This is a genomic window from Sphingomonas sp. Leaf37 (assembly GCF_920939475.1).
Taxonomy (GTDB): Bacteria; Pseudomonadota; Alphaproteobacteria; order Sphingomonadales; family Sphingomonadaceae; genus Sphingomonas.
Genome location: NZ_CAKLAX010000004.1, coordinates 363,801 through 421,471, shown reverse-complemented (window position 1 = coordinate 421,471; position 57,671 = coordinate 363,801). Strand labels below are relative to the sequence as shown.

General features: G+C 67.1%; 47 protein-coding genes, 1 tRNA gene and 1 other annotated feature (2 of these 49 cut by a window edge). Of the genes, 30 read left to right on the top strand and 18 right to left on the bottom strand.

Annotation, left to right across the window (positions count from 1 at the left end; translation table 11 throughout):
* The 4 genes from LRA87_RS15775 to LRA87_RS15760 all read left to right on the top strand — a co-directional run.
* Positions 1-177 carry the 3' portion of an ASCH domain-containing protein gene (locus LRA87_RS15775; protein WP_230781542.1) on the top strand. It extends 267 nt beyond the left edge of the window, so 177 of the gene's 444 nt are visible here — the last part of the coding sequence; its start codon lies beyond the left edge, outside the window; the stop codon is at positions 175-177.
* 8 nt (positions 178-185) lie between these two features.
* Entirely contained in the window at positions 186-485 is a 300-nt protein-coding gene (locus tag LRA87_RS15770) for a hypothetical protein (RefSeq protein ID WP_230781541.1), read from the top strand.
* On the top strand, positions 482-940 hold the full coding sequence (locus LRA87_RS15765) for a hypothetical protein (RefSeq protein ID WP_230781540.1): 459 nt from the start codon (positions 482-484) through the stop codon (positions 938-940). Before LRA87_RS15770 ends, LRA87_RS15765 begins: the two co-directional genes overlap by 4 nt.
* Before the next feature lie 93 nt (positions 941-1,033).
* Positions 1,034-2,653, top strand: a complete 1,620-nt coding sequence (locus LRA87_RS15760; RefSeq protein WP_230781539.1) for a recombinase family protein — start codon at positions 1,034-1,036, stop codon at positions 2,651-2,653.
* On the opposite strand, the gene LRA87_RS15755 is transcribed toward LRA87_RS15760, so the two are convergent.
* The 8 genes from LRA87_RS15755 to LRA87_RS15720 form a co-directional block, all read right to left on the bottom strand.
* A tRNA-Gly gene (locus tag LRA87_RS15755) sits at positions 2,619-2,692 on the bottom strand. The genes LRA87_RS15760 and LRA87_RS15755 overlap by 35 nt on opposite strands.
* 58 nt (positions 2,693-2,750) lie before the next feature.
* Positions 2,751-4,448, bottom strand: a complete 1,698-nt coding sequence (gene nagE / locus LRA87_RS15750) for an N-acetylglucosamine-specific PTS transporter subunit IIBC (protein WP_443024901.1) — start codon at positions 4,446-4,448, stop codon at positions 2,751-2,753.
* Positions 4,449-4,450: 2 nt separating this feature from the next.
* The gene (ptsP, locus tag LRA87_RS15745; RefSeq protein WP_230781537.1) at positions 4,451-6,937 is read right to left on the bottom strand and encodes a phosphoenolpyruvate--protein phosphotransferase; all 2,487 of its coding nucleotides are present in this window, start codon (positions 6,935-6,937) and stop codon (positions 4,451-4,453) included.
* A gap of 92 nt (positions 6,938-7,029) precedes the next feature.
* Positions 7,030-9,924 (bottom strand): beta-galactosidase GalA, encoded by a 2,895-nt coding sequence (gene galA, locus LRA87_RS15740; protein ID WP_230781536.1) that lies wholly within the window; start codon positions 9,922-9,924, stop codon positions 7,030-7,032.
* On the bottom strand, positions 9,921-11,057 hold the full coding sequence (nagA, locus tag LRA87_RS15735) for an N-acetylglucosamine-6-phosphate deacetylase (protein WP_230781535.1): 1,137 nt from the start codon (positions 11,055-11,057) through the stop codon (positions 9,921-9,923). Before nagA ends, galA begins: the two co-directional genes overlap by 4 nt.
* Positions 11,054-12,058 (bottom strand): SIS domain-containing protein, encoded by a 1,005-nt coding sequence (locus tag LRA87_RS15730; protein WP_230781642.1) that lies wholly within the window; start codon positions 12,056-12,058, stop codon positions 11,054-11,056. The genes nagA and LRA87_RS15730 overlap by 4 nt, the downstream gene beginning before the upstream one ends.
* A 49-nt stretch (positions 12,059-12,107) precedes the next feature.
* Positions 12,108-12,845 (bottom strand): GntR family transcriptional regulator, encoded by a 738-nt coding sequence (locus LRA87_RS15725; protein WP_230781534.1) that lies wholly within the window; start codon positions 12,843-12,845, stop codon positions 12,108-12,110.
* Positions 12,846-12,942: 97 nt separating this feature from the next.
* On the bottom strand, positions 12,943-13,695 hold the full coding sequence (locus LRA87_RS15720; RefSeq protein WP_230781533.1) for a copper homeostasis protein CutC: 753 nt from the start codon (positions 13,693-13,695) through the stop codon (positions 12,943-12,945).
* 294 nt (positions 13,696-13,989) lie between these two features.
* Here LRA87_RS15720 and LRA87_RS15715 point away from each other — a divergent pair, with 294 nt between their 5' ends.
* The 15 genes from LRA87_RS15715 to LRA87_RS15645 all read left to right on the top strand — a co-directional run bounded on the left by LRA87_RS15715 (position 13,990) and on the right by LRA87_RS15645 (position 36,658).
* Positions 13,990-16,773 carry a TonB-dependent receptor gene (locus tag LRA87_RS15715; RefSeq protein ID WP_230781532.1) on the top strand — a complete coding sequence of 928 codons (2,784 nt, stop codon included), beginning with the start codon at positions 13,990-13,992 and terminating at the stop codon, positions 16,771-16,773.
* Positions 16,774-16,950: 177 nt separating this feature from the next.
* Complete coding sequence (locus LRA87_RS15710) at positions 16,951-19,323, top strand: beta-N-acetylhexosaminidase (RefSeq protein WP_230781531.1); 2,373 nt, start codon at positions 16,951-16,953, stop codon at positions 19,321-19,323.
* The gene (locus LRA87_RS15705; protein ID WP_230781530.1) at positions 19,320-21,869 is read left to right on the top strand and encodes a beta-mannosidase; all 2,550 of its coding nucleotides are present in this window, start codon (positions 19,320-19,322) and stop codon (positions 21,867-21,869) included. The genes LRA87_RS15710 and LRA87_RS15705 overlap by 4 nt, the downstream gene beginning before the upstream one ends.
* A 385-nt stretch (positions 21,870-22,254) precedes the next feature.
* Positions 22,255-24,801 carry a glycoside hydrolase family 3 C-terminal domain-containing protein gene (locus LRA87_RS15700; protein WP_230781529.1) on the top strand — a complete coding sequence of 849 codons (2,547 nt, stop codon included), beginning with the start codon at positions 22,255-22,257 and terminating at the stop codon, positions 24,799-24,801.
* A complete protein-coding gene (locus LRA87_RS15695; protein WP_230781528.1) occupies positions 24,798-26,273 on the top strand; it encodes a glycoside hydrolase family 125 protein in 1,476 nt (491 codons plus the stop codon). Before LRA87_RS15700 ends, LRA87_RS15695 begins: the two co-directional genes overlap by 4 nt.
* Positions 26,270-28,579 carry a GH92 family glycosyl hydrolase gene (locus LRA87_RS15690; RefSeq protein ID WP_230781527.1) on the top strand — a complete coding sequence of 770 codons (2,310 nt, stop codon included), beginning with the start codon at positions 26,270-26,272 and terminating at the stop codon, positions 28,577-28,579. Before LRA87_RS15695 ends, LRA87_RS15690 begins: the two co-directional genes overlap by 4 nt.
* Before the next feature lie 184 nt (positions 28,580-28,763).
* Entirely contained in the window at positions 28,764-30,677 is a 1,914-nt protein-coding gene (locus LRA87_RS15685) for an alpha-L-fucosidase (RefSeq protein WP_230781526.1), read from the top strand.
* Positions 30,678-30,737: 60 nt separating this feature from the next.
* Positions 30,738-31,841, top strand: coding sequence for a YjgN family protein (locus LRA87_RS15680; RefSeq protein ID WP_230781525.1), 1,104 nt, complete (start codon positions 30,738-30,740; stop codon positions 31,839-31,841).
* Complete coding sequence (locus tag LRA87_RS15675) at positions 31,816-32,880, top strand: M48 family metallopeptidase (protein WP_230781524.1); 1,065 nt, start codon at positions 31,816-31,818, stop codon at positions 32,878-32,880. The genes LRA87_RS15680 and LRA87_RS15675 overlap by 26 nt, the downstream gene beginning before the upstream one ends.
* Before the next feature lie 51 nt (positions 32,881-32,931).
* Positions 32,932-33,654, top strand: coding sequence for an alpha/beta hydrolase (locus LRA87_RS15670; RefSeq protein WP_230781523.1), 723 nt, complete (start codon positions 32,932-32,934; stop codon positions 33,652-33,654).
* Entirely contained in the window at positions 33,651-34,439 is a 789-nt protein-coding gene (locus LRA87_RS15665) for a tetratricopeptide repeat protein (protein ID WP_230781522.1), read from the top strand. Before LRA87_RS15670 ends, LRA87_RS15665 begins: the two co-directional genes overlap by 4 nt.
* Before the next feature lie 241 nt (positions 34,440-34,680).
* Positions 34,681-35,115 carry a VOC family protein gene (locus LRA87_RS15660; protein WP_230781521.1) on the top strand — a complete coding sequence of 145 codons (435 nt, stop codon included), beginning with the start codon at positions 34,681-34,683 and terminating at the stop codon, positions 35,113-35,115.
* The gene (gene gloB, locus LRA87_RS15655; RefSeq protein WP_230781520.1) at positions 35,082-35,843 is read left to right on the top strand and encodes a hydroxyacylglutathione hydrolase; all 762 of its coding nucleotides are present in this window, start codon (positions 35,082-35,084) and stop codon (positions 35,841-35,843) included. Before LRA87_RS15660 ends, gloB begins: the two co-directional genes overlap by 34 nt.
* 31 nt (positions 35,844-35,874) lie before the next feature.
* Positions 35,875-36,291 (top strand): hypothetical protein, encoded by a 417-nt coding sequence (locus tag LRA87_RS15650; protein WP_230781519.1) that lies wholly within the window; start codon positions 35,875-35,877, stop codon positions 36,289-36,291.
* A 4-nt stretch (positions 36,292-36,295) separates the two neighbouring features.
* Positions 36,296-36,658 carry a hypothetical protein gene (locus tag LRA87_RS15645; protein ID WP_230781518.1) on the top strand — a complete coding sequence of 121 codons (363 nt, stop codon included), beginning with the start codon at positions 36,296-36,298 and terminating at the stop codon, positions 36,656-36,658.
* An 18-nt stretch (positions 36,659-36,676) separates the two neighbouring features.
* Here the strand turns inward: LRA87_RS15645 and hslU are convergent, their stop codons facing one another.
* The 4 genes from hslU to LRA87_RS15625 form a co-directional block, all read right to left on the bottom strand.
* Positions 36,677-37,969: an ATP-dependent protease ATPase subunit HslU gene (gene hslU, locus LRA87_RS15640; protein ID WP_230781517.1), complete on the bottom strand. Its 1,293-nt coding sequence runs from the start codon at positions 37,967-37,969 to the stop codon at positions 36,677-36,679.
* A gap of 120 nt (positions 37,970-38,089) precedes the next feature.
* Positions 38,090-38,635: an ATP-dependent protease subunit HslV gene (gene hslV, locus LRA87_RS15635; RefSeq protein ID WP_230781641.1), complete on the bottom strand. Its 546-nt coding sequence runs from the start codon at positions 38,633-38,635 to the stop codon at positions 38,090-38,092.
* A gap of 302 nt (positions 38,636-38,937) precedes the next feature.
* Complete coding sequence (locus LRA87_RS15630) at positions 38,938-39,189, bottom strand: 3TM-type holin (protein ID WP_230781516.1); 252 nt, start codon at positions 39,187-39,189, stop codon at positions 38,938-38,940.
* Positions 39,186-39,725 carry a glycoside hydrolase family 108 protein gene (locus LRA87_RS15625; protein ID WP_230781515.1) on the bottom strand — a complete coding sequence of 180 codons (540 nt, stop codon included), beginning with the start codon at positions 39,723-39,725 and terminating at the stop codon, positions 39,186-39,188. Before LRA87_RS15625 ends, LRA87_RS15630 begins: the two co-directional genes overlap by 4 nt.
* 177 nt (positions 39,726-39,902) lie before the next feature.
* Positions 39,903-39,958: a sequence feature (sul1 is cis-regulatory element that is thought to sense ions involved in sulfur or methionine metabolism; They are found in Alphaproteobacteria), on the top strand.
* 72 nt (positions 39,959-40,030) lie between these two features.
* On the opposite strand from LRA87_RS15625, the gene LRA87_RS15620 reads away from it, so the two are divergent.
* Positions 40,031-41,500, top strand: a complete 1,470-nt coding sequence (locus tag LRA87_RS15620; RefSeq protein WP_230781514.1) for a SulP family inorganic anion transporter — start codon at positions 40,031-40,033, stop codon at positions 41,498-41,500.
* A gap of 121 nt (positions 41,501-41,621) precedes the next feature.
* On the opposite strand, the gene sdhA is transcribed toward LRA87_RS15620, so the two are convergent.
* The 3 genes from sdhA to sdhC are packed head-to-tail and all read right to left on the bottom strand — an operon-like array spanning position 41,622 to position 44,244.
* Entirely contained in the window at positions 41,622-43,433 is a 1,812-nt protein-coding gene (gene sdhA, locus LRA87_RS15615) for a succinate dehydrogenase flavoprotein subunit (protein ID WP_230781513.1), read from the bottom strand.
* Positions 43,433-43,816 (bottom strand): succinate dehydrogenase, hydrophobic membrane anchor protein, encoded by a 384-nt coding sequence (gene sdhD, locus LRA87_RS15610; RefSeq protein WP_230781512.1) that lies wholly within the window; start codon positions 43,814-43,816, stop codon positions 43,433-43,435. The genes sdhA and sdhD overlap by 1 nt, the downstream gene beginning before the upstream one ends.
* Positions 43,816-44,244 carry a succinate dehydrogenase, cytochrome b556 subunit gene (gene sdhC, locus LRA87_RS15605; RefSeq protein WP_230781511.1) on the bottom strand — a complete coding sequence of 143 codons (429 nt, stop codon included), beginning with the start codon at positions 44,242-44,244 and terminating at the stop codon, positions 43,816-43,818. Before sdhC ends, sdhD begins: the two co-directional genes overlap by 1 nt.
* A gap of 159 nt (positions 44,245-44,403) precedes the next feature.
* Between sdhC and LRA87_RS15600 the strand changes: the two genes are divergently transcribed.
* The 4 genes from LRA87_RS15600 (at position 44,404) to LRA87_RS15585 (ending at position 48,887) form a co-directional block, all read left to right on the top strand.
* Positions 44,404-45,750, top strand: coding sequence for a methyl-accepting chemotaxis protein (locus LRA87_RS15600; protein WP_230781640.1), 1,347 nt, complete (start codon positions 44,404-44,406; stop codon positions 45,748-45,750).
* A gap of 19 nt (positions 45,751-45,769) precedes the next feature.
* The gene (locus LRA87_RS18455) at positions 45,770-47,134 is read left to right on the top strand and encodes a methyl-accepting chemotaxis protein (RefSeq protein ID WP_329958601.1); all 1,365 of its coding nucleotides are present in this window, start codon (positions 45,770-45,772) and stop codon (positions 47,132-47,134) included.
* Positions 47,135-47,257: 123 nt separating this feature from the next.
* Positions 47,258-47,953, top strand: a complete 696-nt coding sequence (locus LRA87_RS15590; RefSeq protein ID WP_230781510.1) for an SDR family NAD(P)-dependent oxidoreductase — start codon at positions 47,258-47,260, stop codon at positions 47,951-47,953.
* Positions 47,943-48,887, top strand: a complete 945-nt coding sequence (locus tag LRA87_RS15585) for a 50S ribosomal protein L11 methyltransferase (protein WP_230781509.1) — start codon at positions 47,943-47,945, stop codon at positions 48,885-48,887. Before LRA87_RS15590 ends, LRA87_RS15585 begins: the two co-directional genes overlap by 11 nt.
* Positions 48,888-48,949: 62 nt before the next feature.
* On the opposite strand, the gene phhA is transcribed toward LRA87_RS15585, so the two are convergent.
* Complete coding sequence (phhA, locus tag LRA87_RS15580; RefSeq protein ID WP_230781508.1) at positions 48,950-49,822, bottom strand: phenylalanine 4-monooxygenase; 873 nt, start codon at positions 49,820-49,822, stop codon at positions 48,950-48,952.
* A 26-nt stretch (positions 49,823-49,848) separates the two neighbouring features.
* Between phhA and LRA87_RS15575 the strand changes: the two genes are divergently transcribed.
* Positions 49,849-50,526 carry a TIGR02117 family protein gene (locus tag LRA87_RS15575; protein ID WP_230781507.1) on the top strand — a complete coding sequence of 226 codons (678 nt, stop codon included), beginning with the start codon at positions 49,849-49,851 and terminating at the stop codon, positions 50,524-50,526.
* A complete protein-coding gene (locus LRA87_RS15570; protein WP_230781506.1) occupies positions 50,517-51,305 on the top strand; it encodes an alpha/beta hydrolase in 789 nt (262 codons plus the stop codon). The genes LRA87_RS15575 and LRA87_RS15570 overlap by 10 nt, the downstream gene beginning before the upstream one ends.
* A 34-nt stretch (positions 51,306-51,339) precedes the next feature.
* On the opposite strand, the gene LRA87_RS15565 is transcribed toward LRA87_RS15570, so the two are convergent.
* Both LRA87_RS15565 and LRA87_RS15560 read right to left on the bottom strand, forming a co-directional pair.
* Positions 51,340-51,618, bottom strand: coding sequence for a hypothetical protein (locus LRA87_RS15565; protein WP_230781505.1), 279 nt, complete (start codon positions 51,616-51,618; stop codon positions 51,340-51,342).
* On the bottom strand, positions 51,619-52,593 hold the full coding sequence (locus tag LRA87_RS15560) for a glycerophosphodiester phosphodiesterase (RefSeq protein WP_230781504.1): 975 nt from the start codon (positions 52,591-52,593) through the stop codon (positions 51,619-51,621).
* A gap of 141 nt (positions 52,594-52,734) precedes the next feature.
* On the opposite strand from LRA87_RS15560, the gene LRA87_RS15555 reads away from it, so the two are divergent.
* The 4 genes from LRA87_RS15555 to LRA87_RS15540 all read left to right on the top strand — a co-directional run.
* The gene (locus LRA87_RS15555) at positions 52,735-53,274 is read left to right on the top strand and encodes a 2Fe-2S iron-sulfur cluster-binding protein (protein WP_230781503.1); all 540 of its coding nucleotides are present in this window, start codon (positions 52,735-52,737) and stop codon (positions 53,272-53,274) included.
* Entirely contained in the window at positions 53,271-54,251 is a 981-nt protein-coding gene (locus tag LRA87_RS15550; RefSeq protein WP_230781502.1) for an FAD binding domain-containing protein, read from the top strand. The genes LRA87_RS15555 and LRA87_RS15550 overlap by 4 nt, the downstream gene beginning before the upstream one ends.
* A 3-nt stretch (positions 54,252-54,254) precedes the next feature.
* Complete coding sequence (locus tag LRA87_RS15545) at positions 54,255-56,489, top strand: xanthine dehydrogenase family protein molybdopterin-binding subunit (RefSeq protein WP_230781501.1); 2,235 nt, start codon at positions 54,255-54,257, stop codon at positions 56,487-56,489.
* Positions 56,490-56,733: 244 nt separating this feature from the next.
* Positions 56,734-57,671 carry the 5' end (the start) of a xanthine dehydrogenase family protein molybdopterin-binding subunit gene (locus tag LRA87_RS15540; protein ID WP_230781500.1) on the top strand. It continues 1,255 nt past the right edge of the window, so only the first 938 of its 2,193 coding nucleotides appear in the window; its start codon is at positions 56,734-56,736; its stop codon lies beyond the right edge, outside the window.

Sequence of the window (57,671 nt, the reverse complement as noted above, 5' to 3'; positions counted from 1 at the left end):
AGTCCGATGGAGGAAGCATTCGGCAACTATGGCCCCGGTCGCTTCGGCTGGCTGCTCGACGATATCGTCGCGCTTGCAGAGCCGATCTCGTTCCGTGGGGCGCAGGGGTTCTTCGAAGTTCCCGACGAGCTGCTAGGCCTCGCGTCCCACGTTCAGACGCTCGGGCGGCTCCTGTGAGCCGGCCCATGAACATCGACACCTCCAACTGGGGACCGTTTGATCCGCAAGACGTCCACGACGCAATGTGTGAGCGGGAGCGGCTCGCCTTCACTGAGTATCTCGTCAAGCGGCTCAAGAAGATGCCCAGGACAGGAAGCGATCAGCCCGCAATCATGGTCGGAGCGATCATGGCGATCGTTCAGCTTTCCTACGCCATCCACGGTAACGAACCCACGGACGCCGTTCGTGAGGGGCTGCACAAGACGCTCGACTTTGCGTGGCTGCAATGCGCGCTAATGATTATCGACAAGGGACAGGCGAATTGATCGCCTCGGCCCTTACCGCCCCCCAGCATCGGCACCTTTGCGCGCGGGCCGCCATAAACCTGCTGCGCACACGCGAGGCCGCATATCCGGCCGCGATCGAGGCGGGAAAGATCACGCCGGCCGACGCTGATCGCGGTCTTCACCTCACCCGGTGCATCGTCGAGCAGTGGCGCTGGATCATGGACAAGGCATGGCCGCCCTGCCCTCAGTTTGACGAATGCACCGATCGATTCGGCGCGTACAACTTCGAACTCGCGGCCGAGATCACGCGCGCGGCCGAGCGGCAGCGTGCCATCGCCAAGCGGAAGCCGGCCGACGAAGCCGCCGCGCAGCTGGCCGACCTGTTCGAGGCGCTCGCTTGGCACCAGCGGACGCATGCCGGCGCGGCTTGGATCGTCCACATCGTTGACGTCGAGCGATCGGCCGCCTGCAAGGCGCTCGCGAGAGCAGCATGAAGCACGACCCGATCTTCATTGAGTTCGTCCGCGCTCTTGCGCGCGCGCAGGCGAACCGGGACTATGACGAGCGCCGAGCCAAAGGAAACGACCGTGCGGACCGTCATCTACGCCCGCTTCAGCAGCCAGCTACAGAATAGCCGGTCAATAGACGATCAGGTCGCGGTATGCCGTGACCGCGCCACCCGTGAGGGCTGGCCAATTGTCGACGTCTTCACCGATTATGCAATCAGCGGTGCCGCCGGCATCGGCGAGGCCCAGCGCCCCGGCTTGGCGGCGTTGCTCGCGGCTGTCGAGGGCGGCGGCATCGATCAGGTGCTCACTGAATCAACAGATCGCATCGCGCGTCATGAAGGCGACAGCTTCGCAATCCGCGAACGGCTGGCCTATGTCGGCACCCGCCTCTTCACCTTGAGTGACGGCGAGGTGACGCAGCTTACCGGCACCATCAAGGGCCTCATGGATGCGCAGTTCCGCAAGGAACTGGGCGCAAAGATCAAGCGGGGCCAGCGCGGCACCGTATCGGCGGGCCGCAGCCCCGCTGGCCTTGCCTATGGCTATCGCACCGCGAACAAGATCGATGCCAACGGCCGCCCGGTCCGTGGGCTGCGCGAGATCGATGAGGAACAGGCTTCGATCGTCAGCCGCATCTTTCGCGAGTTCGCCGAGGGAAAGAGCGCCCGCACCATCGCCGGCCGGCTCGCGGCCGAGGGCATCCCCGGCCCGCGCGGGTCACACTGGCGGGCGTCGACCATCCAGGGCGACGCCAAACGCGGCAACGGCATCCTGCTCAACCGGCTTTACGTTGGCGAGATCGTGCACAACCGGACCAGCAAGATCGTCGAGCCGATGACGCGCAAGGTTCGCATCCGAACCAACCCGCCGGCCGAGTGGCAGGTCGAGCGGGTGCCGCATCTTCGCATTCTGGACGACGCCACATGGCATGCGGCGCAAGAACGCCGTGCATCGTATCAGGGCATTCGCCCGACAAAGTGCGTCCGCCCGCGCCGCATGCTGTCCGGACTTGGTGTATGCGGCGTATGCGGCAGCAGCTGGATCGTCATCTCCGGCGAGAAATGGGGATGCGCCCGCTACACCAACGACGGCTCTTGCTCGAACAACAGGAAGGTAATGACCAGCACCTTCGAAGCGCGGGTGATCGCCGGGATGAGCGAACAGATGCTCGATCCCGACGTCGTGGCCGTCTACGTGAAGGAATATCACGAGCATTACGCGCAACGCGCCAGCGACAACCGACGGGAGCGCGCCCGGCTGGAAAAGCGGTTGACCGACGCCACGGGGCGGATCGAGCGCCTAGTCGCTGCTATCGCCACTGGGGCGGCTGAGTTTGCCGAGATCAAGGACGCGATGCAGCAGGCGCGGTCGGAGCGGGAGGACGCGGCCGAGCAGCTTCAGGACATCGATGCCGATCCGGTGATTGCGTTGCACCCGACGATTGCGGCGGACTACCGCCGCAATGTCGACGACCTCAACGCCAAGCTCGCCGACCCTTACACCCGCGACGAAGCTATCCCGACGCTGCGCAAGATGATCGATCGGATCGTGCTGACGCCTGCCGAAACCGGCCGAGGTGTGGATATCGCTGTGGAGGGACGCCTCGCGGCGATGCTCGCGTTGTCCGGCGCTATGCCGCCTCCACGTGAACGTACTGTTGTGGTGGAGCGGGTGAAGGGAATCGAACCCTCGTCGTAAGCTTGGGAAGCTTCTGCTCTGCCATTGAGCTACACCCGCGTGGTCGCGGTGTCCGGCGGGTAAACGGAGCGGTGCGGGGATGCAAGGGGGTTGCGCGTCATGCCGGCATCAGCAGGTGCAGCGTATCATCCTTGACCCACACGGCGGCACGCAGGCCGGTCGCGAGCCGGTCGTCGTCCACCAGCGTGCGATCGGCGATCACGACGCGCAGCCGATCGCCGTGGCGGGTCGTCGCACCGATATTGCCGGCGCCTCCCAGAGCGTCGATCACGGCATCGGGTACGCTCGTCATCGTGGTCGCCGTAGTCGCCGGCGCCGCGGGGGGCATCGCGGGCGGCGCGGTGCCATCCGATGTCATCGCCGCCCGCATCTCCATCGCGAGACCGTCGGCGATCCCGCCCACAATCACCTGCACGGATGTTGCCGAAGGGCGCAGCACGCCGCGTGCGCCAAGCTGTCGCAATCGCGGCTCGTCGATCGCCTGGGCATCCACGACGGCAAGGCGCAATCGTGTGGTGCAGGCGTCGATCGCACGCAGATTGGCCGGCCCACCGAGTGCCGCGACGAAGGCGGCGGCTTTCGCATCGGCGGCGACGACCGGTGCCGGGGCGGCGGCGTCGAGCGCCTCGCGGCCCGGCGTCGGCAGATCGAAGCGCACGATCGCCCAGCGAAACAGGCCGTAATAGATCGCCGCATAGGCCGCGCCGACCGGGATCAGCATCAGCGGCCGGGTCGCCTTGCCGTAGTTCAGGACATAGTCGAACAGCCCGGCGGAAAAGCCATAGCCGAGCTTCACGCCCAGCGCGTTCATCAGCGCCTCCGAAACGCCGGTCAGCAGCGCGTGGATCGCGTACAGCACGGGCGCGAGGAACATGAAGCTGAACTCGATAGGTTCGGTCACCCCGGTCAGGAACGACGTCAGCGCGAGGCTGAACAGCATGCCGCCGACCGCCTTGCGACGATCGGGCGCGGCGGCGTGATACATGGCGAGGCAGGCGGCGGGCAGGCCGAACATCATGACGGGGAAGAATCCGCTCATGAAGCCGCCGGCGGTCGGATCGCCGGCGAAGAACCGCGTCAGATCGCCCGTCTTGCCCTGATAATCGCCGACGACGAAATAGGCGACGTTGTTGAGGATGTGATGCAGCCCGGTCACGAGCAGCAACCGGTTGAGCACCCCGAACGCGAACAGCCCGAAGCCACCGGCAGCGACCACGCCTGCGCTGAGCGCGTCCATGCCGGCGTTGATCGGTCCGTAACTGAGCCCGAGCACCAGCGCGATGGCAAGGCCGGCAACCCCGGCGATGATCGGCACGAACCGCCGCCCGCCGAAGAAGGCGAGATAATCGGGCAGCTTCAGCGTCGCGAACCGGTTGTAGAAGGCCCCCCCGACGAGGCCGGAGACGATGCCGACCGGCACCTCCAGCCGATCGATCGCCGCCGCCTTCCATGCCGTCGACACCCCCGCCACCAGCGATTGCGGGACATCGGCGAGGGTGGCGGCGGGTATATCGAGGAAGACTTGCGCACCGTTGATCGCGACGAGATAGCAGACGACGCCCGCCATCGCAGCTGCGCCGTTACCGTCGCGGGCGAAACCGGTCGCGACACCCACCGCGAACAACAGGCCGAGGTTGGCGAACATCGCGTCCCCGGCTGCGCTGAGAAAGGCGATATCGAGCAGATCGGGCTGTCCCAGACGGAGCAGCAGTCCGGCGATCGGCAGCACCGCGATCGGCAGCATCAACGCCCGACCGAGCGGCTGGAGGAAGGTCATGGGCGACCAGCGCTGCATCGTCATCGGCAGATCTCCTGTGCGAACGTTCGGGCCAGCGCGCGGACCTCCGCGGCGGTCGCGGCGGCGAGGACGGCCGCGGCGTGATCCTCGGCATCGCACAGGCGCAGGGTGGCGATCAGCGCCCTGGTGGCGGGGATGCGAGCCGGCGGCACCGACAAGGTGCGGATGCCCAGCCCGATCAGGATCGGCACCGCCAGCGGGTCGGCCGCGAGGCCGCCGCAGACGCTGACGGGCACGCCGACCACCGCCGCGCCGCCACAGCAGGTCTGGATGAGCCGCAGCACGCCGGGGTGCAAACCGTCGATTCCGGCCGCGACCGCAGGATTGCCGCGATCCATCGCAAGGACATATTGCGTCAGGTCGTTGCTGCCGATCGACAGGAAATCGGCGTGGCGGGCGATCAGGTCCGCAGTGACTGCCGCCGCGGGGGTCTCGATCATCGCGCCCAGCGGCACGGACCCGATCCCCATTTCGTCACGCAAACGGTCGAGCATCGTGCGTACCGCGATCATCTCGTCGATGTTGGCGACCATCGGCACCATGATCCGGCAGCGACCGATGTCCGGCACCGACAGGATCGCGCGCAGCTGCGTCTCGAGCACCTCCGGCCGGGCCAGCGCGACGCGGATGCCACGCAGGCCGAGCGCCGGATTTTCCTCCGCTGGTATCGCCAGATAGGGCGCAGGCTTGTCGCCGCCGATATCGAGCAAACGGATGACCATCGGCCGGTCCGGCAGCGCTGCAAGTATGGCACGATAGTCGGCCGCCTGTTCCTCCACGTCCGGAGCGCTCGCCCGCTCCAGAAACAGGAATTCGGTCCGCAGCAGCCCGCACCCTTCCGCGCCCGCCGTCGCCGCGCTTTCGGCATCGGCGATCGATCCCAGATTGGCGTAGACGGCGATCGATCCCCCCCCGGCCATCATCGCCGGCTGATCGCCCGCGGCGCGCGCCCGTGCTTCGGCGGCTTCCCGAAGCGCGATCGCCGCGCGTGCGATATCAAGGCGCTCCGCGGGTGGATCGATCATCAAGGTTCCGCCATCCGCATCGAGGATGAGCGTCGTTCCATCGGCCACGTCGTCGATGGCCGCGCCGAGCGCGACGACCATCGGCACGCCCATGCCTGCGGCGAGGATCGCGACGTGCGATGTCGGCCCACCCCCGGCCACGGCGAAGCCCGCTACCCGTCCAGCCTCGATCGCCGCGAGTTGCGACGGCAGCAGGTCGTCGGCCAGGACGATCGCGCCCTGCGGGATCGACAGCGACGCGGCCTTCGTACCCATGATCGCGTGCACCACGCGGAGCGCCACGTCGCGGATATCGTCGGCGCGCTCGACGATGCGGGCGTTGCCGGAGGCGCGCAGCCGGGCGGCCTGCGTTTCCGCAGCGGTCATGATCGCCGCTGCCGCAGACATGCCATCGGCAATGGCGACATCGGCATGGGCGCGCAGGTCCGGATCGTCGAGGATCGCGCGATGCGCCGTCAGCACGCCGCCGAGCAGGCCGGCGGCGGAGGCTTCGGACAGCGTGGTCGATGCCGCCGCCAATCCGGCCGCTAGCCGATCCCGTTCGATGGCCACCCCCTCGCCGGACGTCGGCACATCGGGCATGGCGACGCGCAGCCAGCACGCCGGTCCGATCGCCAGCCCGGGCGCTGCGGACACACCGGCCAATGCGCCTGCGTCGACGATCGCAGGCATGACCGGCGGGCGGGCGGCGACGGGCACGGCCTGCGGTGCAGCATCCGTATCGATCCGCAGCAATGCGACGATCGCTTCGATCGCCTGTCCGGCGCCGGCGCCGCGCGCCTCCAGTGTCACCGCGGCGCCGTGGGCGAGGCCCAGCGACAGCAAGCCGACGGGACTGGCTGCGGATGCGGAGCGGTCGCCATGGCGGACGGTCACCTCGGCACCGCTGGCGCGTACGGCGGCGACGATCCGCGCGGCGGGGCGAGCGTGCAGGCCATGCGCCAGCGCGACGATCGCGTCACGGACGATCATCTCGCCGGTCACGGCTTTCGCTTCCATGTCGCCGCGGCCGACCAGCCGGGCGACCGGCGCACCGATCGCGATCAATCCTTCGGGTGCCACATCGGTCAGCGCTGCCCCGCCCTCGATCAGGATGACCGGCGTCACCGCCGCCGTCGCAGTCCGTACGATCAGATCGAGATCGAAGCGGATCAGAGCCTCGCCGGCCCGTACACGCGCGCCCACGGCCACCAGCGGCGTGAACCCGCGGCCATTCATCGCTACGGTATCGATCCCGACGTGCAGCAGCAGCGAAACGCCGTCGCCGACGTCCAGCGTCACCGCGTGACCCGCGGCATGCACGGTCAGTACGACCGCATCGCAGGGGGCATGCAGCGTATCGCCGGTCGGATCGATCGCCAGCCCGGGTCCCATCATGCCCCCGGCAAAGACGGGATCGGGCACCGCCGTCAGCGGCAGGACCCATCCCGCGAGCGGCGCCACCAGCTGTACGTCCGTCATTTGCCGCAGTCCCCCGGTCACCGTCACGTCAGTCTATCGACCGCTCGATAGTATACAATACCTATTGCATACCATTTTAGGGCATTCGTCGATCAGCGCGTTATCGTGACCGGTCGGACGATCCCGGAAGGCTCGCCCGGCACCGGCTGCACGATCAGCACCAGCGTGCGCTCCCCGGCCGCGGCAGGCAACGCCGCCTCGATCGGCCCGACCGCGGGCGCGCTCTTCGTTGCCAGCCGGCGCCCGTCGACCCACAGCTCTGCACGACCGGCGATCCCGGCGAACATGATCTTCCCGCCTCGCGCGGCGATCGCCCGCATCGGGGTGACCCGCGCGCGATAGGCCTGCCAGCCTGCACCCGTTTCTGCCGGGGTGGCCGTACCGCTGCGGACGAAGGCCCAGCTGTTGTTGTCGCCATCCGCCGGTGCGAACGTCGCCTCCGGCCGGTTTGGCAGCAACGGCGATCGCCGCCATCCGTCGACGGCCTGCACCGCCACCGCCGTCGCAACCTGCGCTCGGGGCGGTCGGGCCGTACGATCGATGCGCAGCGTAGCGGGCGCCAGCCCCGCCGCGGTCGCTCGCAGCACGATCGTTGCGCGCGGGCCCGCAGCCGCCTGTACGATCGCCTGCGCCAATCCGTTGAACAACGACCGGGCATCACCCTTTTCCGGCTCGTGGCTGTTGGGGTCGCCATTGCCGAGACCGATGATAGCGGCGCCCTGTACGGTGAAACGCACCGGCAAGTTGGCGGTCGGTACGTGCCGCCCGCGCGCATCGACTGCGTCGGCCGTGACCGGCTGGACGTCCTCGCCATCGCCCGCCATCACGCGCCGTGCCGGCGTCAGCCGCAATGCCACCGGCGGACCCGCCGTTTCATGCCCTGCCCGCGCCACTTCGCGTCCGCCGCGATAGGCGATCGCCTCCAGCGTGCCCGGCGCGTACGGCACGGTGAAGCCGTTCCCCATCAACCGGTCGACCGCCGCATCGCCGACGATACGTCCGTTCAGTTTCAGGACGATCCGTTCCGCGTTGCTCGTTATCAGCACCGGCACCGCCTGCCCCTCCCGGCCCGGCCACGTCCAGTGCGGCGCAATGCCGACGACCGGCACGTCGTCGATCCAGCCTGCACGGTGGATGTCATACGCGGTCTTGCGGAACCCGCAAAGGTCAAGGATGCCGAAGAAGCTGGAGATGGTCGGCCACGCGTGCGGCGTCGGTTCGCCATGATAGTCGAACCCGGTCCATACGAACCCGCCTGCAACGAACGGCCGCTTCGCGATCTTTGCCCAGCCATTGCGATGCGTCTCGCCCCAGCCGGCGGCATCCTCGTCCATCGAGGATATGACATGCGTCGCGCTGTCGGTCCTGTACGCGCCGCGCGTCATGAACGCACTGGTATCTTCCGAACTGGTGATCGGCTTGCGGGGGTTGAGCGCGTGGAATTTGTCGTAGTCGCCCGGATAATAATTGAAGCCGACGACATCGACCACGCTCGATACGTTTTCCGGATTGAAGAACGACCCGTTCATCGCTGCGGTCACCGGCCGACCGTCGTCCAGCCGCTTCACCACCGCCGCCATCCGCCGCACCATCTGCACGCCTGCCGACGTTCCCTGCATCGGCTCTTCGTTGAAGACCGACCACAGGATCACGCTCGGGTGATTGCGGTCGCGCCGTACCAGCCATTCCAGTTGCGCCATATAATCGGGCGCGGGATTGAAGTTCCGGTTCTCGTCCATGACGAGGAACCCCATCCGGTCGCACAGGTCGAGGAATGCGGTGGCCGGTGCGTTGTGCGAACAGCGGATCGCGTTGCAGCCCAGCTCCTTCAGCCGTTCCAGCCGCCATTGCAGCAACGCATCCGGCACCGCCGCGCCCACCCCGGCATGGTCCAGATGGACGCACACGCCCTTCAGCTTCACCGGAAAACCGTTGACGAGCAGACCTTTGTCGGCGTCGAAGTGGATCGTACGGAACCCGACCTCCACCCGCCGCGCATCGACGCTTGCCCCATCCCGCTCCAGCGAAACCGCCACCGTATAGAGTGTCGGTATCTCGACCGACCAGCGCTTCGGCGCAGCGACCTCGATGGTCGCCCGCAACGTCGCCGTGTCCAGCGGTGGCACCACCACCGGCTCGCTGCGCACCGTCGCCATCGTCCGCCCGTCCGGATCGATCAGGCTGGCCACCGCGACCACACTGACCGCCGCAGCCTCGATCGAACGCGCGGTCACCGTCACCGGGACGAACCAGCCGACATCGCTCACACGCGGATCGCAATGTACGCCATCGGTGACGATCGAGACCGGCGACCGTTTGGCGAGCCAGGCATGGCGGTACAGGCCCGCGCCTTCGTACCACCAGCCCTCCATCGCATCGGCATCGACGCGGATCGCGACGACGTTGGTCCGGTCGCCGAAGCGGGCAAAGGGAGTTATGTCGATGTAGACGCTGTTGTAGCCGGACCAATTGTGCGCAACGATACTGCCATTGACCCAGATGGTAGCGTTGGTCGCGATCCCGTCGAACTGCAGCTCGAGATATTTGCCGCGGGCCGCATCCTCGAGGCGAAAGGTGCGCCGATACCAGCCGATCCCGCGCGGTCGATAGCCTTGCGACGGATTGGCGCTTTCGACGAACGGCTGGAAACTCGCCCAGTCGTGCGGCAGCGTGACGCCCGGCCAGTCGCTGTCGTCATGGTCCATCGCCGCAGCACCACGCGCGTTGCCTGCCTTGGCCCGCAGATACGTTTCCTCGTGCGTCGTCGACGGCGGCACGATCACGTCGCCCTCGTGGAACAGCCAGCCGGTGTCGAAGCCGATCCGCGATGGATCGGTCACCGGCAGCGGATCGGGCAGCGCCTGCCCCGGTGCAGGCATCGGCAGCGCGCCGTAGGTGGAACCACTCGCCGCAAGCACGGGGCCCGGCAACCCCAACGCCAGACCGGCACCGGCGGAACCCAGAAGCTGCCGCCGGTCGATCGTCATGCCTGTATTCCCCCGATACATGTCGCGACCGGGATCATCGCCGCGGTCAATCGCACCCAGTCCGCCCGCAGGCCGGCGGCGAGCGTGCCCCGCTCCGCCGCCAGCCCCAGATATTCGGCCGGATTGCCTGCCGCCATACGCGCCGCGACCGCAGGTTCGACGCCGAGCATCCCCATCGCGTTCGCCACCGCCGCCGCCATGTCGAGGTCCGATCCGGCCAGCGTGCCATCCTCGTAGGAACAGATGCCGTCGCGGACGCGGATCTGGCGGCCCTGCAGCACGAAGTCCTTGGTCTCCGCGCCCACAGACGACATCGCATCGGTGACCAGCATCATCCGGTCGACCCCGCGCGCGCGCAGGGCGATGCGCAGCACCGCGGGCGCGACATGCACACCGTCGACGATCAGCCCGCACCATGGCCGCGGATCGTCGAGCGCGGCCCCGACCAGCCCCGGCGTCCGCTGCACCATCGGCGGCATCGCATTGAACAGATGGGTGATCCCCGACAGGCCGGCATCGAACGCCGCCAATGCGGCGTCGTACGTCGCCTCGCTATGCCCGGCGCTCACCCGCACACCCGTCCGCGCCAGCCGTGCGATATCGTCGAGATGTGCCAGCTCGGGCGCCAGCGTCACCATCACCACGCCGCGTCGCGGCCGGGCGAGCAACGCGACCATCGACTCGTCGAGCAGGCGGAAGCGGCCGGCATCGTGGATGCCCTTGCGCGCGACGTTCAGGAACGGCCCCTCGATATGCACGCCGACGACGCCCGGCACGCCCGCCGCGATCGCATCATCCACGGCGTCGAGCGCCAGCGCGATCCGGTCCGGCGAGTCGCTGATCAGCGTCGGCAACAGCGCCGTCGTGCCGTAGCGCGCATGCGCCGCGGTGATCGCCGCGATGCCGTCCACGCTGGTCTCGTCGTTGAACAGCACCCCGCCGCCGCCGTTGACCTGCGTATCGACGAAGCCGGGCATTACCCAGCCGCCCTCCAGATCGATCGCGTCGCCCGCATCCTCGTCCAGCGGCCGGATGCTCGCGATGCGCGAACCGGTGACGACGATCTCCGCGCCGCGCCACACCTCTCCGGCCACGACGACGTGACCGTTGGCGAACCGATGCGCCTCGCTCATAGCGTCCGCGTCACCTTCGCGAGGTGCGGCGGCGTGTCGGGGTCGAGCCCGCGCCGTCGCGACAAGGCTTCCGCAAGGCCATAGAAGCTCGCCAGCATCAGGATCGGCTGCACCGCCGGGTGCGCCGTCAATGCCGGCAGCACCGCGCGATCGTCACCGGCATGCGCCGCGAGCACCGCGGCACCGCGCCCGGCAAAGGTATCGACCACCGCCATCACGTCGTCACCCGCCGCATCGCTGGTCGCGAGCGCCAGCACCGGAAAGCCTTCCCCGACGATGGCCATCGGTCCGTGCCGCACCTCGGCAGCGCTGAACGGCTCCGCCTGCACCTGGCACGTCTCCTTCAGCTTCAGCGCACATTCCTGCGCGACGCCGAAGCCATAGCCACGACCGATCACGAACATCTGCGTCGCATCGGCAAGCGGTTCGACGCCGGCGCTCCAGTCGAGCATGACCGCTTCGTCCAGCTGCGCCGGCAATGTCTCGACCGCCGCCTGCAACGCCGCATCGCCCGACCATGCGGCCACGATCGCCGCCAGTCCGGCCATCGCCGCAATGCACGACTTGGTCGCCGCGACCGATCGCTCCGGCCCGGCGCTCAGCGCCAGCAGCGTGTCCGCCATATCGGCCAGCGGCGACGTCTCGTCGTTGACCAGCGCCACAACCTCCGCTCCGGCTCTGGCATGCGCCTCGACCGTGGCGAGCAGGTCGGGGCTGCGGCCCGATTGCGAGATGGCGATGCACAGCGCCCGGCGGGTCGACACCGGGGCGTCGAACAGCGACACCACCGACGGCGCCGCGGAGGCCACCGGCACGCCGACCATCGTCTCGATCAGATATTTGCCATACATCGCCGCATGATCCGACGATCCGCGGGCGCAGGTGACGACCACGTCGGGCGCGCCGGCCCGTAACCGCGCGCCGAGCGCGTGCAGCGCTGCGCCGTTCCGCTCCAGCAATCGCGCGACGGTGGCGCCCGCTTCCAGTGTCTCGGCACGCATCAGCGTGTCCGTCGTGGTCTCGATGGTCACTGGCCCCCCTTGGCGGTATTCAGGTATCGGCGAGCTCGGCCACGAAATCGTAGCTGTCGCCGCGGTAATAGGATCGGGTGAATTCGACCGCGCGCCCGTCGCGCAGGAAGCCGCGCCGCTCGATCAGCAAGCCCGGGGAACCCGGATCGACGCCGAGCATCCGCGCGTGATCGCCGCCGAACGGCACCGCGCGCAGACGCTGCAACGCACGTACCGGGCGATGCCCCGCATCGGTCAGCGCGGCGTAGAGCGAGGTATCGACCGCCTCCAGCGACGGCAGGCAGAAACCGGCGATCGTCGACAGCTCGAGCGCCATCGGCACCTCGTCGGCGAAGCGCAGCCGCTGGAACCGGTATACCGGTGCGCTCGGCGATAACGCCAGCGCCATCGATTCCTCGGGGCTGACCGTGCCCATGTTGCGCGAGATCCATGCGCTGCTCGGCACTCGGCCGCGTGCGATCATGTCCTCGGTGAACGACGACAGCTTGCTGAAATTCTTCTCGACGCGGCCGGCAACGAAGGTGCCCGCGCCGCGACGCCGGGTCAGCAGACCCTCTTCGACCAGCCCCTCGATCGCCTTGCGCACGGTGATGCGCGACACGCTATAATCCACCGCGAGATCACGCTCGGCGGGAATCGCATCGCCGCGCGTGATCACCTCGCCACCGATCGCGTCGCGGATGAGCTGTTGCAGCTGCAAATAGAGCGGCGAGGGATTGTCGGTACGGAATCGCCCTACCCTGCTCACGAAACTCATCGTCGACTCCCTCGCCTGCCAGACGCATCGTTACCGGCAAGGTAACCGGTGCCACGCGCAGCAGAACAGCGCCAGTGGGGCCATGGGACACCACGCCCTACAATTGTCCTAGATTGGACTTGTCGTCAATCGCTCGCCGCAGCGCAGCGACAATCGCTTCGCTGGTCTGACGTGGCGCAGGACCAAAGCCGAGGGGATCGTCGCCGATATCATCGGGCGTCGTGCCGGCCGATCCGTGCACCGCCGTCACCCCGGTCGCCGCGATCAGATCGACGACGTTTCCCGGGGTGATTCCCGCTCCGGCCATGACGGTCAGGCGCCCATGCGCGCGCGCGACCATCTGCGCAATCGTCGCCGCCCCGGACGGCGCATCGCGTGCCCCGCCGGATGTCAGGATATGGTCGAAACCGAGATCCACCGCCTGCTCCACTGCCATCACGCGATCGTCGAGCACATCGATCGCCCGGTGCAGGGTCAGCGCGGGTCGCCTCTCACCGAGTGTGGCGATCCAGTCGCGCAGTGCATCGATGGCCAAGCTGCCATGGTCGGTGACGCCGAATACAAGCCCCTGCACGCCGGCGGCGACCAGCGCCCGCGCTTCCGCCGCCGCCATCGCCAGATCATCGGCATCATAGTCGAAACCGCCCGGCCGGGGCCGCACCATTGCGCGCACCGGCACCCCCGCCGGCCTCGCCAGGTCGAGCACCGCTGCGACCAGACCGGCCGAAGGGGTCAGCCCCCCCAGCGCCAACGCCGAGCATAGTTCGAGTCGATCGCAACCTCCGGCGATGGCCGCCGCCGCACCTGCCGGTGATTCGACACAAATCTCGAGGGTAATCAGTCCGGGCATGATGGTTGCCTCAAAAAGGTTGGGCGCGGGGCAGACGAGTGATCCACACACCATCCGATCGCGAGAGGAGACTTACAAGACAGAAGCTTACCTCTCGCCCCCTTTGGTACTCATCAAAATACAATTATGACAATTTTTTATAGGCCATTGGGCTTGCATTGGTTATACGTATGCACATTGGAGGATAAGCAGGAGCCGGATTACGGCCCGCGCCCTCCATCTGCCGCCGGCCTCGCGGCAGCTTCGGGTTGGGGGGAACATGCGACCGGGCATGTTCCGGAAAAGGAATGTCCTATGCGCCTGCGTCACGCGATCCTCGTCACCACCGCTCTGGCCGGTTTCGCCGGCGCCGCCCATGCGCAGGATGCCCCGACCACCACCGCGCCCAGTGGCAGCGACGCCGCCCAGGCCGATGCGGCGGGTGCGGACGGTGACATCGTCGTCACCGGTTATCGCGGATCCCTGCGCAACGCGATCAACGTCAAGCGTAACGCCAACGCAGTCGTCGATGTCATCACCGCGGAAGACGTCGGCAAGTTCCCCGATCGCAACGTCGCCGAATCGCTGTCGCACATCCCCGGCGTCAGCATCGACCGTCGCTTCGGCGAGGGCGAAAAGGTCGCCATTCTCGGCACCGACCCGGCGCTCAACCGCATGCTGCTCGACGGCCACGCGCTCGCCTCGGCCGACTGGGGCGGCAACGACAACGATCCGTCGAGCCGCACCTTCAACTATTCGCTGCTCGCGCCCGAGCTCGTCGACCGGCTGGAAGTCTACAAGTCGCCCGAACCGCGCATCGAGGAGGGCAGCATCGGCGGCACCGTCATCGTCCGCACGCGTCGGCCGCTCGACCTGCCGGCCAATTCGATATTCGCTTCCGGCGGATATTCGTACAACGACCGATCGGACAAGGGGAACATCCGCGGCTCCGGACTTTACAGCTGGAAGAACGCGGCCGAGACGTTCGGCATCCTCGCTGCCGTCACCTACGACAAGCAGAACCTGACCCGCGCCGGTGTCGAGTTCTTCGGCTACGACAATGCCGCACCGAATGCGAACGGCACCTATAACAGCCCCTTCGTCAACCGCGCCGCCAACGGCACGCTCAGCCTGAAGAGCCCGGGAGCGACGATCAACGGCGGCACGATCGCCGACCTGTACAGGGCGGCATCGCCGTTCGGCATCAACTACGCCTATTTCCAGCAGCAGCGCGAGCGCAAGAGCCTGTCGGGTACGGTGCAGTTCCGCCCGTCCAGCGACCTGACCTTCACGCTCAACGGTCTGCACATCGACGGCAATTACAACAACTACAGCCAGTCGATGTACACCATTCCCGGCGCATGGACCGGTGACAAATTGCAATCCGCGACGATCAGCAACGGCGTCGTCACCGCCGCCAGCTTCGGCGCGGCGACCAGCCAGAGCGCGCAGCTCGACACGCTCGTGCGCCGTACCAAGCTGAAAACCGATAACATCAATCTGTTCGCCGACTGGGAAGGCGATAACGGCGCGAAGATCGGCTTCGCCGGCGGCTGGTCGAAAGCGACCGGCGGCCGCAACCCGGAATACCTTTTCAACGTGCAAACCAAGCTGCCGTTCAGCTACGCTTTCACCAACAACAGCGCCGACGTGAACTTCACCGGCGATCTGACCAATCCGGCGAACTATTTCACCAACCCCAACAACAATCCGGCGCAGATCGAAGGGCGCCCGGTCATCGTTGCCGGGACGCAGCTGAATGCGGCGCAGATCGGCGGGCTCGATTACAGCGTCACCACCGACCGCGACATCTTCGGCAGTTACGATGCGACGATCCCGGTGAACTTCGGTCCCTTCAAGGAAATCCTGCTCGGCAGCCGCGTCACCGACCACGTCAACCGCATCGATGCGCGCGGCGTGAACACCTATCTGCAACGCTCGCTGACCGGTGCGCAACTCGGCGTCACCACGCTGGTCACCCCCGACGGCACGTTCAGCGGCAGCGGCGGCAACGGCAATGCGACCAAATACCTCAACCTGCCCGAACAGTCGGTCATCGACATTCTCGCGAACGCCATCAACAGCCCGTTGGTCAGCAAGGTCGGCGCGTCGACGAAGGTCAAGGAAACCGTCGCTGCCAGCTACGCCCAGGCGAATTTCGATCAGGGCGGCCTACGCGGCAACATCGGCGGACGTCTGGTCTATACCCGCGACGTATCCAATTATGCGCTGTCGCTGACGACGATCGCCAACCCGAACCCGGTCCCCACGCCGACCCGCACGGTGACCGATTACCTGAAGTTCCTGCCGAGCGTGAACATCGCGTACGAGATCAGCCCACAGTTCGTCGTCCGCGGCGCCGTCGCCAAGGTGATCTCGCGGCCCCGCTATCAGGATCTTGCCGCATCGGTGTCGCAGAACGACGTGACCAACGATGCGGGCGGCGGCAACCCGAACCTGAAGCCGTACGAATCAACCAATTACGAAGTGACCGCGGAATGGTATCCGCGCGCCGGTTCGCTGGTCGCCGTCGAGCTGTTCCGCCGCGAGATCAGCAACTACATCATCAACACGATCGCGCCGGCGCAGCTGTTCAATTCGCTGCGAGCGCGCCTCGAAACCTACAACGTCTCGCAGCCGATCAACGGCGGCAAGGCGAAGGTCAACGGTGCGCTGATCTCTGCCCAGAGTGAAATCTGGGGCGGTTTCGGACTTCAGGCGAACTATACGTATCAGGACAGCACGACGTCCTCGGTCGATGCGACCGGCGCGACGCTCAACCTGCCCTATCTGTCGAAGCACAATGTCAATGTGATCCCGTACTTCGAGAGCGGGCCGTTCCAGGCGCGACTGAGCTACAATTACCGTACCGCCTATTTCCGTACGATCGGCCGTCTCAACTCGCGCGAGATGGTGGCACCGTACAGCCAGCTGGACGCATCCGCCTCGCTCAACCTGACGAAGGGCATCATCCTCAGCGTCAACGCGCAGAACCTGCTGGACGAGACGTATCTGCAGTACAACGCAACGAGGGATCGTCCGACCGCCTTCTACAAGAACGGCCGCACCTTCTCTGCGGCGCTATCGTTCCGGATGTAGGTTCGACGTTCACACACTTTGGTTCCCCGCAGAGCGCGCGCTCCCCTTGCGCGCTCCGGCCTTCGTCCCCGGCCGCTGCTCTGGCAGCGCCGGGGTCTTTTTTTTGTGCAGCCATAGACGGCGGTGGATCGCTGATCCAAGATACCTTCAATACCAAAACAGAACCAAGGGGCTGGCATGACGCGCACCGTCACACTCGGGACCATCATGGGGGGCGTGGCGCTCGCCCTGCTCCCGTCCGCCCCCGCGATCGCCCGGACCGAACCCAACCCCGCACAGGCGGCTCTTCCGCTCCTGCCCCTGCCGCAATCGATCGAGCGTACCACTGGTAGCTTCACCGTCCCGCAAGGCGCTGCCATCGTCGCGGCGGACGCGGGCGGAGCCGAGGCCGCCGCACTGCTCATCGCGCACGTCAAGGTGCAACGCGGCCTCACGCTCGTTCCCGGCAACACCGGCGCGATCCGCTTCGTTCGCGATGCCGCCATTACCGGCGACGAGGCCTACCGGCTCACGGTTACGCCGCAGGGGATCATCATCGCAGCGTCCGGGAACCGCGGCTTCGTCCATGGTGCGATGACACTGGCGCAATTGCTCAGCCCTGATGCGGCGTTCGGCAAGCCGGTCCTGGTGCCGGGGCTCTCCATCACCGACGCGCCGCGCTTCGCCTGGCGCGGGCTGATGATCGATCCCGCGCGGCATTTCCTCCCCATGCCGGCCCTCCGCGCGATCGTCGACCAGATGGCGTCGGTGAAGCTGAACACACTCCATCTGCACCTGACCGACGATCAGGGCTGGCGGGTCGAGATCAGGAAATACCCGAAGCTCACAGAAATCGGCGGCTGGCGCCTGCCGCCATGGACCGGCGGCGCGCAACCAACGCAGAAGGTCGGCGGCTTCTACACCCAGGCCGAATTGAAGCAGCTCGTTTCCTACGCCGGCGCACGCGGCATCACCATCGTTCCCGAGGTCGACCTGCCCGGCCATGCGCAGGCGCTGGTCGCCGCCTATCCCGAACTCGGCATCCTCGGTGATCGGCCGGCGGTGAGCAACAACTGGGGCATCATGCCCTATCTGTTCAATCCGGGGCCGAAGGGCATCGCCTTCGTCAAGGACGTGCTCGACGAGCTGATGGCGATCTTCCCCGGCACCTACATCCATCTCGGGGGCGATGAGGCGGTGAAGGACCAGTGGCAGCGCAGCCCGCAGGTGCAGGCGCAGATGAACGCGCTGGGCATCAAGGACGAGAACGGCCTGCAAAGCTGGATGATCGACCAGTTCGGCACCTATCTTCAGTCGAAGGGGCGTCGCCTGATCGGTTGGGACGAAATCCTGGAGGGTGGCCTGCCCGCCTCCGCCTCGGTCATGTCGTGGCGCGGCGAACAGGGTGCGGTCGACGCCGCCAAGCAAGGCCACGATGTCGTCCTGTCGCCCGGCAATCCCTTGTATCTGAACGGCCTGCAAAGCCGCCGCGGCGACGAACCGCCCGGTCGGCTCGACGTGGTGACGCTGGAGCAGGTCTACGCCTACGACCCACTGCCCGCGGCGATCCCGGCGGACAAGGCGCATCATGTGCTCGGCGCGCAGGCGAACCTGTGGAGCGAGTACATCGTCACGCCCTATCAGCTGCAGCACCTGATCTTCCCGCGCGCCGGTGCGGTGGCGGAGATCACGTGGTCGGCGAAGGCCGGCGTGGCGAAGGGAACGCGCGACTTCGCCGGTTTCCTGCCGCGCATCCAGCGTCAGGCGGATCGCTGGACGCGGGGCGGCATGCATGTCGCCGACAGCGCCTTTGCGGTCGATTTCGCGATCGACGGCACGCGCGGCGATGCGCTGCGGCGGAACAGCGTACCGCTCAAGCTGACGACGCAGGCATCCTATGGTACGATCCGCTACACCACCGACGGCAGCGCGCCGACGGTTCGGTCGACGCCCTATACGCGGCCACTCGCGCTGAAGCCGGGGACGATGGTGAAGGCGGTCGCGTTCGATGCGACGGATCTGGCGACCGCCGCTCCCCGCAGCTTCGACACCGGTCGCGCCGCCCTGCTGGCGCGCACGAGTTCGGACATGACCGCCTGCCCGGGCGGGGCGCTAGGGCTGCGCGTGCCGATGACATCTAACGCGGAGGCGAACGCACCGGTCTTCAACATCAATCTGTTCGATACCTGCACCCTCTATCCGGATGCGCCGCTTGACCTGGCGCGCGGCTATAGCGTCGACGTCGTTCGCCTCGCCCGCCATTATGGCCTCGCTCACGAAGCCCGCATGGTCCGCGAGCATTACAACGTGTCAGACCACGGCGAACTTCTCATTCAGGTCGGCTGCATCGCTGCTGCCAAGGCGCTGGCGGCCGGAGACAAGACCGCGCATCCGGTCGCGGTCGGCGCATTCCCGCTGCCCGACCCCCGCACCGCCCCGCAGCGGTTCAGCTTCAGCGGCACGCTGCCGAAAATGGCCGGCGATCAAGACGTGTGCTTCCAGTTCACCTCGCCGGCAGCCGATCCGTTCTACACCGTCGCACAGGTGCAATTGACGGAAGCCGTGCGATGACCGGCCGCCTGCGTACGAGCGCCGTGCTGCTGCTGCTCACCGCCTCCCCCCTCGCCGCGCGCGACACGATCCCGCTCGACGGGGGCTGGCAGGTCCGCATCGACCCCGCCGATACCGCCGCGACAAAGGCTCACCCGCGTGAGGCGAAGTGGTTTACGGCGCAGGTGCCCGGCAGCGTCCAGCAGGACCTGATCAGGGCGAAGCGCGTGCCCGATCCGTTCATCGGCACCAACGAAGGCGCGATCCAATGGGCGGGCCTGTCGGCATGGCAGTTCCGCAAGACGCTGACCGTCACGCGGGCGATGCTGGCCCACCGGCATCTGGACCTCGTATTCGACGGCCTCGACACCTTCGCAACGGTCACCGTCAACGGCCGGCCGCTGCTGAAGGCGGATAACGCCCATCGTCGCTGGCGCGCCGATGCGAAGGCGCTGCTGCGCGAGGGACGCAACGAGGTGCTGGTCGGCATCGCCTCGCCGATCAGGACGCTCCAGCCGATGGTGCTGAAGGAGAAGAACCCGCTCCCCGGCGAATACGACAGCGCGTACGGCGACGAGCCGAAGGGGGTGCAGACCAGCCCGTATATCCGCAAACCCAAATACCAATATGGTTGGGACTGGGGTCCCCGCATCGTCACCAGCGGTATCTGGCGCCCCGCGCGGCTGGAAGCATGGGACGCCGCCCGCCTGGATCACGTGCGCATCGCGCAGGACGCGCTGAACGACGCGGAGGCTCGCCTGACCGCTCACGCCACGATCGTCGCTGACGTGACGAAGACCGTCACGCTGACCGCCACGGTCACCGCCCCCGACGGCGCCCGCCAGTCGATCGAGCGCAGCGTCACGCTCGCCCCCGGCAGCAACCTGGTCACCATCCCGCTGACCATCGCCCGCTCGCAACGCTGGCAACCGGTCGGCTATGGCGCACAGCCGCTCTACACCGTTGCCACCACGCTGGACGGCGACACGCAGACGCGCACGATCGGCCTGCGTACCGTCAGCCTCGACCGCGAGGATGGCGCGTTCGGCCTGATCGTCAACGGCATTCCGATCTTCGCCAAGGGCGCGAACGTCATCCCGTTCGACAGCTTCCCCGCCCGCGTCGATCCCGCCGAGCCGGCGAGCCTGCTGAAGGCCGCGCGCGACGCCAACATGAACATGGTCCGCATCTGGGGCGGCGGCTATTACCTCGACGACGCCTTCTACGCCGCCGCCGACCGCATGGGGGTGATGGTGTGGCAGGACTTCATGTTCGGCGGATCGGTGACGCCCCCCGACGCCGCCTTCCGCGCCAGCGTGGCGGCGGAAGCGGACGAACAGGTCGCGCGGCTGGGCGATCATCCCTCGATCGTGATCTGGGCCGGCAACAACGAAGTGCTGTCCGGCTGGGAGAACTGGTCCGATCGCAAGGCGTTCAAGACCGCGGTCGGCCCCAACGAGCAGGAGCGCATCGGTACGGGCATGGCGGTGTTGTTCGATCGCGTCCTGCGCGGCGCGGTCACCGCCAACAGTCCGGGCACGCCCTACATGCCCGGATCGCCGTCGACCGATTACGAGGCACCGACCGACACCGATGCCAACGGCGACCGCCATTTCTGGGACGTCTGGTCGGGCAGCAAGCCGGTCGAGAACTACCTCGACAGCTGCCCGCGCTTCATGAGCGAATACGGCTTCCAGTCGATGCCGACGATGGCCACCATCCGTGGTTTCGCCGGAAAGGGCGCGCTCGATCCCGACAGCCCGGTGATGAAGGCGCACCAGAAATTTCTGGCTGGCGAAGGCAATGCCCGCCTGCGCCTGTACCTCGACCAGCGGCTTCGCCCGGCGAAGGGTTTCGCCGACTTCGTCTATCTGACACAGGTCAATCAGGCGCAGGCGATCGGCCTCGCCGCGCGTCACCACCGCGCCTGCCGCCCGGTGACGATGGGCTCGCTGTTCTGGCAGTTGAACGACGTCTGGCCATCGATCAGCTGGTCGAGCATCGACCATCTCGGTCAATGGAAGCTGCTGCAATATGAAGCGAAGCGTGCCTTCGCCCCACAGGCGATCGTCGCCGAGCATCGCGGCGACGCGACCCGCGTCGTGCTGGTGTCGGACGCCACCACGCCGATCGCAGCCAAATGGCGCATCACCGTCCGCGACATGACCGGCGCGACGCTCGGCACGAGAGAGGCGGACGTCACACTCGCTCCGCTCAGCGCGGCCATGGTCGCGACGATCCCCGACGCCGACCTGTTCGGGTCGGCCGATCCGGCGAAGAGCTATGCCGTCGCCGAACTGCTGATCGACGACCGCTCGATCAGCCGGGCCATGATCGAGCGTTTGCTGCCCAAGGACATGGCGTATCCCGATCCTGCCCTCACCCTCCGCCGCAGCGGCGACAAGGCCACGATCACCGCAAAGAACCTCGCCCGCGCGGTGATGATCGACATGGGCGACCAGCCGGGACAGGCGAGCGACAGCGGCTTCGACCTGCTGCCGGGCGAGAGCGTCACGGTGACGCTGTCGGGCAAGCAGATGCCGATCTTGCGGACGCTGGCGCGATGATCCTCCAGCGCCAGCCTGCCCTGCATCGTGCTCCAGCCTTTGCCGAAACACGATCGCCATTCGCTCGCTCCATCAGAACCGCGGGAATTGATTCACGCGAAGACGCGAAGACGCGAAGCAGAAGGGTGATTCACGCGGAGGCGCGGAGGCGCGGAGGTGGTGTGCTCGGGGCAGCAGTCATCCCGTCCCACAGTTGCGATCAGGCCTGCGGCAGCTTTGGTCTCCTCCGCGCTGGCAGACCGACCGGTGCGGTCCGGCAAGCCCTCTGTTCTTCTCTCCGCGCCTCCGCGCCTTCGCGCGAACACATCTTCCCTCTTCGCGCCTTCGCGTCTTCGCGTGACACCGCCCTTCTTCCAAGCACCACGCCAGATCAGGGACCGACCGCATGATCCCCGTCCTCCTCCTGCTCGCGCAGGCAGCAGATCCGGTCACCGCCGCCATCGCCGCGATGTCGCCCGAGCAGAAGGCCGCGCAGCTGCAAAGCACCGCGCCCGCGGACGCGCAGGCCGGCCTGCCCGCCTACGACTGGTGGAACGAAGGGCTGCACGGCCTCGCCCGCAACGGCCACGCCACCGTATTCCCGCAGGCGATCGGCCTCGCCGCGACGTGGGATGTCGACCTGATCGAGCGCGTCGGTACGGTCGTCTCGACCGAGGCGCGTGCGAAATTCAACGCACAGCCCGCCGGCGCCGACCGCCGTATCTATCAGGGCCTCACCATCTGGTCGCCCAACATCAACATCTTCCGCGATCCGCGCTGGGGCCGCGGGCAGGAAACCTATGGCGAGGACCCGTATCTCACGGGCAAGCTCGGCGTCGCGTTCGTCCAGGGCCTGCAAGGTCCCGACCCGCTGCATCCGCGCGTCATCGCCACCCCCAAGCACCTCGCCGTCCACAGCGGCCCGGAAGCCGGTCGCGACGGCTTCGACGTCGATCCGAGCCCCCGCGATCTGGAGGCGACCTACCTCCCCGCGTTCCGCCGTGTCGTGACAGAGGGCAAGGCGCTGTCGCTGATGTGCGCCTACAACAGCATCCACGGCGTCCCCGCCTGCGCGTCGTCCGCGCTGATGAACGATCGCATCCGCGGCGCGTGGGGCTTCACCGGCTTTACCGTGTCGGATTGCGACGCGGTGTCGAACATCCACGCCTTTCACCATTACACTCTCGATGCCGCCGGTGCCGCCGCCGCCGGGATCAGGGGCGGCACCGACCTCAATTGCGGCACCGCCTATGCCGCCCTGCCGCAGGCGCTGGCCAAGGGCCTCGTCAGCCAGGCCGAGGTCGACACCGCGCTCAGCCGCGCGTTGCGCGCGCGGCAAGCGCTCGGCATCGCGTTCGGCGCGACCAGCCCGTGGTCGCGGATCAAGGCCGCGGAGGTCGCCACCCCCGCGCATCGCGCCACCGCGCTGGAGGCCGCTCGAAAATCGATCGTCCTGCTCCAGAACAACGCCGGTCGCCTGCCGCTGAAGCCGGGTTCGCGGATCGCGGTGATCGGCGCCGATGCCGATGATCTCGGCGTGCTGCAGGGCAATTACCACGGCACCGCAAGGAACCCCGTCACCCCGCTCGACGGCATCCGCGCGCGCTTCGGCGCTGCCAACGTGACCTATGCGCAAGGGTCGCTGCTCGCCGACGGAGCGGCGGTCGTCGTGCCTGAAACGTCGCTGCGCAGCGACGGCAAGCCCGGCCTTCGCGGCACCTACACCGCGAACGGCGCACCGCTCGTCCGTCAGGACCGGCGCATCGACCTCGATCTCAACCGTGCCCCGCCCGCGCCCGGTTTTCCCGCCACCGGCTACACCGCGCACTGGGCCGGCGAGTTCGTCCCCCCCGGTCCCGGTCGCTACCGCCTGATCCTCGACCAGTCGCCATGCTGGAAGGATTGCACCGTTCACGATCGCGCGCGCCTGACGCTCGGCGGCAAGGTGCTGCACGACGGCGACCTGCCGAAGGGCCGTGTCGAATTGTCGATCGACAGCGACGGCAGACCGCATGCCATCGACCTGACGCTCGATCATCGGTCCGAGGACGAAAGCTTTCGCCTGCTCTGGATTCCGCCCGCCGAACCTTTGCTTGCGCAGGCGGTCGCCGCCGCGAACGCTGCCGATGTCGCGGTCGTCGTCGCCGGCCTCTCCCCCGATCTCGAGGGCGAGGCGCTGTCGGTGCAGGTTCCCGGCTTCGTCGGCGGCGATCGCACCGACATCGCGCTGCCATTGCCGCAGCAGCGCCTGCTCGACGCGCTGAAGGCTACGGGCAAGCCGATCGTCCTCGTCCTCACCAGCGGCAGCGCGGTGTCGGTCGATCCGGCATCGGCGGATGCGATCCTCGCCAACTGGTATTCGGGCGAAAGCGGCGGCACCGCACTTGCCGACGTACTGTCGGGCGTCGTCAACCCCGCCGGTCGCCTGCCGGTGACGCTGTACAAGGCGACCACCGACCTGCCCGCCTTCGTCGATTACGGGATGAAGGAGCGGACTTATCGCTATTTCACCGGCACGCCATTGTGGGGGTTCGGCCACGGCCTGAGCTACACCAGCTTCACCTACGCACAACCACGCGGGGCCACGAGCGTCCCGGCTGGTGCGAACCTGACGGTGGAGACGACGCTCACCAACACCGGGTCGCGCGACGGCGAAGAGGTGGTGCAGGCCTATCTCGTGCCCCCCGCGCCCGCCGGACGTCCCGGTTTCACCGACCCGGTGCTGCAACGCCAGCTCGTCGGCTTCCAGCGTATCGCGGTGAAGCGTGGTCGGTCGGCGAACGTCGCCTTCACCCTCGATCCGCGCAGCATGAGCATCGTCGATCGCGACGGCCGGCGTCACGTCGTGCCCGGCGCATACCGGCTGTACGTCGGCGGTGGTCAGCCCGGCAATGGCGCCGGCCAGTGGTTCGATTTCGCCGTGACGGGCGCGGATATGGAGTTGCCGAAGTGAGTCGCCGATCCGACCCGCTGTTCCAACGCACGCAGGAACACGCCACGCCCCTCGACCGCCGCCACTTCCTCGCCGCCACCGCCGCGCTTGCGGCATCGGCAGCGACCCCCGCGTTCGCCGCACCGCGACTCCCCACGAAGCGTCCTGCCCCGGCAGACCGCCGCTTCACCAGCCCGGCGGTCGAACGCGAACTCGCGCGCGTCTCGTCGCAGATCGGCGATCCGAAGCTCCGCTGGATGTTCGGCAATTGCTACCCGAACACGCTCGACACCACCGTCAAACTGACGACGCTGAACGGTCAGCCCGATGCCTTCGTCATCACCGGCGACATTCCCTGCCTGTGGCTGCGCGATTCCTCGGCACAGGTGAAGCCTTACCTTCACCTCGCGAAGGACGCGCCGGAGCTGCGCCGGCTGTTCCACGGCCTGATCGCGCGCCAGTCACGCTGCATCCTGATCGATCCTTACGCCAACGCCTTCATGGAAGACCCGACGGCGAAGTCGAACCTCGAATGGTCGCAGGCGGACGAGACGGTGATGAAGCCGGGCGTCGCCGAGCGGAAGTGGGAGATCGATTCCCTCTGCTATCCGATGCGCCTGGCCCACGGATACTGGCGGGCGACGGGTGATGCGACACCGTTCGACGGAACATGGGCGCAGGCCGCACGCGCCAGCATCGCCACCTTCCGCGAACAACAGCGGAAAAACGGCCCCGGCCCCTACAGCTTCCGCCGCACCGCCAACCAGCCGACCGAAACACTGCTGTGGGGTCACGGCGCACCGACGAGACCGGTCGGCCTGATCCATTCCGGCTTCCGACCCTCGGACGATGCCTGCCTCTATCCCTTCCTGATCCCCAGCAACCTGTTCGCCGTCACCGCCCTGCGCGAACTCGCGATCGTCGCCGGCGAAGCCCGCAAGGACGCCGCACTCGCGCAGCAGGCGATCGACCTTGCCGCAGAGGTCGACGCGGCGCTGAGGCAATATGGCACGATGCGCCTGCGCGATGGCCGCGAGGTCTGGGCCTATGAGGTCGACGGCTTCGGCAACGCGCTGTTCATGGACGACGCCAATGTGCCCAGCCTCTCCGGCCTCGCCTATCTCGGCTGCGTCGCCCCCGCCGACCCGCTGTGGCAGCGCACGCAGGCCGCAGCGTGGAGCGACGCCAATCCGTATTTCTTCAAGGGCACGGCCGGTGAGGGCATCGGCGGACCTCATGTGGGCCTTGGCCAGATCTGGCCGATGTCGCTGACCATCCGCGCGCTGTCGTCGTCCGACGATGCGACGATCCGCGCCTGCCTGAAGACGCTGCGCGATACCGATGGCGGCACGGGCTTCATCCACGAAAGTTTCGATCAGGACGATCCCGCGAAGTTCACGCGGGCATGGTTCGCCTGGGCCAACGGCCTGTTCGGCGAACTGATCGTCCATCTTGCCCGCACCCGCCCCGCTTTGCTGAAGGCGACGCTATGATCTCCCGCCGTACCCTGCTCGCCGGCACGGCCGCCGTCGGCCTGCCGCTTCCTGCCTTCGCCGCGACGCCGGCACCGGCCAAGCCCAATCTGTTCATCGGCACCGGCGGGCACGGCCACACCTACCCCGGCGCGACGCTGCCGTCCGGCATGGTGCAGTTGTCCCCGGACACCGACGTCGAGCGCTGGGACGCCTGTTCAGGCTATCATCGTACCGACACCTCGATCATGGGGTTCAGCCACACCCATCTGTCCGGCACCGGCATCGGCGACATGCTCGACGTGCTGGTGGTGCCGACCCGCGGCCCGGTCCAGTTGCTCCCCGGCCCGCTCGACAATCCCGACGCCGGTTACCGGCAGCGCTTCAGCGCGGAGTTCGCCGAGCCCGGCTATTACCGCGTCGCGCTGGAAAGCGGCGTCCGCGCCGAACTGACCGTCACGGAGCGCACCGGCTATCACCGCTACACCTTCGCCAGGGGCGCAGGGCATATCCTGATCGACCTGTCGCACCTGATCCTCGACAAGACCGACCAGTCGCCGCTGATCACCGATGCCAGCCTGACGCTCGATCGGGACGGCACGCTGACCGGCAGCCGCACCGTCCACCGCTGGGCGAAAGGCCGCCGCATCCACTTCGCCATGCAATTGTCCCGCCAGCCAGATCGCGTCGCCTTCTACGGCGACGAGGATGCGGAACAGCCGGCGGGGACGCGCGGCGTGAAGGGCAATCGGGTGAAGGTCGTCCTGCACTATGACGACGCGGGCGCGGCACCGGTCCTGATCCGTTGCGGCATTTCCGCCGTCGATGTCGCCGGCGCGCGCGCGAACCTCGCCGCCGAGGCGACGACATGGGACTTCGACGCCGTCCGCCAAGCCGCGCAACGCCGCTGGGCAAAGGAGCTGGGGGCGATCGCCGTCGAGGGCGGGACCGCGGACCAGCGCACGATCCTGTCCTCCGCACTCTACCACGCACTGCTCGCCCCGACGCTCTTCTCAGACATCGACGGGCGCTACGTCGGGCTGGACAGGCAGATCCATAATGTGCCGAAGGGCGACACCGCCTACAGCAGCCTGTCGCTGTGGGACACGTACCGCGCGCTTCACCCGCTGCTGACGATCGTCGCGCCCGCCAAGGCGCAAAGCATCGTCGCGGACGTCATCCGTCAGACGCAGCAGAGCCCCTATGGCCCGCCGGTCTGGCCGCTCCAAGGTGTGGAGACCGGCACGATGATCGGCTGGCACGGCGTCTCCGTCCTCGCCGAGGCGCAGGCGAAGGGCATCCGCGCCGACTATGCCGCGGCGTGGCCCGGTATCGCGAAACGCTCGTTCGACTTCACCGCACCCGACCTCGACAACAGCAAGGGCCGCGACCTGTACGACGCGATGGGCTACGTCCCGGCGGACAAGTGGTTCGAAAGCGTCAGCCGGACGCAGGAATATGCCTATGACGACTGGGCCTCGGCCCACCTCGCCCGCGCCGTCGGCAAGACCGCAGACGCGGATCGCCTGCTCAAGCGATCGGGCAACTGGCGCAACGTCATCGACGGCAAGGCGGGCTTCGCCAAGCCGAAGTTCGCCGACGGCCAATGGTGGACGCCCTACGATCCGGTCCAGCTCGGCCACATGCCCAAGCCGTGGTGGCGCGACTATACCGAGGCGAACGGCTGGCAGGCGACCTTCCTCAACCAGCACGACGTCTATGGCCTGATCGCGCACATGGGCGGCGATGCGGCGTTCGAAGGGCGGCTGGATGCGCTATTCACGGCGCCCTCAACGCTGCCGGACAACGCCCCGCCGGACATCAGCGGCCTCGTCGGACAGTACGCCCACGGCAACGAGCCCAACCACCACGTCGCCTATCTCTACGCCTACACCGGCGCGGCGTGGAAGACGCAGGCGATGATCCGGCGGCTGTGCACCGAGATGTACAAAAACGACCCCGACGGCATCATAGGCAACGACGATTGCGGCCAGATGAGCGCGTGGTTCGTGTTGTCGTCGCTCGGCTTCTACCCGGTCGATCCGGTCGAGGCGGTGTACGTCTTCGGATCACCGCTGTTCGAGCGCGCGACGATCGCGCTGCCGGCGGGCAAACGGCTGGTGATCGACGCCCCGGGCAATCGGCCCGATACGCCATACGTGCGCAGCGTCCTGCGCAACGGCCGCCCGTGGACGAAGAACTGGATCAGCCACGCCGACCTGATGCAGGGCGGCACGCTGACCTTCACGATGAGCGCGACGCCGGTGAAGAGCTTCGGCGCGGCAAAGGCGGACCGTCCGCCGTCGCGTGGGCGCGGGGCGACGTGAGTCCGCTTCGACCCACCAAGCGGCTCCTGTCCTCACCCTTCCGGCGCTACGCGCCTCCCTCCCTCTCCCATTGGGAGAGGGAAAAGACGCCGAAGGCGGCGCACGGTGAGGACGGGAGCGAACCGCCTACGATCCTTTCGTTATCCGTCCCGAGCCGCGGCAGGGACAACATGTGGACAATCCAATGATCGCCCTCACCCGCCGCACTCTGATCGCTTCAGGCGTAGCTTCCGGCCTCGCCGCCAGCGCCACGCCCGTGCTTGCCGCGACGACCGCAGCACCCGCCCCCTACGGCGCCACCCCCTCCGCCCGCCAACTCGCCTGGCACAGGCGCGAACGCTACGCCTTCATCCATTTCTCGATCAACACCTTCACCGATCGCGAATGGGGCTACGGCGACGAGAGCCCGACCCTGTTCAACCCCACCGACTTCTCCGCCGACCAGATCGTCGCCGCGGCGAAGGCCGGCGGCATGACCGGCATCGTCCTCACCGCGAAGCATCACGACGGCTTCTGCCTCTGGCCGACGCAGCTCACCGAGCACTGCATCCGCAACAGCCCCTACAAACAGGGCAAGGGCGACATCGTCCGCGAGATGGAACAGGCCGCCCGCCGCGCTGGTCTCGCCTTCGGTCTCTATCTGTCGCCCTGGGATCGCAACCATCCCGAATACGGCCGCCCCGCCTACATCGATTACTACCGCAAGCAGATCGTCGAACTCTGCACCCGATACGGCGAATTGTTCGAATTCTGGTTCGACGGTGCCAATGGTGGCGACGGCTATTACGGCGGCGCGCGCGAGACCCGGACGATCGACGCGCCGAAATACTATGACTGGCCCTCAATCATCGCGCTCGTCCACCAGTACCAGCCGATGGCCTGCACCTTCGACCCCCTCGGCGCCGAGATCCGCTGGGTCGGCAACGAGGATGGCGTCGCCGGCGATCCGTGCTGGCCGACGATGCCGAACCACCCCTATGTCCAGTCGGAGGGCAACAGTGGCGTCCGCGGCGCGCCCTTGTGGTGGCCGGCCGAAACCAACACCTCGATCCGCCCCGGCTGGTTCTACCACCCTGACGAGGATGCGAAGGTGAAAAGCTCCGCCCGGCTGATCCGCTTCTTCGACGAATCGGTCGCGCGCGGCACCAACATGCACCTCAACCTGCCGCCCGACCGGCGCGGCCGCATCCCCGACCACGACGTCGCTGTGCTGAAGAGCTTCGGCGACGCCATTACGGCAAGCTTCGCGAGCGATCTGGCCAAAGGCGCGGTCGCCAGCGCCACCGCCACCCGGGGCGCGGCCTTCGCACCCGCCAAAGTGCTCGACGGCAACCGCGAGACCTATTGGTCGACACCGGACCGCGAGACCACCCCGACGCTGACGCTCGACCTGCCGCCGAACCGCCGCTTCGACCTGATCCGCTTGCGCGAATACCTTTCGCTCGGAGTCCGCGTCACCCGCTTTGCGGTCGAGGCGGAAGTCGCGGGTCGCTGGCAGCGGCTCGCGACGAAGGAGTGCATCGGTGCGCAGCGGATCATCCGTCTTGATACGCCGATCGCCGCGCGCCGCGTCCGGCTGGTGATCCTCGACGCACCCGCTTGCCCGGCGATCAGCGAATTCGCCCTCTTCCTCGGCGTCGCGCCGGTGCCAGTCGCCGCTCCGCGCAGCAACGACGCCGCGATCCTCTCGCCTCGCGACTGGACGGTCGTGACCGCAAGTGCGCCCGGTGCCGAGGCGCTGCTGGACGGCGACGGTTCGTCGATATGGAGCCAGCCGGCGCCCACCGCAACGCCGGCCAGCGTCACGCTCGACCTCGGCAAGGCGCAGATCGTCGCCGGCTTCAGCCTCACCCCCTGGCGTCATCCCGACCGGCAGAGCGCCCCGCCGCGCGGCTATCGCGCCGAAACCAGCATCGACGGCAGGTCCTGGAGCCCTGCGGCAGAAGGCGAGTTCCAGAACATCGCCTACGCTCTTGCAACACAGCGCATTCCATTCACCACGCCGCGATCGCTGCGGTATCTTCGCCTGACCTTCCCGGCCATGGCGATCCCGGCTGTAAAGCTTGCCATCGCCGATGTCGGAGCCTTCGCTCGTTAACCCATATTTGGATTGACCCCGCCCCCCTGCTCGGCTCCATTGCCGCGCAGGGGGATAGCGATGACAGACGATCAGGCCGAGGGCGCGCGCGCGTTCCGCTTCACCGGCACGTGGCAGGACTATGCGCCGATCGCATTCACCAACCTGCTGCTGACGATCGTCACACTCGGCATCTACACCTTCTGGGCCCGCGCGCGGACTCGGCGGTATCTATGGAGTCGTACGCGCTTCATCGACGACCGACTGGAATGGACGGGCACCGGGCTGGAACTGTTCATCGGCTACGTCATCGCGTTCTTCCTGTTCATCGTGCCGTTCGGCGTCATCAACCTCGTCCTGCAGGGCGTCATGATGCGCGGGCATCAGGGCGCGGCGGGACTGATGGTCTTCCTCCTCTACCTCGCCATCCTCTTCCTGTTCGGCGTCGCCCGTTTCCGGGCGCTGCGCTACCGGCTCAGCCGCACCTTCTGGCACGGCATCCGTGGCGGCAGCGACCGGCAAGGCGTCGCCTATGGCTGGAGCTATTTCTGGAAGACGCTGCTGTCGTTCGTCACCGTCTATCTGATGACGCCGTGGTCGATGGCGCGGCTGTGGAACGAGCGGTGGAACGCGATGAGCTTTGGCTCGCTGCCCTTTCGCGCGCAGGCGCGCTGGCAACCGGTGTTCGGCCGCTTCATGCTGTTCTACGTCGCACCGGTCGTGCTGGCGATCGGCGTCGGTGTGTTGGTATTCGTGGTGATGGGCCTCGGCATGGCATCCGGAATGCGCGCCGATACGCCGCCGACGGCTGGAACGATCGTGCTGCTGGCAATCGCCGCGTTCGGCTTCTACGTCTTCTTCTTCGGCGTCCTCGGTCTGGTCGCGATGATCTTCTATGCCGCCTTCTTCCGCGAGGCGATCGGCGCGACATCGCTCGGCAAGCTCGAATTCGGCTTCGGCGCGTCGACCAAAGACTGGATCCTGCTCTATCTCGGCAACGTCGGGCTGGTGATCGTCACGCTCGGCATCGGCGCGATTTTCATTCCCTATCGCAACTGGGCGTTCTTCATTCGCCACATGGCCGCCTATGGCGAGGTCGAGGTCGATACCCTCGGTCAGTCGCGCACCCGCGAACCGGGTCAGGGCGAGGGACTCCTCGATGCCTTCGATGTCGGTGCCTTCTGAATTGAGCGTCCCGGTCTGGCATTATGACGGCACCACCGCGGTGCGGCGGCAGGTATCGCTCGTCGCGAACGACGACGGCTTTTGGCTCGATGGCGAGCATCATGCCTTCGCCGACCTGACGCCGGGGGACGGCGACGGCGCTGCGACGACCTTCGGGCTGCAAGGGCGCCCCGGCTGGCGGATCGGTTTCGAAGGTCCGGTGCCAGCGGATATCGCCGCGCGTTTGCCCGGCGTCCATCGCTACGGGCGTTGGGTCGACCGGCTCGGCCTGTGGCGCGCGGCGGCGATCTTCGCCGTGGTCGCCGCCGTCGCCGTGTTGCTCGTGCTGCGCACCCCGGCACTCGTCGCGCGGATGATCCCCGCGTCCGTCGAACAGCGGATCGGCGAGGTGATGGAGGGCGATTTCGGCCGCAAGGGGTGCGAGGATCCCGCCGGTCGCGCCGCGCTGGCAACGCTCGTGCGCCGCATCGATCCCGATGGCGACCGGATCGACGTCCACGTCGTCAAGCTGCCGATGGTCAATGCGGTCACCCTGCCGGGCGGACGCATCGTGATCTTCGACGGGTTGCTGCAATCGGCGGCGTCGCCGGACGAGGTCGCCGGCGTGATCGGTCACGAGATCGGCCACGTCCGCCACCGTGACGTGATGGAAGCACTGCTGCGCCAGATGGGGCTGGCCGCGCTGCTGGGCGGGATGGAGGGGCATGTCGGCGCCTACACCAACGCCATGTTCGCCACTGCCTACTCCCGCGATGCGGAGCGCCGCGCCGATGGCGATGCGATCCGCCTGCTGTCGGCCGCACGCCTGTCGCCGCTACCGACCGCAGCGTTCTTCGATCGGCTCGGCAAGGGTTCCGGCCATGCCGAGCGGATGTTCGCCTATCTGGCCAGCCATCCGGTTTCGACCGACCGCGCGAAGCGGTTCCGGAGCAGCATCGCGTCGGGCGCAGCCTACACCCCCGCGCTCGGTGCGCGGCAATGGTCCGACCTCCGCGGCATCTGCAAGGGGGAGACGGACCGCATCGAATGGCGTTTCTGACGCATGGATGATGCCCTCCACATCCCTGGAACGATTGGCTAAGGGTCATCCATGACCGACACCCCCCGCCCCCGCCTCGCCTATCATCAGACACCGGGCACCGGTCCGACGATCGTCTTCCTGCCCGGATATGCATCCGATATGAACGGCACAAAGGCGCTGGCGCTGGAAGCATGGGCGCGAGAGACCGGCCGTGGCTTCGTCCGGTTCGACTATGGCGGCTGCGGGCATAGCGAGGGCGTGTTCGAGGAGCAGACGCTCACCGGCTGGCGCGACGACGTGCTGGCGATGCTCGATCAGGTCGCGACCGGGCCGGTGGTGCTGGTCGGATCGTCGCTGGGCGGCTGGCTGATGTTGCTCGCTGCCAAGGCCCGCCCCGATCGCGTCGTCGGTCTCGTCGGCATCGCCCCCGCGCCCGATTTCACGGACTGGGGCTTTTCGACCGAGGACAAGATGGCGATCCTGACCGAGGGCCGGCTGGAACGCCCCAATCCCTACGGGCCCGAGCCGACGGTCTACACCCGCGCCTTCTTCCAGTCGGGCGAGGCGAGCCGCGTAATGTTCGGCACGATCCCGATCGATGGTCCCGTGCGGCTGGTACAGGGCCAGGCGGACCCGGACGTGCCGTGGCATCGGACCGTGCGGCTCGGCGAGATGCTTCGTTCAGCCGATGTGCAGACGCTGTTGATCAAGGACGGCGATCATCGCCTGTCGCGCGACATCGATATCGCGCTGATCGTCCGGGCGACCGAGGATGTGCTGAACCGCCTATGATCCTGCTTCTCGCCGCCGCACTTCAGGTCGCCGCACCCGCAGCAAAGCCGACCGATCCGCGCGAGGCGCGCTTCGACCGGTGCGTGGAACTGGCGAATACCGATCCTGCCGCCGCGCGCGCGGAGGCCGTTCGCTGGGGTGCGCTGGGCGGCGGCTGGTTCGCCCGGCAATGCGCAGGCTTGGCCTATACGAAGGACGGCAATTTCCCCGCCGCCGCCAGCGAGTTCGAGGCTGCCGCGAAGGCAGCCGAACTGGGCCATGACCGCCGCGCCGCCAATTACTGGGCGCAGGCCGGTAACGCGCGGCTCGCGGCCGGCGATATTCCCGGCGCGCGCTCGGCGCTCGACACCGCATTGGTCGCCGGTACGTTGCAGGGATTCGCGCTGGGTGAGGCACAGCTGGACCACGCCCGCGTCATGGTCGCCGCGAACGAGCCGGAGGCGGCACGGCGCGACATCGACCTCGCCCTTGCCACCGCCGGCGACGATCCGCTCGCGTGGCTGCTGTCGGCAACGCTGGCCCGCCGGGACGGTGATATCGTGCGGGCGAAGAAGGACGTGGCGGAGGCGCTGAAGCGGTCGCCGGACGACGCCTCCGTCCAGCTCGAGGCGGGCAACGTCGCAGCGCTCGCGCGGGACGAGGCAGGTGCGCGGGCGGCCTGGGCGGAAGCCGCGCGACTGGCGCCGCAATCCCCCGCTGGCAAAAGCGCCCGCGCAGCCCTGGCGCAGTTCGTCGATGCGACTCCAACCCCCGCACCGGCGCCCGCGCCCGCAAAGGAGCGCTGAAGAACCTCCTCCTAAATATCCTCCCGGTTGGAGGCCGTGGAAGAGTAAGGCGCGAGGGTGCGGCGGGGCTAGCAGCGGCGTATCCACCCCGGCAGTGAGCAAGCGGCATCGTTACCGAATGCATCGAAGTCGACGCCAGCAACCGCCCGGATTTGATCTCCGGCGGATGAAGCCGGGACACGTGCTGGCACATCGTGCGTTGTCGTCCTACGCTTTACCGACAGGCTGTCAGGGACTTTGCATGCACTATCTCCACACCATGATCCGCGTCACCGATCCCGACGCGACCATCCGCTTCTTCGAACTGCTGGGCCTGAAAGAAGTCCGCCGGATGGAAAACGAAAAGGGCCGCTTCACGCTCATCTTCCTGGCGGCGGACGAGGACATGAACGGTCCCGGCGAACGCGCCCGTGCCGAGGTGGAACTGACCTACAATTGGGACGCCGAGGACTATGCCGGCGGCCGCAATTTCGGCCACCTCGCCTATCGCGTGGACAATATCTACGACACCTGCCAGCGGCTGATGGACGGCGGCGTCACGATCAACCGGCCGCCGCGCGACGGGCACATGGCGTTCGTGAAGACCCCCGACGGTATTTCGATCGAGCTGCTGCAAAAGGGCGAGCTGGAACCGGCCGAGCCATGGCTGTCGATGCCGAACACCGGAACCTGGTGATGGCGATCGAGATCGTCCGGGTGCCCGTGCTGACCGACAATTATGCCTGGCTGATCCACGATCCCGGCAGCGACGAAACCGTGGCGGTCGATCCCGGAGAAGCCGCGCCGGTGCAGGCGACGGCGGCGCAGCGGGGCTGGACGATAGGACAGGTGTGGACCACGCACTGGCACCCCGATCACACGGGTGGCAACGTCGCCCTCCAGGCTGCCGGCGCGCGGATTACCGGCCCTGCCGCCGAAGCCGACAGGATCCCCACGTTGGACGAGACGGTCGGCGAAGGCGACGTGGTGCGGATCGGCACCGAAGTCGCCCATGTTCTGCATGTGCCCGGCCATACCGCCGGCCACATCGCGTTCCACCTACCCGATATCGGCGCGATCTTCACCGGCGACACGCTGTTCGCCATGGGCTGCGGTCGTCTGTTCGAGGGGACGCCGGCGGAGATGTTCGCCAATATGCAGCGTTACGCGAGGTTACCCGACGATACGCAAGTCTATTGCGGGCATGAATATACACAGGCGAACGGCCGCTTCGCCCTTGCGATCGAACCGGACAACGCTGCGCTGGCCGCAAGGATGACGGATGTCGATGCGATGCGCGAACGCGGCGAACCGACCATCCCGACGACGATCGGACTGGAGCGGGCAACCAATCCGTTCCTGCGGGCATTGACGCCGGAAGAACTCGGCGATCTGCGTCGGCGCAAGGACGAGTTTCGCGGCTGAACCGTATCCCCGCCGCGCGAAGGAGAGATTGATGACCATGAGACCATGGCTCGCCACCGCAGTCGCGATTGCCCTCGCCAGCTGCGCACAGACGCCGAAGGAGCGGTTCGCCGCACAGCAGGCGGATGCAGCCGCCGCGGCGAAGCTCGAACAGGCGCTGGCGGGACTGACGCCGGGTCCGTCCAACAACTGCCTGCCGCGCTATCCGACGACGCAGGTACAGGCTTATGGCCCCACCCTCGTCTACACCGTCAGCCGCGGATTGAAGTTTCGCACCGATACCGCGGGCGGGTGCGAACGCGTCGGCCGCGGTGACATCCTCATCACGCGCCTGACCACGGGCCAGCTTTGCCGCGGCGATATCGGCACCACGGTCGACAGCGTCTCGCGCATTCTGACCGGCAGCTGCTCGTTCGGTCCGTTCGTCCGCTACAGCAAGGGGTCGTGACACCATGAGGACGCCGCTTCTGATCGCCGCCCTTGCGATGCCACTGCTGGCCGCCAAATCCGATCCGCTGGCGGGGCGCGTGGCGGGACCGGCGGCGCGCTGCATCAGCGTGCCCCAGACCAACGGTCCGTCGATCATTGACCGTAATACGATCCTGTATACCGAGGGCGCGGGAAACCGCGTGTGGAAGACGGGGCCGGTCGGGGCCTGTCCCTCGCTCGAACCGCTCAACACGCTCATCGTCGAGATCTATGGCGGTCAGTTATGCCGCAACGATCGCTTCCGCGTGCTGACGCCGGGGACAAGCATTCCCTCGGCCTATTGCCGCTTCACCGAATTCACGCCGTACACGAAGGTGAAGAAATAGCGCGCGGCAGGCCGTGCGTTACAGCACGAACCGGCTCAAATCCGTGTTCCGTGCGATCCCCGCCAGCTGCCGATCGACATAGGCGGCATCCACGATCACCGGCTCGGACCGGTCCTCGGCATCGAAACTGACGTCCTCCAGCAGCTTTTCCATGACCGTCTGCAAACGGCGCGCGCCGATGTTCTCGACCTGCCCGTTCACCTCCGCCGCGATCCGCGCGATCGCCGCGATACCATCGTCAGTGAAGCTCACTACGGCCCCCTCGGTCGCCAGCAGCGCCTTGTATTGCGCCGGCAAAGAGGCCTTGGTGTCCGACAGGATCGCAATGAAATCCTCCTCGGTCAGCCCCTTCAACTCCACCCGGATCGGCAGGCGGCCCTGCAACTCGGGCAGCAGATCGGACGGCTTGGCGACGTGGAACGCGCCGCTGGCGATGAACAGGATATGGTCCGTCTTCATCGGCCCATATTTCGTCGCCACCGTAGTCCCCTCGATTAACGGCAGCAGGTCGCGCTGCACGCCTTCGCGACTGACCGATCCGCCGCGCACGTCGCTGACCGCGATTTTGTCGATCTCGTCGAGGAAGACGATACCATTCGCTTCTGCGTCCGCCAGCGCGGTCCGGCTCACCTCGTCCTGGTCGAGCCGCTTGTCGGCCTCTTCCTCGACCAGCTTGTCCCACGCTGCGCGCACGCTGATCTTGCGACGCTTCAGCTGCTGGCCGCCGCCGAACGACTTCATCATTTCGCCGAGGTTGATCATCTGCGGTGCGCCGCCCGGCACCTCGAACGGCATGGCGGGGGCCTGTTCCAGCTCGATCTCGATCTCGGTCTGGTCGAGGTGGCCGTCGGCGAAGCGCTGCTTGAAGCTCTCGCGCGTCGCCTGGCTGCTGTCCTTGCCGACCAGAGCGTCGAGCAGGCGCTTCATCGCCGCCTCTTCCGCCTTGTCCTTCACTGCGACGCGGCGGCGTTCCTTTTCCAGCCGGATCGCTTCCTCGACGAGGTCGCGGGCGATCTGTTCTACGTCGCGGCCGACATAGCCGACCTCGGTGAACTTGGTCGCCTCGACCTTCACGAACGGCGCATCGGCCAATTTGGCGAGCCGGCGGCTGATCTCGGTCTTGCCGCAGCCCGTCGGCCCGATCATCAGGATGTTCTTGGGCGTCACTTCGTCGCGCAGATCGGCGGAAAGCTGCTGCCGCCGCCAGCGATTGCGCATCGCCACCGCAACGGCCCGCTTGGCATCGCGCTGGCCGATGATGTGGGCGTCGAGGGCGGCGACGATCGCCTTGGGAGTGAGATTCTGGTTCATGGGTTTCTTCTTGCCCCTTCTCTTCAGAGGAGGGGTAGGGGGTGGAGGACTCATGGGCGGCAGCCGTTTTGGACAGGCCCCACCCCAACCCCTCCCCTGAAGGAGAGGGGCTTTCCGGCGTTACGTGTCGCTGTCCATCAGCTCGATCGTCGTGCGATCGTTGGTGTAGACGCAGACTTCGGCAGCGATCGCCATCGCCTTGCGGCATACGGTCTCGGCATCCGCCTCGTAATCGACCAGCGCGCGGGCGGCGGCGAGCGCGTAATTGCCGCCAGATCCGATCGCGGCGACGCCATTCTCCGGCTCCAGCACGTCGCCGTTGCCGGTCAGGATCAACGTCACGTCCTTGTCGGCGACGATCATCATCGCCTCCAGATTGCGGAGGAATTTGTCGGTGCGCCAGTCCTTCGCCAGCTCGACCGCGGCACGCATCAGCTTGCCCTGATGGCGCTCCAGCTTCGCCTCGAGCCGCTCGAACAGCGTGAAGGCGTCGGCGGTCGCTCCGGCGAACCCGCCGATGACCTGTCCGTCCGCGCCGAGGCGTCGAACCTTCTTGGCATTGGGCTTCATCACGGTCTGGCCCATCGAAACCTGGCCGTCGCCGATGACGACGACCTTGCCGTTGCGCCTGACCGACAAAATGGTGGTGCCATGCCAGACCGGCATGGAATTTGGATCGTTCCCGCTCATGATGCGAGATGTAGGGTGGCGGAGGGTGGGGTGCAAAGGGGCGGGGTGAAGAAGGGGTCGTTCTCGCGGAGACGCCAAGCCGCGAAGAGGAAGAAGGTTGGTTCACGCGGAGACGCGGAGACGCGGAGACGCGGAGACGCGGAGATCGAGATTGGCTGCGGCGCAGCCCTTCAACGCCGAAGCGGCTGCTCAGAGACGTACAGCCTGCGGCGCATCCTCTCCGCGTCTCCGCGTCTCCGCGTGAACCAACCTTCTTCACGCCTTCGCGTGAACAAACCCTACAGCTCCACCCCCCGCGCCTTCCCCCAGGCCCGGGCGGCGGTGTATCCCAGATACCCGGTCCCGAAGAGCGCGTACAATGGCTCCGGGATCGCCGACAGATACGCCCCCATTCCCCGCGCCATCGCCGCAGCCGTCGCCGGACTGACGGCTGCGATGACGCCGATCGGGATGGACCAGAGCAGCAGCGCATACATTACGTAGAGGAATGCCGGGCGTGCGCGACTGACCCAAGGGTCCCGCGGCGTCATGCGATCCGCTCCGCGAGCCAGCCATACAGGAAGGCTTCGTTTGCCGGGCGACGTTCGGTAAGCGAGAGGTAGCGTTCGCCCTGCAACGCATCGATCGCCTTGACGAGAACCCGCTCGCCCGGCGTACCACGACGGATCAGGAAGGCATCCAGCGCGGCAAGCGTATGCGAACCGACCATCTGATCCAGCGTCAGGTCCGCAAAATCGCTCGCCCCCCGGTTGAGCGCGTTGAGTGCGCGCTGGAGAAAACCGGTGGCCACCGCCGTTCCCATGTTGACGCCGGTATCGAACATCTCGGCGGCGAGCGCGGGAGCCCGCAGCGCGATCCGGTCGAAGCGCGGCGTGCGCCAATAAACCGTTTCATAGATTGCGGCGGCGACCGGCCGGGGCAGATCGCGGATCGCGCCGTGATAGCCATTGGCGCGCGCGACCGCCGTGGTTATGCCCCATCGCGTGGCCCCGCCCCGATCGGCGGGGTGATCGACATACCCCCCTTCGCGAGCGATGATCTGGTCGACAAGCGCGGCGATGGTCATGATGCGGCTCCCCTGCTGTGCAGGTCGGGGGATCATGGCATTTCCAAATAGGACAGCGAATTTTTTCGACGCCCGTCGCGTGGTTACGGATCAACGGGTTGCGTCGACGACGGGACTGTCCGCGTCCAACAGGCATGTTGCGCCCCGGCATGAGGCGCGGTATCGGGGCGCTATTCGCAAGGACCCGGTGCAAATCCGGGTGGCTATTCCGGCCGCCGATCCGCCGGACAACATGATACCGCACGCAACATCATCCCATCGCCATGACGCGATGCCGGTTCGTGCGGTCCATGCGGATTTTCTCCATGACCCTGTCCCTCTCCCGCTATCGTGCCGAATGGTACAGCGGTGCCGCCAATGCGCGCCGCGACGTGCTCGCCGGTATGGTCGGCACGTTCGCGCTGATCCCCGAAGTCATCGCCTTCTCCTTCGTCGCCGGCATCGATCCCGAAGTCGGCCTGTTCGCTTCGTTCGTCATCGGCATCGTCATCGCGGTGTTCGGCGGGCGGCCCGCGATGATTTCCGGCGCGGCCGGGTCGGTCGCACTGGTGGCGGCGGCGCTCGTTCATAGCCATGGCCTGTCCTATTTGCTCGGCGCGACGATCCTGGCGGGCGTGTTCCAGATCGTGTTCGGGCTGCTCAAGCTCGACGTGCTGATGCGCTTCGTCTCGAAGTCGGTGCGAACGGGCTTCGTCAACGCGCTGGCGATCCTGATCTTTTCGGCGCAGGTGCCGCAGATGCTGGGCGTCAGCTGGCACACCTATGCGATGGTCGGGCTGGGCCTCGCGATCATCTACCTCCTGCCCCGCATCACGACCGCGATCCCCTCGCCGCTGATCTGCATCGTCGTGCTGACCGCGATCAGCATCGCCTTTCCGATGCCGTTGCATACCGTCGCCGACCTCGGGCGATTGCCGGCGTCGTTGCCGCACTTCGCTTTGCCCGCCCTGCCGGTCGAGTGGCGCACCCTCGGCATCATCGCGCCCTATGCGCTGGCGATGGCCGCGGTCGGCCTGCTCGAATCCCTCATGACCGCCAAGGTCGTCGACGAACTGACCGAGAGCAACAGCGACAAGGCGCAGGAATGCACCGGCCTTGGCCTCGCCAACGTCGCGGCGGGGATTTTCGGCGGCATCGCCGGCTGCGGCATGATCGGGCAGACGGTCGGCAATGTCCGCTATGGCGGGCGCGGGCGGCTGTCGACGCTGGTGGCGGGCGTGTTCCTGCTGGTAGTGATGGTGCCGCTGCGCCCGTGGGTGGCGCAGGTGCCGGTCGCGGCGCTGGTCGCGATCATGATCATGGTGTCGGCGAGCACCTTCGCCTGGGGCTCGCTGCGCGATCTCGGCCGGCATCCCAAGGTGTCGGGGCTGGTGATGCTCGCGACGGTCGCGGTGACGGTGGCGACGCACGACCTGTCGATGGGCGTCGCGGTCGGCGTGCTGATGAGCGGCGTGTTCTTCGCATTCAAGGTAACGCGGATGATGGAGGTTCGCGTCGGCTACGATGCCGCGAGCGACACCCGGACGTACGACGTGTCGGGACAGGTATTCTTCGCGAGTGCGGAGATCTTCGCGGACCGGTTCGACCTGCGGGACGATGCGGCGCGGGTGCGGATCGACCTGACCGCGGCGCATCTGTGGGACATTACCGCAGTGGCCGCGCTGGAGGACGTGGTCTCCAAGCTACGCGCGCATGGCATCGCGGTGGAAGTGGTCGGCCTGAACGCCGCGAGCAGCGTGCTGGTCGACCGGCATGCGCCGCTGGTGCTGGGCTGAGCACAAAAAAGCCCCTCCTCTTCAGAGTAGGGGTTGGGGTGGAGGAGTCATCGGGGCACGCTCAATAAGACACGCCCCACCCCAACCCCTCCCCTGAAGGGGAGGGGCTTTCAGAAGAAGATCAGTACACCCGCTTCTTCGGCTTGATGTACTCGACATCATCCGTGAGCGTGTAGTCGTGCACCGGGCGGTAATCGATCGCAGTCGCGCCGCCGACGCCGCCCCAGCCGGTGAAGGTCGTGATCGTGTGCTTCATCCAGCCGGCGTCGTCGCGGTCGGGATGATCCTCGTTCACATGCGCGCCGCGCGATTCCTTGCGGTTCGCCGCCGAATCGATCGTCACCACCGCCTGCGCCACCAGATTGTCGAGCTCCAGCGTCTCGATCAGATCGGTGTTCCAGATCAGGCTGCGATCGTTGACCTGCACGTCCGCCATCTTCTTGTAGATGCCCGACATCAGCGACTGACCCTCGGTCAGCAGCGCGTTGTCGCGGAACACCGCGCAATGCTTCTGCATCGTCCGCTGCATCTCGCCGCGGATTTCCGCAGTGGGGATGCTGCCTGACGCGTTGCGGAACTTGTCGAGGCGGGTCAGCGACAGCTCTTCCGAACCCTTGGGCAGCGGGTTGTGCGTGCCGTTGGGCTTGCAGATGTCGGCGATCCGCTTGCCGGTGGCGCGGCCGAACACGACCAGATCGATCAGCGAGTTCGAGCCGAGGCGATTGGCACCATGCACCGAGACGCACGCCGCCTCGCCCACCGCGAACAGGCCCGGCACCACGGTGTCCGGGTTGCCGTCGACGAGGTTGACGACCTCGCCATGGAAGTTCGTCGGGATGCCGCCCATGTTGTAATGCACCGTCGGCGTGACGGGCAGCGGCTGGCGGGTCAGGTCGACGCCGGCGAAGATCTTGCCGGTTTCGGTGATGCCCGGCAGGCGCTCGTGCAGCACCTTGGGATCGATATGGTCGAGGTGCAGGAAGATGTGGTCGCCGTTCTTGCCGACGCCGCGGCCTTCGCGCATCTCCATGGCCATCGAGCGGCTGACGACGTCGCGCGACGCGAGGTCCTTCGCCGACGGGGCATAACGCTCCATAAAGCGCTCGCCCTCGGAGTTGGTCAGATAGCCGCCCTCGCCGCGCGCACCCTCGGTGATGAGCACGCCCGCACCATAGATGCCGGTCGGGTGGAACTGGACGAACTCCATGTCCTGCAACGGCAAGCCGGCGCGCAGCACCATGCCGCCGCCATCACCGGTGCAGGTGTGCGCCGAGGTCGCCGAGAAGTAACAACGGCCGTAGCCACCCGTCGCCAGAACGGTGTTGTGGCTGCGGAAGCGATGGATCGAACCATCCTCCATGCACAACGCCACGACGCCGCGGCACTGGCCGTTCTCCATGATCAGATCGAGCGCGAAATATTCGACGTAGAAGTCGGCATCGTAGCGCAGCGACTGCTGGTAAAGCGTGTGCAGCATCGCATGACCGGTACGGTCGGCGGCGGCGCAGGTGCGCTGCGCCGGCGGACCTTCGCCCATGTTCTGCATCATGCCGCCGAACGGGCGCTGGTAGATACGCCCCTCGTCCGTGCGGCTGAAGGGCATGCCGGCATGCTCCAGCTCGTACACCGCGGCCGGTGCCTCGCGGACCATGTACTCGATCGCGTCCTGGTCGCCGAGCCAGTCGGAGCCCTTGACGGTGTCGAACATGTGCCAGGTCCAGTGATCGGGACCCATGTTGCCGAGGCTGGCGGCAATGCCGCCCTGCGCCGCGACGGTGTGGCTGCGCGTCGGGAACACCTTGGTGATGCAGGCGGTCTTCAGGCCGTTCTGCGCGCATTCCATGACCGCGCGAAGGCCGGAGCCGCCGGCGCCGACGACGACGGCGTCATAGGTGTGGTCGATGATCTTATAGGCGGGTGCTGACGATGCCATTATGCGGCGGCTCCGAAGGCGACCTTGAGGATCGCGAAGATGGCGGTCGCGGCGGTCGCGACGGTGAAGAAGTTGAGCAGCAGCATCGCGGCGACCCGCTTCTCGTCATGCTGGTAATCCTCGATCACCACCTGCAAACCCAGCCGGAAATGATAGAAGACCGACACGATCAGCAGGATCATCGGAATTGCCGCCCAGCTGTTGCGCAACCAGCTGTGGACCGCTTCGTAATCGTACCCGGGCATGCGCGCGACGGCGAAGACGAACCAGAGCGTCAGGAACAGGTTCGACCCCGCGGTGACGCGCTGACGCCACCAGTGATGCGCGCCTTCCTTGGCGCTGCCGAGGCCGCGGACGCGGCCGATGCTGGTGCCCGAACCCATTACTTCATCCCCAGATAAAGCCAGAACGCCGCGGTCAGGACGAACCCGCCAGCGATCACGATCAGGCTGAACATCTTGTTGCGCTTCAGTTCGAATGCCGCGCCCGCATCCATGACGAGGTGGCGGACGCCGTTCAGCATATGCGTGAAGAACGCATAGGTCATGCCGACGCCGACCAGCCAGCCGAGTACGTTCAGGTTGCCGGCATCGGTGGTGAACACGTCGCGGAACGTCGCATAGGCCTCCGCCCCCGCTGCGATCGCGGCCAGCCACCACACGAGCAGCAGCGTGCCGACCGTCGCCATGCCGGACCCGGTCGCACGGTGGAGGATAGAGACCAGCATATGCGGCCCCCAGCTGTAGTGGAGCTTCAGGAAGCCCGAAAAGAGATGCGGGCTGCGCGGACGCGCCGGATTACGGGATGCCATGAACGGTCCTCGGGCAAAATCGAATGCATTGCCTATTAGGCCTGCCTTGCTGCGATGCAACCCATCGGCGCCACTCTAACTCCCCATTAACCACCCAGCGTTAGAACCGGCGACACAAACGTACGTCAATCGCCGGAGCCGCCCTTGTCCGACATCGCAATGCCACCGCCGGCCAGTATAGCCGCCGCGATCGACCTGAAGAGCCGGATCAAGGCTTTCGACGGAGGCGAGAACACGCTCGTCGAACGCGCCGCCGAGCTGTGGACGATCATCGAACCCGATGCGGGCGACATCGTCGAGGCCTATTGGGCGCATTGGCGTCACGCCAATCCCGGTGCCGCCGAATGGACCCCGCTGGAGAACGAACGTCGCGTCACCGCCGGCGTCACGTATCTGCGCAACCGCTTCTGCCAGCTCGACGGCCGGCTGTGGGTCGAGTCGCTGGAGCGGGCGGTCGCCTCCGCATATCGTGCCGGTGTCTCGACGATGGAGGTACTGGCGATGTCCTGCGCCAGCGACCGCGCCGCGCTGAAGGCATTGCGCGCCCGCCTGCCCATCGATGATGCGCGCCAGCACGCGCTGACTGACGCGCTGATGCGGCTGTTCGGAATGGAAACCGAGCTGACCGTCGAATTGTTCGCCGGCTTTGCCGATTATAACGCCCGCATCGCGCGCGAACGCCTTGCATCCGAATTCCGCGAGGGCATCGCCACCGCGGTCGAAACCGCGACCGATGAGGGTCATGCCCTGCGCGAGCAGGCCGAACGCAGCTCCGGCTCCGCGCGCGGCATGCTGGGCAAGGCGAGCGAAGTCGCTGCCGCCGCCGAACAATCCGCCGTCGCGATGCGCGAAGCCGCACAGACCGCCGCGGGCCTGATCCGCGCCATCGAGGACGCCCGTACCGAAGTGGAAGCCGCCGCCGAGATCGCCAGTCGCGCGAGCGTGCAGGCGACCAACGCGGTCGGCATGTCCGAGGCGTTGAGCGACCATGCCAAGTCGATCGAATCGATCCTAGGTCTGATCCGCGACATCGCCGGCCAGACCAATCTGCTGGCACTCAATGCGACGATCGAGGCGGCGCGCGCCGGCGACGCCGGTCGCGGGTTCGCCGTCGTCGCGCAGGAGGTGAAGAGCCTCGCCAACCAGACCGCCCGTGCCACCGACGATATCGCCGCCAAAATCGCTTCGATCCAGTCGGCGACGCGATCGACCGTCGAGACCAACGCCAGCATCAAGACGACGGTGACCGAAGTACAGGAAAGCGCCGACCGCATCCGCTATGCGATGGAGGCGCAGGCGCAAACCGTCACCGCGATCACCGCAGCGGTCGACGAGACCGCCCTCGCCGCCGATTCGATGTCGAGCACGATCGCCGCGATCCGCGAGGACACCGAAACGGTCGCGGCCGAGATCGACAGCGTCGGCCGCGGTTTCGACCGGCTCGACGGACGATTGAACACCCTCAAGAACAGCGCCGGCGAATTCGTCGCAAAGGTCGCTGCGTGAGGACGGAGAGGATGACTGAATGGCACGCGCGTTGCTGTCGGAAACCGTAACGCCGGCGCGGCGCACGATCGTCGAGCACCTGGGCGAGTATGACTGGGACGGATTGATCGCGGAAGCCTGCCGCGACATCTGCACGCTGCTGGACGGAGAGGATTATCGCCAGATCGCCGATCGATTCTGGCGGCATTACCTCTCTTTGCCCGCGACCCGGCATATTCGCCATGTCTTCACGGCCGAGCGGCTGGAACGTCGCGTGCGCGAAAGCGCCCGTTACGCCTTTCTCAAATACAGTGCGCCGTTCGACGAGGCATGGGTGCGGGTCGCGATCCAGCATGCCGAACAGTCGATGCAATCCGGCGTGCCCCTGCCGACGCTGCAGGCGGCACTGGCGCAATCGCACAGCTTCACCCTGGCGACGCTGGAGCAGCGCTGCGTCGGCGATACCCCGCGACTGATCCGGCTTTGCGACGCCGTACAGCGTACCGCGCTCGTCGAATCGGACCTGATGACCGGCCATCTCGCCACGTTGCAGGCCGAAGCGGCCCGACAGGAACGCCAGACGCGATCCGCGGCGTTCCGCGAAAGCATCGCCACATCGATCGAAGGCGCGGCGACGCTCGGCGCGCGCATCCGCGTGCAGGCCAACGCCGCCTCCGCCTCGACCCGCGAGGTGCTGGGCAAGGCGAGCGAGGTCGCTGCCGCCGCCGAACAGTCCGCCGTCGCGATGCGCGAGGCGGCACAGACCGCCGCCGGGCTGATCCGTGCGATCGAGGACGCCCGGACCGAAGTCGATTCGGCCGCCGCCATCGCGCTGCGTGCCAGCGGCCATGCCGGCGACGCGGTGCGCGCGAGCGAATTGCTCAGCGATCACGCCCAGTCGATCGAATCGATCCTGGGCCTGATCCGGGCGATCGCCGGCCAAACCAACCTGCTGGCGCTGAACGCGACGATCGAGGCGGCACGCGCAGGCGACGCCGGCCGCGGGTTCGCCGTCGTCGCGCAGGAGGTGAAGAGCCTCGCCAACCAGACCGCTCGCGCCACCGACGACATCGCCGCCAAGATCGCCGCGATCCAGCATGCGACCCGCACGACCGTGGCGACCAACGCGAGTATCGAGGCGACCGTCGCCGAGGTACAGGAGAGTGCCGACCGCATCCGATTTGCGATGGAGGCGCAGGCCCACACCGTCACCGCGATTACCGCCGCCGTCGACCAGACCGCGCTGGCGGCGGATTCGATGTCGCATACGATCGATGCGATCCGGGCTGATACGCAGGCGGTGGCAGGCGAGATCGACAGTCTGGGCGCCGGCTTTGGCGAGGTGGGCGACCGGCTGGGCCAGTTGCGGGCCTCCGCGGACAGCTTCTCGGCGAGCGTGGGCTAACCTCGATCCGCATCCGCAACGGGGAGTGACGCGGCGAAGTTTTGAAAATGGAGCTTCCTCCCCTCGGCAAGCCGGGGAGGATTCAGGTTGGCGCTGGCGGTGCCCCGGCTTAATGCCGCCGCCATGTCCATGCTCCTTACCGGATCGAGCCGCGGCATCGGCGCGGCGATCTTCGAAACGCTTACCGGTGCCGGCGCTGCCGTCATCGGCCACGGCACCCGTAGCGGCATCCCCGCCGATTTCGCCGACCCCGCCGCACCGCTGGCACTGTGGAAGGCCGCGCTCGATCAGGCAGGCGGAACGATCGATGTGCTGATTAACAACGCCGGCGTATTCGAAGCCAACCCCCTCGACCGCGAGCATGACGACTGGGTCGCGGACTGGGAGCAGACGATGCGGATCAACCTGACCGCTTCCGCCGAACTCTGCCGCCTTGCCGTCCGCCACTGGCAGGAGCGCGGCACCGGCGGGCGTATCGTCAACATCGCCAGCCGCGCGGCCTATCGTGGCGACAGCCCCGCGCATTGGCATTACGCCGCCGCCAAGGCCGGCATGGTCGCGATGACCAAGACGATCGCACGCGGCTATGCGAAGGAAGGCATCCTCGCCTTCGCGATCTGCCCCGGCTTCACGATGACCGGCATGGCCGACGATTACCTTGCCAGCCGCGGCGGCGACAAGTTGCTCGCCGACATCCCGCTCGGCAAGGTCGCCGATCCGCAGGAGGTGGCCGCGGTCGCCCGGTTCTGTGCGCTCGACGCGCCGGCATCGATGACGGGTGCGGTGCTCGACGTGAACGGCGCCAGCTATGTCCGCTGAATCGTGGAAGGTCACCCTGCCCTGCACCCGTGCCGAGGCGGAGGCGATCGACAGCGCGTCAGACCTTGCGATCGAGGCCGTGCTGATGACGACGGAGGAGGTCGAGGACGACGTCGAACGGTGGCGGCTCGATGCCTATATGGAGCATGAGCCCGATGCGACGATGCTCGCGCACCTCCATGCGCTGGTGCCAAGCGCCTCTGCCAACGATCCCGTCGTCGTGCGGCTTGCCGACGAGGATTGGGTCACGCTGAGCCAGTCCGGCCTCGAACCGATCCGGGAGGGACGCTTCGTGGTCCACACCAGTGCGCATCCGGCGGATGTGCCGGCAGGCGGCCGCGCTTTCCTGATCGAGGCGGGACAGGCGTTCGGCACCGGTCACCACGGCACGACCAGTGGCTGCCTGGCGATGCTCGACGCGCTGGAGGTGGCTGGCGCGCGTTTCGCCAAGGTGATCGACGTCGGCACCGGCACCGGTCTGCTCGCCTTCGCCGCGGTCGATCTCTGGCCGCAGGCGCAGGTGGTCGCCACCGATATCGATCCGGTTGCGGTGGACGTGACGCGCGAGAATGCCGCCTTGAACGCCGTCGAGGGTGTCGACCTGTTCGTCGCGGACGGCGCACGTCATCCGGACATCGATGCGCAGGCCCCTTTCGACCTCGTCATTGCCAACATCCTCGCTGGCCCGCTGGTGTCGATGGCGCCCGAACTCGCAGCGATCGCCGATGCGGGTGCGACGATCGTGCTCGCCGGCCTGCTGGAAACGCAGCGCGAGACGGTGGTCGCCGCCTATGCGGCCTGCGGCTGCACGCTGGACGCGATCGATCGCCGCGGCGACTGGACCGTCCTGCGCCTCACCGCCGGGGCGGAGCGATACGTCCCGACCGCGCCGTTCGATCCCAACGGCCGCGACGGCTGGGCGCTGGATCTGTAAGCCCATACCGGCCGATGATCGTCATTCCCGCGCGGTCGGGAATGACGATCGTGAGGCGAACCTTACCCCCGCGCCTTCATCCGCGCATACCGCTGCGTCCCCTGCGTCATGACCTCGTCGCCCGCGACGATCGCCGCGACCGGAATATCGTCCTGCGCCTTCAACTGCTCGTACAGCGGCGCAAAATCGGTTTCGACCGTCACCCGCAACAATTCGTCGAAGCTGGGAATCACGAAGTAATTCTGTTGGAAATCGTCGATCCGGTATTCGGTCCGCATCACCCGCGCGATGTCGAACCCGATCCGGTTGGGGCTGGGATCGTCGAGCGCAAACTGGCTTTCGGCATAGCTCGACACGATACCCGACCCATAGATCTTCAGCCCGTCGCCTTCGCGGATCAGGCCGAATTCGACGGTGTACCAGTACAGCCGCCCCAGATATTTCAGCGCGTCCAGCCCCAGCGCGCGCTGACCGCCACGGCCATAGACTTCCAGATAATCGGCGAACACCGGGTCGGCGAGCATCGGCACATGGCCGAAGACGTCGTGGAACACGTCGGGTTCCTGCAAGTAATCGAGCTGGTCGGGCCGCCGGATGAAGTTGCCCGCAACGAAGCGCCGGTTGGCCATGTGATCGAAGAACACGTCGTCCGGCACCAGCCCCGGCACCGCCACCACCTGCCACCCGGTCAGCTTCATCAGCCGTTCGGACAGCTCGGCGAAATCGGGAATACCCGGCTTCGACAGCTTGAGCACATCCAGCCCGCGCAGATACGCCTCCGACGCGCGCCCCGGAAGCAGTTGGGATTGACGCGCGAACAGGGTATCCCAGGTCGCGTGATCCTCGGCGCTGTAATGCTGCCAGTCCTGATCGATCGTCCAGTCGGTCGCGGCACCGGTGGGGGGCGTATCGAGAGCGTGCGATTCATCTGCCATGACCAAGGCCTAGCATAAGGTTTCGAATGATACCAAGTCGTGTCCCCGCCATGATCCTGCGCCGCTGGCTGGGCCGCGCGGCGATGCTGCTGGCGCTGCTGTTTGGCGGATACGGGACCGCGGGGCTGATCGGCGGTGCGATCCCGGCGAACGCGGGCTGGCGGCCACCGGCGCAGGGCGTGCGCATCTACGTCGAATCGAATGGCATCCACGTCGGCATCGTCGTGCCCAAGGTTGCGGGCGGCATCGACTGGCGCGGACTGGCACCGGGAGCAGACCTCGCGGATCCGCGTTATGCCGGTTATGACCATCTCGCGATCGGCTGGGGCGAGCGCGCCTTCTTCCTCGACACGGCGACCTGGGCGGACTTGCGCCCGCGCACCGTCCTCGCCGCCGCGCGCGGCAGCGATGCGACGCTCTTGCACGTCGAGCACGTCCCGGCGCCCCGACTGGCCGGTAACGTGCGCAGCATCGTATTGCGCCCGACGGAATACCGCCGCCTCGCGGCATACATCCGGGCCAGCTTCGCGCCCTCGCGCGAGCGGTATCGGGGTTACGGCGCCAACGATGCATTCTACGCGGGCACCGGCCATTACGACGCGATCCACACCTGCAACGCATGGGTCGGCGATGCACTGCGTCAGGCCGGCATACGCGTCGGTCGCTGGACCCCGTTTCCGGTGACGGTGCTCGGATGGTTCTAGCCCGATTGCAGGCCGGCCTCGCCCGGTGGCAGGACCGGACGCCGCCGCACGCGCGGATCGGCACCGGCTTCCTCGCGCCGCCGCCACCGCCCAAGGCGTTGGCGGCAAGCGAAGTCCCGCGCGTCGCATGGATGCTGGCGACCCGCTGGCGTCATGCCGCCGCGCTGGCGGCGGTGCCGCAGGGGCGCGGCGGCGCGGTGATGATCCTGCCCGGGCTGTTCGACGCCGACGGGTCCAGCATCGTGCTGCGCCGCTTCCTCACCGGCATCGGCTATCGCGCGGAAGGCTGGGGGCTGGGCCGCAACCTCGGCATCAAGAGCGTCGGTATCGATGCCGAACGCCTGATCGCCCGGGTCGAGGCGCTGTACGCGCTGGCAGGCCCCGTCACGCTGGTCGGCGTCAGTCTGGGCGGCATCATGGCGCGGCTCGTCGCCCACCGCCGGCCGGAACTGGTCGCGCGTGTCGTGACGGTCAGCTCGCCCTACGCCGGCAGCGGCCGCGCCACCAACGTGTGGCGCGCCTTCGAATGGGCGACCGGCGAGCGCGTCGACGACCCTGCCGTGATCGCCCGCAGCGAAGCGATCGCCGCGCCGCTCCCCGTTCCCTGCACCGCGATCTGGAGCCCGCGCGACGGCTTCGTCAACGGCTTCATCTGCCATGATCCGAGCGCACGGGCGGTCGAGGTGAACAGCGGTCATCTCGGCGTGCACATCCACCCCGAGGTGCTGATCGCGGTGGCGGCGGCGCTGGCGGACGATGCGGTAGTACAGGACCGGTAGGGACGGCTCCGTCGCTCGCCCTCCAGGCCGCAGATCAATACCCCGCGCGATACCCCGAATATTCGCATGCCCGGCGGTCGTCGGGATGCTGGCGGCACTGCTTCGCCGCCTCCTTGCGCTCGCGGCCTTCCTTCGCCTCCTGCTTGCGCATCTTGCGGCCGTAGTTCCGGTCCGCCTCCTCCTGGCTCGTCGTCGTCCAGTCGACCGCCTTGCCCGCGACCTGGAACGGCGCCTTCACGATCGAGGCGGCGGTGCTGATGCAGCCGCCGGTGGCGAGCAGCAGGGGAAGACACACGAGGGGAGCGATACGCATTTACCGATGATCCTTTACCGCACGGCGGGTTTCCACGCCTGTTAGCGGGTAATCCGTGAAGAATCCGTCGATTCCAAGGCGCAGCGCGGACGCGATCTCGGCTGCGATATCGCCGTGTGCCCCCGGCGCCTCGCCGCGACGAAACCGGGCCGGCAGAAAGGCATTTTCGGCACGATAGGTCCACGGGTGCACCCGCAGCCCCGCCGCATGCGCGTCCGAAACCAGCGTCGTCGGCGCGTCGCCCGACCAGAGCTGCGCCTTGTCCGGCCCCAGCCCATAGGCATAGGTCGCGACCTGGCGCAGCCCGGCCGGCGTCAGCATCGCAGCATAGGACGACGCGGCACCGTCCGCCGGCCCACCCTGACCCGCCACGAGCTGGATCAGCCGCACCGTCGTCAGCGCATGGATCCGCTTCAGGTTCGCCACCTCGAACGACTGGATGAAGACCGGCGCGTCGGCGCTGTCCCATCCCGCGGCCTTCAGCTGGTCGACCAGCAGGCCGTCGGTGGGATGGCCGATCCGCGCGAAATACGTCGGGTGCTTGGTCTCGGGATAGATGCCGACGTGCCGCCGCCTCGCCAGCGCGATGATCTCGGCCAGCGTCGGCACCTCGAATTGCCCGTCATATCGGACGTTGTCGGCACGCAATTGCGGCAGGCGCTCCTTCGCCCGCAACGTCTTCAGCTCGACCAGCGTGAAGTCCTCCACGAACCAGTCGGTCAGCGCCTGCCCGTCGATCGTCTTCGTCGTGCGGCGCGAGGCGAACTCCGGATGCGCCGCGACGTCGGTCGTGCCGCCGATCGCATTCTCGTGCCGCGCGACCAGCACGTCGTCCCTGGTCGGCACCAGATCGGGCTCGATGAAATCCGCGCCCTGATCGATCGCCAGTTCATAGGCGGCCAGCGTATGTTCGGGTCGCGACCCGCTCGCGCCACGATGGGCGATGACGATCGGGGCGGACAGGGGCGCGGTCATTCCGCGATCCTGCCCGTGTCCGGCGGTCGACGCCAGCACCCCGGCAGTGAGAGCGATTCGCAAAGCGGAAACCATCATGGCCAGACGCGTTAGGGCCACGATCCTACATGGGTGAGACACCCGAACTCTGCGAGGCGGCGCATGCATTTCACCATCAACGGCCAACCTTACGAAGCCGAACCCGATATCCGCACCTCGCTGCTCGATCTGTGCCGCGAACATCTCGGCCTGACGGGCAGCAAGAAGGGGTGCGATCACGGCCAGTGCGGCGCGTGCACGATGCTGGTGAACGGTCGCCGGATCAATTCCTGCCTCAGCCTCGCGGTGATGCATCAGGACGACGAGATCACGACGATTGAGGGCCTCGGCACGCCCGACAACCTGCATGCGCTGCAATCCGCCTTCGTCCGGCATGACGGCTATCAATGCGGCTATTGCACCCCCGGCCAGATCTGCTCCGCGGTGGGCATGCTCGACGAGGTGCGGAAAGGCTGGGCGAGCCATGTGTCGGGCGACCTCGACTCGCCGAAATTCGACGATGGCGAGATCAGCGAACGGATGAGCGGCAACCTGTGCCGTTGCGCCGCCTATCCGAACATCGTCGATGCGATCCGGGAGGTCGCGGAGGCCGAGGGCGTCGTCGATATCGCCCTTCGCCACAAGGTGGAGGCAGGAGCATGAAGACCTTCACCTACGCCAAGGCGGATAGCGCCGACACCGCCGTGCGTGACGCCCATGTCTCCGGCGCGAAATATATCGCCGGCGGCACCAACCTGCTCGACCTGATGAAACTACAGGTCGAGACGCCGGAAAAGCTGGTCGACATCAGCCGGCTTCCGCTCGGTGAGATCGAGGAACGCGAGGACGGTGGGCTGACGATCGGCGCACTGGTGCCCAACTCCGACCTCGCCGCCGATCCGCGCGTCATCGAAAAATACGAGGTGCTGAGCCGTGCGCTCCTCGCCGGCGCGTCGGGACAGTTGCGCAACAAGGCCTCGACCGGCGGCAACCTGCTCCAGCGGACCCGTTGCTATTACTTCTACGACACCGCCACACCCTGCAACAAGCGCGAGCCCGGCACCGGCTGTTCGGCGATCGGCGGCTTCAACCGCGTGCTCGCGATCCTCGGCACGTCGGAACATTGCATTGCGACGCACCCGAGCGACATGGCGGTGGCGATGCGCGCGCTCGATGCGACGATCATCACGCAGACGTTCGACGGCGACAAGCGCCGCATCTCGATCCACGACTTCTACCGTCTGCCCGGCGACACGCCCAATATCGAGACTGTGCTGCAACCGGGCGAACTGATCACCCATGTCGAGCTGCCCGCCCCGCCAAAGGGCAAGCAGGTATACCGCAAGGTCCGTGACCGCGCCTCCTACGCTTTCGCGCTCGTCTCGATCGCCGGCGTGGTCGGCGTCGAGGATGGCAAGATCGCCACCGCGGCCCTCGCCTTCGGCGGCCTCGCCCACATGCCGTGGCGTAATCCGGCGGTAGAGGCCGCGCTCATCGGTCAGGCGCCCTCGGACGCGGTGTTCGACGCCGCCGCCGACATCCTGCTGGCGGACGCCAAGGGCTATGGCTCGAACGACTTCAAGATCCCGCTCGCGCGGCGGGTCCTGATCGCCACCCTGCGCGATCTGACGGGAGAATAAGGCATGTTCGGCTTCGGCAGCGGCGACACCAACTCGCTCACCATGAACAAGAGCCATCCGGAAAGCCTGCTCGACACGTCGGCGCAGGACATCATCGGCAAGCCGATCGACCGGATCGACGGCCCCAGGAAGGTGTCGGGCAAGGCGACCTATGCCGCGGAATACGCGCTCGATAATGTCGCCTATGGCTTCCTCGTCCGCGCCACCGTCGGTTCGGGCAAGATCAAGACGCTCGACGCGGAGCGGGCCAAGGCGATGCCGGGCGTCATCGACGTCATCACCGATTACGCCAGCTTCATCCGCAACCCCCAGCAGGGCGGCGAAACGACCGCACCGACGCAAGGGGTCGAGAACGTCGCCTATCACGGCGAGATCATCGCGATCGTCATCGCCGAAAGTTACGAGGTCGCCCGCGACGCCGCGATGCAGGTGAAGGTCGACTACGAACCCGGCGAAGGCCGCTACAGCTTCCTCGCCCACCGCGAAGAAGCGGAAAAGCCCAAGCCGCAGCAGATTCCGCCGCACCACAGCCAGGGCGACATCGACAAGGCGATGGCGGAGGCGACGCACACGATCGACGTCACCTACACCACCCCCAGCCAGAATTCCGCCGCCATGGAACCGCACGCCAGCCTCGCGGTATGGGAAGACGGCGCGCTCACGCTGTACGGTGCGTACCAGATGCCCGCGTCGGACAAGCAGCAGCTCGCCAAGGCGCTCGGCGTGTCGGCGAGCAAGGTGCGCATCGTCGCGGCTTATGTCGGTGGCGGCTTCGGATCGAAGCTCGGTATCGCCCCCGAAAGCGTCGCGGCGGCGATCGCCGCCAAGCGCCTGAACCGGCCCGTGAAGGCCGTAATGGCGCGCCAACAGGTGTTCGACGCCACCGTCCGCCGCTCGAACACCGAACAGCGCATGCGCCTGGGAGCCGACGCCAACGGCAAGCTCAGCGCGATCGGCCATGAGACGATCACGTCGAACCTGCCGGGCGAGGATTTCTTCGAACCGGCCGGCATGGCGACGCACTTCCTCTACGAGGGCGAGAACCGCCTGATCACCCACGACATCGTCCGCCTCGACTGGCTGCTGTCGGGATCGATGCGTGCACCCGGAGAGGCGGTCGGCCTTATCGCGCTCGAAGGCGCGATGGACGAACTCGCTGAGGTGATCGGCATCGACCCGATCGAACTGCGCAAGCGCAACGAGCCGGCGGTCGATCCCGAAAAGAACATCCCCTATTCGTCGCGCTCGCTGATCCCCTGCCTCGACGCCGGCGCGGCGAAGTTCGGGTGGCGCAATCGCAAGCCTGCGGGCACCGATCGTCGCGGCGACTGGTTGTACGGGATCGGCGTCGCCTCAGCGGCCCGCTCGAACATGCTCCAGAAATCCGCTGCCAAGGTGTCGATCGATGGTCAGGGCAAGGCGATCGTCGAGACCGACATGACCGATATCGGCACCGGCACCTATACGATCCTCGGCCAGATCACCGCCGAGATCCTGGGCTTGCCGATCGAGGACGTCACCGTCCACCTCGGCGATACCGATGCGCCGCCGGGAGCGGGGTCGGGCGGGTCGTGGGGCGCGGCCTCGTCCGGCTCGTCGGTCTATCTCGCGTGCGAAGCGCTGCGCAAGAAGATCGCCAGGGCGATGGACGTGGATGAGGCCGGCATGACGCTGAAGGACGGCCTCGTCATCGCCGAGAACCGCAGCGTGCCGTTGCGCGAACTGGTCGGCAAGGGCATGGAAGCGACCGGCGAAATCACCGGCGGCCATCAGGAAAAGACGTTCAATCAGGCGAGCTACGGCGCGCATTTCTGCGAAGTCGCGGTCAACGCCGTCACCGGCGAGGTCCGCGTCAAGCGCATGCTCGGCGTCTTCACCGCCGGTCGCATCCTCAACGAAAAGACCGCACGGTCGCAATGCCTCGGTGGCCTGACCTTCGGCATCGGTGCGGCGCTGTCGGAAGAACTGGTCCACGATCCGCGCAACGGCAAGGTGGTGAACCGCGACCTCGCCGAATACCACATCCCGGTGAACGCGGACGTGCCGCAGCTGGAGGTCGAATTTCTGTTCGAACGCGATATCCAGGCCAACCCGCTTCACGCCAAGGGACTCGGGGAACTGGGCATTTGCGGCGCCGCGGCGGCGGTCGGCAACGCGATCTACAACGCCACCGGCGTACGGGTGCGCGATTATCCGCTGACGCTCGACAAGCTGCTGGACGGTTTGCCGGCCATCTGACCTCTGCTCACAGGTGTGCGATCAGATTGCCCACATCCTCCGTCACCCCGGACTCGTTCCGGGGTCCGCGGTGCGGCAAGGGAAGGACGGGAGGCTCCAGCGTTTCCGCTGCCGTACGGTGGACCCCGGAACAAGCCGGTGTTGACGACACATTTCTGACAAGCCGCGAGAGGCACGATCTTTGCCCGACGCCTGCACCATCCTACATTAGCCGTACCCCGCTCCGGGCAAGGACCAGATGCGCATGACCGACATGATGATGGACCGGGCGCGCCGCCCCGCCGGCCTCGCGCGCGCGACGCAGAACCTGCTCGGCCAACCGATCCCCCGCGTCGAGGGGCCGGCCAAGGTCACCGGCACCGCTACCTACGCCTATGAAGCCGCACCCGACGGCACCGCCTATGCCGCCATCGTCGGCACCCCCATCGGCAGCGGGCGCGTGACCCGCATCGATACGTCCGCAGCCGAAGCCCTGTCGGGCGTCATCGCGATCATCCACGACGATCCCCGCATCGTCTCCGGCGGCAGCAACTCGCAGGCGCAGGCGCACAGCGATACCGACACCATCTTTCACTATGGCCAGCCCGTCGCGATCGTCGTTGCCGAGGATCAGGTGATTGCCCGCGAAGCCGCCGGACTGGTCGTCGTCCACACCGAACCCGGCCAGAACCGCTTCGATCGCGACGCACAACCGGTGCAGACCGATCACGGCATCGGCTTCCTTCCCGCGATCGACATCGGCGATCTCGACTCGGCGCTTGCCGATGCCGAGGTTACGCTCGACCAGAGCTACACCACCCCGGTCCATTTCCCCGCCGCGCTCGAACCGCACGCCAGTACGGTGTCGTGGGATGCCGGCAAGCTCACCGTCCGCACCAGCAATCAGGTGATCGGCTCCGCCAGCGGCACGATCGCCACCGCCCTAGGGATCGACAAGAGCAATGTCCGGGTCCTCGCCCCCTTCGTCGGCGGCGGCTTCGGCGGCAAGACCGGCGTCGGGCCGGAGGTGATCCTCGCCGCGATAGCCGCCGACCGGATCGGTCGCCCGGTCAAGGTCGCCCTGCCCCGCGCGCAGACGGCCTATCTCGTCCACCACCGCTCCGCGACGACGCAGCGGGTCCGCATCGGCGCCGACCGCAAGGGCCGCATCACCGCCTTCGCGCACGAAGGCGTCGCTGCGCA

Bases quoted from the DNA above. Each gene is read 5' to 3' on its own strand.
- LRA87_RS15700 (WP_230781529.1), top strand. From the start codon at position 22,255: ATGATCCCCGTCCTCCTCCTGCTCGCGCAGGCAGCAGATCCGGTCACC.
- gloB (WP_230781520.1), top strand. From the start codon at position 35,082: ATGGCTGTCGATGCCGAACACCGGAACCTGGTGATGGCGATCGAGATC.
- LRA87_RS15585 (WP_230781509.1), top strand. From the start codon at position 47,943: ATGTCCGCTGAATCGTGGAAGGTCACCCTGCCCTGCACCCGTGCCGAG.
- LRA87_RS15570 (WP_230781506.1), top strand. From the start codon at position 50,517: ATGGTTCTAGCCCGATTGCAGGCCGGCCTCGCCCGGTGGCAGGACCGG.
- LRA87_RS15550 (WP_230781502.1), top strand. From the start codon at position 53,271: ATGAAGACCTTCACCTACGCCAAGGCGGATAGCGCCGACACCGCCGTG.
- hslV (WP_230781641.1), bottom strand. From the start codon at position 38,635: ATGCCGGTCTGGCATGGCACCACCATTTTGTCGGTCAGGCGCAACGGC.
- phhA (WP_230781508.1), bottom strand. From the start codon at position 49,822: ATGGCAGATGAATCGCACGCTCTCGATACGCCCCCCACCGGTGCCGCG.
- galA (WP_230781536.1), bottom strand. From the start codon at position 9,924: ATGACGATCGACCGGCGGCAGCTTCTGGGTTCCGCCGGTGCCGGTCTG.
- LRA87_RS15725 (WP_230781534.1), bottom strand. From the start codon at position 12,845: ATGAGTTTCGTGAGCAGGGTAGGGCGATTCCGTACCGACAATCCCTCG.
- LRA87_RS15675 (WP_230781524.1), top strand. From the start codon at position 31,816: ATGCCTTCGATGTCGGTGCCTTCTGAATTGAGCGTCCCGGTCTGGCAT.
- LRA87_RS15705 (WP_230781530.1), top strand. From the start codon at position 19,320: ATGACCGGCCGCCTGCGTACGAGCGCCGTGCTGCTGCTGCTCACCGCC.
- LRA87_RS15555 (WP_230781503.1), top strand. From the start codon at position 52,735: ATGCATTTCACCATCAACGGCCAACCTTACGAAGCCGAACCCGATATC.
- LRA87_RS15650 (WP_230781519.1), top strand. From the start codon at position 35,875: ATGACCATGAGACCATGGCTCGCCACCGCAGTCGCGATTGCCCTCGCC.
- LRA87_RS15660 (WP_230781521.1), top strand. From the start codon at position 34,681: ATGCACTATCTCCACACCATGATCCGCGTCACCGATCCCGACGCGACC.
- LRA87_RS15685 (WP_230781526.1), top strand. From the start codon at position 28,764: ATGATCGCCCTCACCCGCCGCACTCTGATCGCTTCAGGCGTAGCTTCC.
- LRA87_RS15560 (WP_230781504.1), bottom strand. From the start codon at position 52,593: ATGACCGCGCCCCTGTCCGCCCCGATCGTCATCGCCCATCGTGGCGCG.
- LRA87_RS15620 (WP_230781514.1), top strand. From the start codon at position 40,031: ATGACCCTGTCCCTCTCCCGCTATCGTGCCGAATGGTACAGCGGTGCC.
- LRA87_RS15645 (WP_230781518.1), top strand. From the start codon at position 36,296: ATGAGGACGCCGCTTCTGATCGCCGCCCTTGCGATGCCACTGCTGGCC.
- LRA87_RS15690 (WP_230781527.1), top strand. From the start codon at position 26,270: ATGATCTCCCGCCGTACCCTGCTCGCCGGCACGGCCGCCGTCGGCCTG.
- sdhD (WP_230781512.1), bottom strand. From the start codon at position 43,816: ATGGGTTCGGGCACCAGCATCGGCCGCGTCCGCGGCCTCGGCAGCGCC.
- LRA87_RS15575 (WP_230781507.1), top strand. From the start codon at position 49,849: ATGATACCAAGTCGTGTCCCCGCCATGATCCTGCGCCGCTGGCTGGGC.
- LRA87_RS15670 (WP_230781523.1), top strand. From the start codon at position 32,932: ATGACCGACACCCCCCGCCCCCGCCTCGCCTATCATCAGACACCGGGC.
- nagA (WP_230781535.1), bottom strand. From the start codon at position 11,057: ATGAGCGAGGCGCATCGGTTCGCCAACGGTCACGTCGTCGTGGCCGGA.
- LRA87_RS18455 (WP_329958601.1), top strand. From the start codon at position 45,770: ATGGCACGCGCGTTGCTGTCGGAAACCGTAACGCCGGCGCGGCGCACG.
- LRA87_RS15545 (WP_230781501.1), top strand. From the start codon at position 54,255: ATGTTCGGCTTCGGCAGCGGCGACACCAACTCGCTCACCATGAACAAG.
- LRA87_RS15625 (WP_230781515.1), bottom strand. From the start codon at position 39,725: ATGACCATCGCCGCGCTTGTCGACCAGATCATCGCTCGCGAAGGGGGG.
- sdhA (WP_230781513.1), bottom strand. From the start codon at position 43,433: ATGGCATCGTCAGCACCCGCCTATAAGATCATCGACCACACCTATGAC.
- LRA87_RS15680 (WP_230781525.1), top strand. From the start codon at position 30,738: ATGACAGACGATCAGGCCGAGGGCGCGCGCGCGTTCCGCTTCACCGGC.
- LRA87_RS15600 (WP_230781640.1), top strand. From the start codon at position 44,404: ATGCCACCGCCGGCCAGTATAGCCGCCGCGATCGACCTGAAGAGCCGG.
- hslU (WP_230781517.1), bottom strand. From the start codon at position 37,969: ATGAACCAGAATCTCACTCCCAAGGCGATCGTCGCCGCCCTCGACGCC.
- LRA87_RS15770 (WP_230781541.1), top strand. From the start codon at position 186: ATGAACATCGACACCTCCAACTGGGGACCGTTTGATCCGCAAGACGTC.
- nagE (WP_443024901.1), bottom strand. From the start codon at position 4,448: ATGCAGCGCTGGTCGCCCATGACCTTCCTCCAGCCGCTCGGTCGGGCG.
- LRA87_RS15720 (WP_230781533.1), bottom strand. From the start codon at position 13,695: ATGCCCGGACTGATTACCCTCGAGATTTGTGTCGAATCACCGGCAGGT.
- LRA87_RS15565 (WP_230781505.1), bottom strand. From the start codon at position 51,618: ATGCGTATCGCTCCCCTCGTGTGTCTTCCCCTGCTGCTCGCCACCGGC.
- ptsP (WP_230781537.1), bottom strand. From the start codon at position 6,937: ATGACGGACGTACAGCTGGTGGCGCCGCTCGCGGGATGGGTCCTGCCG.
- LRA87_RS15630 (WP_230781516.1), bottom strand. From the start codon at position 39,189: ATGACGCCGCGGGACCCTTGGGTCAGTCGCGCACGCCCGGCATTCCTC.
- sdhC (WP_230781511.1), bottom strand. From the start codon at position 44,244: ATGGCATCCCGTAATCCGGCGCGTCCGCGCAGCCCGCATCTCTTTTCG.
- LRA87_RS15710 (WP_230781531.1), top strand. From the start codon at position 16,951: ATGACGCGCACCGTCACACTCGGGACCATCATGGGGGGCGTGGCGCTC.
- LRA87_RS15590 (WP_230781510.1), top strand. From the start codon at position 47,258: ATGTCCATGCTCCTTACCGGATCGAGCCGCGGCATCGGCGCGGCGATC.
- LRA87_RS15730 (WP_230781642.1), bottom strand. From the start codon at position 12,058: ATGCGTGCCGAGACACTGGAAGCGGGCGCCACCGTCGCGCGATTGCTG.
- LRA87_RS15715 (WP_230781532.1), top strand. From the start codon at position 13,990: ATGCGCCTGCGTCACGCGATCCTCGTCACCACCGCTCTGGCCGGTTTC.
- LRA87_RS15665 (WP_230781522.1), top strand. From the start codon at position 33,651: ATGATCCTGCTTCTCGCCGCCGCACTTCAGGTCGCCGCACCCGCAGCA.